The 40869-nt window shown below is 32.9% G+C and carries 30 protein-coding genes and 1 pseudogene; 21 read left to right on the top strand and 10 right to left on the bottom strand.

The annotated features are described in order from the left end of the window. Positions 1–195: pseudogene (locus RMR09_RS01440) on the bottom strand (hypothetical protein); the annotation flags it as partial. A gap of 438 nt (positions 196–633) precedes the next feature. Between RMR09_RS01440 and gldJ the strand changes: the two are divergent. Together gldJ and murF are read left to right on the top strand one after the other, a co-directional pair. Beyond that, on the top strand, positions 634–2316 hold the full coding sequence (gene gldJ / locus RMR09_RS01445; RefSeq protein ID WP_310594060.1) for a gliding motility lipoprotein GldJ: 1683 nt from the start codon (positions 634–636) through the stop codon (positions 2314–2316). A 64-nt stretch (positions 2317–2380) separates the two neighbouring features. Then, on the top strand, positions 2381–3664 hold the full coding sequence (gene murF, locus RMR09_RS01450; protein ID WP_310594061.1) for a UDP-N-acetylmuramoyl-tripeptide--D-alanyl-D-alanine ligase: 1284 nt from the start codon (positions 2381–2383) through the stop codon (positions 3662–3664). A 55-nt stretch (positions 3665–3719) separates the two neighbouring features. On the opposite strand, the gene RMR09_RS01455 is transcribed toward murF, so the two are convergent. Then, positions 3720–6599 (bottom strand): triple tyrosine motif-containing protein, encoded by a 2880-nt coding sequence (locus RMR09_RS01455; protein ID WP_310594062.1) that lies wholly within the window; start codon positions 6597–6599, stop codon positions 3720–3722. A 280-nt stretch (positions 6600–6879) separates the two neighbouring features. Here RMR09_RS01455 and RMR09_RS01460 point away from each other — a divergent pair, with 280 nt between their 5' ends. The 9 genes from RMR09_RS01460 (at position 6880) to bglX (ending at position 21395) form a co-directional block, all read left to right on the top strand. Further along, positions 6880–9999, top strand: a complete 3120-nt coding sequence (locus tag RMR09_RS01460) for a TonB-dependent receptor (protein WP_310594063.1) — start codon at positions 6880–6882, stop codon at positions 9997–9999. Between the two features lie 13 nt (positions 10000–10012). Beyond that, complete coding sequence (locus RMR09_RS01465; protein ID WP_310594064.1) at positions 10013–11530, top strand: RagB/SusD family nutrient uptake outer membrane protein; 1518 nt, start codon at positions 10013–10015, stop codon at positions 11528–11530. A gap of 11 nt (positions 11531–11541) precedes the next feature. Continuing rightward, the gene (locus tag RMR09_RS01470; RefSeq protein WP_310594065.1) at positions 11542–13143 is read left to right on the top strand and encodes a PKD domain protein; all 1602 of its coding nucleotides are present in this window, start codon (positions 11542–11544) and stop codon (positions 13141–13143) included. A gap of 17 nt (positions 13144–13160) precedes the next feature. Continuing rightward, positions 13161–14090 carry a hypothetical protein gene (locus tag RMR09_RS01475; RefSeq protein ID WP_310594066.1) on the top strand — a complete coding sequence of 310 codons (930 nt, stop codon included), beginning with the start codon at positions 13161–13163 and terminating at the stop codon, positions 14088–14090. Between the two features lie 78 nt (positions 14091–14168). Next, positions 14169–15266, top strand: coding sequence for a family 16 glycosylhydrolase (locus tag RMR09_RS01480; protein ID WP_310594067.1), 1098 nt, complete (start codon positions 14169–14171; stop codon positions 15264–15266). Positions 15267–15431: 165 nt separating this feature from the next. Next, entirely contained in the window at positions 15432–16211 is a 780-nt protein-coding gene (locus RMR09_RS01485; protein ID WP_310594068.1) for an endonuclease/exonuclease/phosphatase family protein, read from the top strand. 1 nt (position 16212) lies between these two features. Further along, positions 16213–17679 (top strand): glycoside hydrolase family 30 beta sandwich domain-containing protein, encoded by a 1467-nt coding sequence (locus RMR09_RS01490; RefSeq protein WP_310594069.1) that lies wholly within the window; start codon positions 16213–16215, stop codon positions 17677–17679. Positions 17680–17689: 10 nt separating this feature from the next. Further along, the gene (locus RMR09_RS01495) at positions 17690–19144 is read left to right on the top strand and encodes a glycoside hydrolase family 30 protein (RefSeq protein ID WP_310594070.1); all 1455 of its coding nucleotides are present in this window, start codon (positions 17690–17692) and stop codon (positions 19142–19144) included. A 25-nt stretch (positions 19145–19169) separates the two neighbouring features. Next, positions 19170–21395 (top strand): beta-glucosidase BglX, encoded by a 2226-nt coding sequence (gene bglX / locus RMR09_RS01500; protein ID WP_310594071.1) that lies wholly within the window; start codon positions 19170–19172, stop codon positions 21393–21395. Positions 21396–21636: 241 nt separating this feature from the next. Here the strand turns inward: bglX and RMR09_RS01505 are convergent, their stop codons facing one another. After that, positions 21637–23967: a glycoside hydrolase family 3 C-terminal domain-containing protein gene (locus RMR09_RS01505; protein WP_310594072.1), complete on the bottom strand. Its 2331-nt coding sequence runs from the start codon at positions 23965–23967 to the stop codon at positions 21637–21639. Between the two features lie 207 nt (positions 23968–24174). On the opposite strand from RMR09_RS01505, the gene RMR09_RS01510 reads away from it, so the two are divergent. Both RMR09_RS01510 and RMR09_RS01515 read left to right on the top strand, forming a co-directional pair. Next, complete coding sequence (locus RMR09_RS01510) at positions 24175–24930, top strand: NrtR DNA-binding winged helix domain-containing protein (protein ID WP_310594073.1); 756 nt, start codon at positions 24175–24177, stop codon at positions 24928–24930. A gap of 183 nt (positions 24931–25113) precedes the next feature. Continuing rightward, positions 25114–27033 carry an amylosucrase gene (locus RMR09_RS01515; protein WP_310594074.1) on the top strand — a complete coding sequence of 640 codons (1920 nt, stop codon included), beginning with the start codon at positions 25114–25116 and terminating at the stop codon, positions 27031–27033. 55 nt (positions 27034–27088) lie between these two features. Here the strand turns inward: RMR09_RS01515 and RMR09_RS01520 are convergent, their stop codons facing one another. From RMR09_RS01520 to RMR09_RS01530, 3 genes are read right to left on the bottom strand one after another with little or no spacing between them, the layout of a single operon-like run. Next, positions 27089–27826, bottom strand: a complete 738-nt coding sequence (locus RMR09_RS01520) for a pirin family protein (RefSeq protein WP_310594075.1) — start codon at positions 27824–27826, stop codon at positions 27089–27091. Between the two features lie 10 nt (positions 27827–27836). Further along, positions 27837–28502, bottom strand: a complete 666-nt coding sequence (locus tag RMR09_RS01525) for a hypothetical protein (protein ID WP_310594076.1) — start codon at positions 28500–28502, stop codon at positions 27837–27839. 58 nt (positions 28503–28560) lie between these two features. Then, the gene (locus tag RMR09_RS01530; protein WP_310594077.1) at positions 28561–28932 is read right to left on the bottom strand and encodes a DoxX family protein; all 372 of its coding nucleotides are present in this window, start codon (positions 28930–28932) and stop codon (positions 28561–28563) included. An 89-nt stretch (positions 28933–29021) separates the two neighbouring features. Here RMR09_RS01530 and RMR09_RS01535 point away from each other — a divergent pair, with 89 nt between their 5' ends. Continuing rightward, the gene (locus tag RMR09_RS01535; RefSeq protein ID WP_310594078.1) at positions 29022–29393 is read left to right on the top strand and encodes a helix-turn-helix domain-containing protein; all 372 of its coding nucleotides are present in this window, start codon (positions 29022–29024) and stop codon (positions 29391–29393) included. 64 nt (positions 29394–29457) lie between these two features. Here RMR09_RS01535 and RMR09_RS01540 read toward each other — a convergent pair whose 3' ends face one another. Next, the gene (locus RMR09_RS01540) at positions 29458–31194 is read right to left on the bottom strand and encodes a glycosidase (RefSeq protein WP_310594079.1); all 1737 of its coding nucleotides are present in this window, start codon (positions 31192–31194) and stop codon (positions 29458–29460) included. Between the two features lie 308 nt (positions 31195–31502). After that, positions 31503–32345: a tyrosine-type recombinase/integrase gene (locus RMR09_RS01545; RefSeq protein WP_310594080.1), complete on the bottom strand. Its 843-nt coding sequence runs from the start codon at positions 32343–32345 to the stop codon at positions 31503–31505. 207 nt (positions 32346–32552) lie between these two features. Here RMR09_RS01545 and RMR09_RS01550 point away from each other — a divergent pair, with 207 nt between their 5' ends. After that, the gene (locus RMR09_RS01550; RefSeq protein ID WP_310594081.1) at positions 32553–33377 is read left to right on the top strand and encodes a hypothetical protein; all 825 of its coding nucleotides are present in this window, start codon (positions 32553–32555) and stop codon (positions 33375–33377) included. Between the two features lie 177 nt (positions 33378–33554). Here RMR09_RS01550 and RMR09_RS01555 read toward each other — a convergent pair whose 3' ends face one another. Both RMR09_RS01555 and RMR09_RS01560 read right to left on the bottom strand, forming a co-directional pair. Next, a complete protein-coding gene (locus RMR09_RS01555; protein ID WP_409070947.1) occupies positions 33555–33674 on the bottom strand; it encodes an IS1 family transposase in 120 nt (39 codons plus the stop codon). Positions 33675–34269: 595 nt separating this feature from the next. Next, positions 34270–34659, bottom strand: coding sequence for a helix-turn-helix transcriptional regulator (locus RMR09_RS01560; RefSeq protein WP_310594082.1), 390 nt, complete (start codon positions 34657–34659; stop codon positions 34270–34272). Between the two features lie 537 nt (positions 34660–35196). On the opposite strand from RMR09_RS01560, the gene RMR09_RS01565 reads away from it, so the two are divergent. From RMR09_RS01565 to RMR09_RS01590, 6 genes are all read left to right on the top strand, one after another. Next, a complete protein-coding gene (locus RMR09_RS01565; RefSeq protein WP_310594083.1) occupies positions 35197–36345 on the top strand; it encodes a hypothetical protein in 1149 nt (382 codons plus the stop codon). 893 nt (positions 36346–37238) lie between these two features. Then, on the top strand, positions 37239–37727 hold the full coding sequence (locus RMR09_RS01570) for a T9SS type A sorting domain-containing protein (RefSeq protein ID WP_310594084.1): 489 nt from the start codon (positions 37239–37241) through the stop codon (positions 37725–37727). Next, complete coding sequence (locus RMR09_RS01575) at positions 37724–38395, top strand: hypothetical protein (protein WP_310594085.1); 672 nt, start codon at positions 37724–37726, stop codon at positions 38393–38395. Before RMR09_RS01570 ends, RMR09_RS01575 begins: the two co-directional genes overlap by 4 nt. Positions 38396–38397: 2 nt before the next feature. After that, positions 38398–39594, top strand: a complete 1197-nt coding sequence (locus tag RMR09_RS01580; RefSeq protein ID WP_310594086.1) for a hypothetical protein — start codon at positions 38398–38400, stop codon at positions 39592–39594. Between the two features lie 41 nt (positions 39595–39635). Beyond that, positions 39636–40223: a hypothetical protein gene (locus RMR09_RS01585; RefSeq protein ID WP_310594087.1), complete on the top strand. Its 588-nt coding sequence runs from the start codon at positions 39636–39638 to the stop codon at positions 40221–40223. A gap of 221 nt (positions 40224–40444) precedes the next feature. Then, the coding region (locus RMR09_RS01590) for a hypothetical protein (RefSeq protein WP_310594088.1) at positions 40445–40869 on the top strand (425 nt) is incomplete at its 3' end.

Genomic DNA, 40869 nt, shown 5'->3' on the forward strand with positions numbered 1-40869 from the left:
AAAGGCGTATTTAGCAGGATTCCATTGTTGTGAAAAGGCATCGGTTGAAGTGGCAATACCAATATCTGCCATCCCCGCAGCTCTAGCATCTGCTGAGACCATTAAAAATGGAACTCCAGTAGTAATAACTCTTTCTTGTGCATTGGCTAAATAAAGAGAGAAACTGCATAGTAGGAGTAGAGTTATTTTTTTCATTTTAAAGCTGTGATTGAATAAACAAATGTACTATTTTTTATAGATTTTCCAAGTTTTGAAACATAGGAATTGATTTTTAGTGTAATAATCTTATGTCTGTATTTTAATGATTATTTTTTCTAAAATTCAGAAATGTATTTCTGTATAACTTCAATTTAAAGATATTATTGTGTAAGATTTGGTATGGTTAATAAAATTAAAATGAGTCTTTTGAATTGTAAGAATTGGGATATATTGAAAATGTAAGTCGTTTGAGTCGGTTTTTGAAGTAAAAATGTAGTATATTAGTGTAATTGTAATAATAAAAATTATAAATTTGCGTTTTTGTTTTTGTGCGTTATAAGCAAAAGCTAATTTTTAAATTTATAAAGAAAAAATAGTGTAGCAATTAATCCGTTATCAGTATATTGCAACACGAAAATTACCTATAATAAGAGTATGAAAGTAAACAAAATTAATGCCTTGCAATTGATGATGTCTGTGTTATTAATCATAGGCGTATCAAGTTGTAGTAAAAAATCATCTAGTTCTGGTAAAGGATCTTCAAGAGCAACAGGCTGGAATGTAAATAATAAAAAAGGAGGATTTAAGAAAGCAGGAGATCAAGAAGCTGGACCAGGTTTAGTTTTTGTTGAAGGAGGAACTTTTACAATGGGTAAGGTACAGGATGATGTGATGCATGATTGGAATAATTCTCCAACTCAACAACACGTTCAGTCTTTTTATATGGATGAAACTGAGGTTACTAATTTCATGTATTTAGAATACTTACAATGGTTGAAAAATGTATTTCCCCCAACAGATGAAAACTACAAACATATATACGAGGGAGCTTTGCCAGATACTTTGGTGTGGAGAAATAGATTAGGATATAGTGAAAATATGACTAATAATTATTTGAGACATCCTTCTTATGCGGCTTATCCTGTGGTTGGTGTAAATTGGATTCAAGCAGTTGAATTTAGTAAATGGAGAACTGATCGTGTGAACGAAGCTTTGTTAGAGAAAAACGGTTATTTAAAAAAGAATGCAAAAACCGAGGATGTAACGGCTGAAAATTCATTTAGTACAGAAACCTATTTTAATTCGCCAACAGCGACTTATGGCGGGGATGATAAAATTGTATTGAAAGGTAGAAAAGGATCTGCTAAAGCTACAACCACTAAGGGAGGTAAAACAATTGAACCTAAAAATGTTTATGTACAACGTTCTTCGGGGTTGTTGTTGCCAGAATATAGATTGCCAACCGAAGCTGAGTGGGAATATGCAGCAGCAGCAGATGTAGGGCAAAGAGAATATAATGTGTATAAAGGACAGAAAAAATACCCTTGGTCAGGACAATATACACGTTCAGGTAAACGTCAAACAAAAGGAGATCAATTGGCTAACTTTAAACAAGGAAATGGAGATTATGGTGGTATAGCTGGATGGTCTGATGATGGTGCCGATATTACTAACGAAGTAAAAAAATATCCAGCCAATGATTTTGGTTTGTATGATATGGCAGGAAATGTTGCGGAATGGGTTGCCGATGTGTATCGACCTATTGTTGACAATGAATTTAATGATTTCAATTATTTTAGAGGAAATCAATACACTAAAAATAAAATAGGAAAAGACGGTAAAGCTGAAATCATTACTCAAAAAACAATGAAGTATGATACTTTAAGTAATGGTAAGGTAATTGCAAGAACTTTCCCTGGGCAATTGGCTCAAGTTCCAGTGGATGAAAATGAAACTTATTTGAGACAAAACTTTGATAGAAGTAATAACTTGAATTTCAGAGATGGCGATCAACAATCAAGCAAAGAATACAAGTTTGGATCTTCAGAGTCTACAAAAGAAGCAAAAAACATGTACAATTCACCTAAACACAATGTGACTGTAGATAGTTTAGGTAAAATGGTTAGAAAATTTGATAAGTCAAATAAAAGAACCACTTTGGTTAATGATAATGTAAGGGTTTATAAAGGAGGTTCTTGGAGAGATAGAGCCTATTGGTTAGATCCTGCTCAAAGAAGATACTTCCCTCAAGATATGGCAACCGATTATATTGGTTTTAGATGTGCTATGTCTAGAGTAGGGTCTAAATCACAAAACAAGAAAAGACCTAGAAACTAGTTTTTTATAGTATTACAACAAAAAGCCCTTTTCAGGGCTTTTTGTTTTTTAAATTTTCATTTATATGGATATTGCTAAAATACATGCCTTATTTTTAGAATGTCAATCAGTGTCGATTGATACTAGAAAAATTCAGCCCAATTCTTTTTTTATAGCAATAAAAGGGGAAAATTTTGATGCAAATACTTTCGCTAAAGAAGCATTAGATAAAGGTGCATCTTATGTTATTATTGATAATGCCAACTATTATATTGACGAAAGAACTATTTTAGTTAAGAATAGTTTAGAGTCCCTTCAGGAATTGGCACAATACCACAGAAACTATTTAAAACTACCTATTATAGCGCTTACTGGCAGTAATGGAAAGACTACTACCAAAGAATTAATTCATGCGGTACTTTCTGCAAAATTTACTACTAAAGCTACTGTTGGAAATTTAAATAATCATATTGGAGTCCCATTGACCTTGCTTTCATTTACTTCGGAAACGGAAATTGGAATTGTAGAAATGGGGGCTAATCATAAAAAAGAAATTGAATTCTTATGTGAATTAGCTCAGCCTGATTATGGATATATCACCAATTTTGGCAAAGCTCATTTGGAAGGTTTTGGCGGAGTTTTAGGAGTGATTGAAGGTAAAAGTGAGATGTATAATTATCTTGCTGTTAATGATAAATTAGCATTTGTTAATTTAGAAGATCCTATACAGGTAGAAAAGACAAAGACTTTAAATCATTATACATTTGGAGTTAATAAATTAGAAGCGAACGTTTCTGTTACAGCTGTTACAGCTAACCCTTTTGTATCAGTTGAGTTAGAAGGGTTAAAAATTGTTTCGCATTTAATAGGTTTGTATAATGCTAATAATATTAATGCTGCGGTTGCTATTGGGAAATATTTTGAAGTCCCTAATGAAGCTATCAAATCAGCTTTAGAAGGATATGTTCCAGAAAATAATCGTTCTCAATTGATTACAAAAGGGACTAATCAAATCATATTAGATGCTTATAATGCCAATCCGAGTAGTATGGCTGTGGCAATTGAAAATTTTAAACAATTGGACAATTCAAACAAAATCGCAATTTTAGGAGATATGTTTGAATTAGGAGACGAAAGTCTTCAAGAGCATAAAAATGTAGTGGAATCTTTGTCTGGTCAAAAAGATATTGTCTGTCATTTTGTTGGTGCAGACTTCTTTGCTAACAGTTTAAACAATGATAATCTTCATTTCCATGCGAGTTTTAATGACTTAGCAACTTTTTTGAAAACAAATCAAATAGAGAATAGTACCATTCTAATAAAAGGCTCTAGAGGTATGGCATTAGAACGTACTTTAGAGTTATTGTAATTGTAAACTAACTTAATACTTATAAAGCGCTAATAAATTTATTAGCGTTTTAGTTTTATATTGACATTAAATACCCTATAAGGTTTTCTTTTTTATTAAGTTCTAATTTTTTTCTTAAACGATAGCGTGCTAATTCTACTCCCCCTCCTGAAATATTCATGATTTCAGCAATTTCTTTTGTAGACATATTCATTAAAAGATAAGTCGATAGGTCTAATTCTCTTGGCGAAATGGAAGGATGTTTTTCTTTTAATCGTTTAAGAAATTCGAAATGTACATTCTTAATATGTTTTTCAAGATCTTTCCAACTTTTATCCGCATTTACCTCCTTAAGAATACTTTTATTCAATTTAGTAAATTGAAATTTAGTTTCTTCATCTAATGTGGTAGTATTGATTTCTTTTAGTTTATGAATAATCCCATTAAGTATTTTATTTTTCTTAACTACTTGTAGTGAATTGGTAACAAGTTCTTTGTCTTTCGCTTGAATTTTGATTTGTAATTTGTCGTTTTTTAATTTTTCAATTTCTTTTTCTAATTTGTATTGTTCCTTACGAATTCGGGCTTCTTTTTCCAAATAAAGTCTACGTTGCTCAATTTTTTCATAGTATTTATTTTTTCGAATCTTAATTTTAATTCTATCTCTAATAATGCGTATTGAAGCAGCGATGAATATTAAGTAAAAAATATAAGCTACGAAATGTCTGTACCAAGGTGGTGAAATCGTAAATTCAATGGATGATTCTTGAGAAATTATTCCAAAACTATTTTTTACTTTCACTCTCATTTTGTAGTCGCCCTCTCGTAAATTAGTATATTCTTTAACGGTAGATGCAGACCAATTACTCCAGCTATTATCATAACCATCTAGCTTATAGGAATATTTAATATTTTCAATATTTTCATAGGTGGGCGTGGAGAATCTAAATTTGACAAAATTAGATGAGTAAGGAATTTTGATTTTAGGAAGATTATTTTTTCCATTTCCTAATACTAAATTCCCAAATGGGCTTGTGAAATTCCTAATAAATACTTTCGGATTATTATTGAAATCGGTTGATAATTTTGAATCGTAATGAACAAGTCCGTCCGTAAGTCCTATGAATATATTTTTTTGGTCAATAGTGTTAATGGATAAATTGTTGTACACTAAATCCTGTGTTAGATTTAAAAAAGGAGCAATGGTATTTTTATAACCTCCATTTGCTGTTTTTAATAACACGCCTAATGATTCTTTGATTACATACCAAATGTTACCGTATTTGTCCTCATGAATAGTATTAGTAAGAGGTATTTTTTTAAAAATTTTTGTAAATTTTTCCTCCTTTTCAAAAGTTTGAGTGTCTTTTGAGAATGTATAAAAGTGATTATTGTTTTGGAAGTAGATGGTGTTTTGTAATTTTTGAATGCTAGTAATCCCCTTATCTAATTTTGATAGTTCCTTGTAGGTTTTTATGAATCTAAATTTTTTAAAATCGTCATTTAAATTCATTTGGTAAATTAGTTCGTCTTTTTTTACCCAAATATTTGAGTTGTCAATTTCAAATTCCCCTACTGATTTAAAAAAACCATCAATATGTTTCACAAATTGCCAATTATTATTTGTTTTTTCTAATAATGAAAAACCTTTATAATTAGATCCAATTACATAGTTAGGGTTGTTTGGAATTTTTTTGAAACTCCAATACCCCACATTGTCTAATGTTTTGATTATTTTATTTCCTGAAATTAAAAGAGCTCCTCTATTGTGTGAGCAAAATAGTTGGTCATCTATAACTTGAATATTCCACGCTTGACCTGTGGTGCCTTCAATTAATTCGAAATTATCTTCTTTAAAAGGAACGCTCCAACTATGGTAGAATACGCCTTGGTTGGTGGCAACATACAAGTTTCCTTTATAGACAGCTGTAGCGTAGACGGTACTTAAATTATAACTAAATCCGAAAAAAGTAAATGGAGAATTTTCATTGACAAAAGCAATTCCGTTATCTAGCCCTAACCAAAGATTATTTTTATTGTCAATATAAGATGTAAGTATTGTATTATTTTCTAATCCTTTTTTTCGGTTGATATGTTGTATAATTTTTCCGAATTTATCACATATGATTACCCCGTTTAAAACAGAATTAAGTGCGATATAATTATTTTTTATTGTTGTTCCACCAAGCCCGCTATTTTTTGTAATAAAAACATTAGCTTCTGTATTCCATGGTTTTAATTGCTGGTTTTCATATAGAAATAACCCCTTGTCTAAAGTACTTATTAGTAATTGTGTCGCTGATAAATTAAAAATACCCCACACTTCTGTTTTATTTAATGCGGTTGTATTTTGGAGAGGGTGTAGCGTACCGTTTTTATATTCTAAAATTCCGTTTGAAATGTCTTGAAAAAAAAGTCGTTTACCTGAAATAAACGAAAATTGAAAACGAGAAGGCGGTCTCATTATTGTAATTCGATTGTTTTTTAGAATGAACGCATTTTCAAAAGATTGGAAAATAACCTCATTATTGTAGATGTGAATTTTCCATATAATGTCAATGGTGCTTATATTCTTTTTGTTTAAATATTTTGAGAGTGAAAAATAAACTAATTGTCCATTAGTATTTGGCTTGAAATAACCAAATTCGTTATACCCACCTACATATATTTTTCCAGATTTGTCTGTTTTTATGGAACGTACAACGGATTTGTTTGGTAATGTGTATTTACTCCAGACTGAACCATCAAATTGAAATAAACCATCGTTGTTTGCGAAATATACATTATCATTTTCATCTTGGTCAATATTCCAATTTTGGGTACCACCTTTGTAATCTGATCTTTTGTAGTTTCTAATTTCTGGTAGACCAATATTCTTTACTTGCCCCCAAAATAGAATTGGAAAAAAAATGCAAATAAGAAAAAAATTAAATTTTTTATTGGCTAATAGAATCATTGGTTTGTAGTTTTTTAGCTGTATTAATAACTAATCGTAAGCTAATTTAATAGATTTTATAAGATGTAGTGGTAATTTTCATTTTTCTTTTTTATTATATAACATTTTTATTTTTTTAAATTATTGTTAATCAATTATTTAAATTTTTTTTGATGTGTTTTTGTAAGGATTAAAAATGGCTTTTGATGTGTTTTTGTAAGGATTGTTAAATGCGATTCATTCTTTTATATCATTAATATTGTTTCAAATTACTAATTAATTAACCAAAATTTTTAGAAAAATGAAATTAACGAAATTATTTATTTTTTGTTTTTTGTCTTTGTTTTTCTCGATTTATGGACAAGCACAAGAGCTTGTTGTAAAAGGGAAAGTACATGACGAAAATGGTCTGTCTATTCCAGGAGCGACTATTTTAATTAAAGGTACTACTAAAGCAACGACTTCAGATTTTGATGGAGTTTTTGAAATTAAAGCTCCAAAAAATGGAGTTTTGTCAATCAGCTTTATAGGATACACTACGGTTCAAGAGTCTATTAATGGGCGAACTAATATTACAGTAAAACTGAAATCACAATCGCAGGATTTGAATGAAGTTGTAGTTGTAGGTTATGGAACGCAGAAGAAAAGTGTTGTAACCGGAGCTATTTCTAGTGTCAAAGCTAAAGATTTGGAGAAAGTCCCTAATGGAAGAATTGAACAAACACTACAAGGTAGAGTTTCTGGAGTTACAATTGCTGCGCAATCTGGTCAACCAGGAGCTGCTTCAACAGTTCGTGTGAGAGGTTTAACTACTTTTGATACTTATGGCGGAAATAATCCGTTATGGGTTGTAGATGGCGTTATTGTTGATTCAGGGGGTATTGGATATGTAAATCAATCAGATATTGAGTCAATTGAGGTATTGAAAGATGCTGCTTCATTGGCTATTTATGGAGCAAGAGCTGCTTCAGGAGTAATATTAGTAACTACCAAAAAAGGGAAGTCAGGAAAAATTAGTGTTAACTATACAGGCTTCACAGGTATATCTTCTCCTGAAAAAACTTTAAAATTATTAAATGCTTCACAATATGGAGCCTTAATGAATGAAAAGTCTGTTGCAGCTGGAGGTTCAGTTTTGTTTCCTAATTTATCTGCTTTAGGAACTGGTACAGATTGGCAAAAACAGATTTTTAACAATCATGCTATGAGAACTTCTCATGAAGTTAGTTTTAGCGGCGGAAATGAAGTTTCTACGTTTTTTGCTTCTTTTGGAATTCAAGATCAAGAAGGAATTGTTTCTAAAGACATTTCTCATTTTGGCAAAAAAAGTATTCGTTTAAATTCAACGCATAATTTGACTAAAAAAATTCAAATTGGACAAACATTAGGATATACACATCAAAAGGGAGTAGGTCTTGGTAATACCAACAGTGAATTTGGCGGTCCTTTAAGTTCGGCTTTGAACTTAGATCCAATAACACCTGTAGTTATTACAGACCCTATTGTTGCCAATTCTTCGATTTATACAAGTAATCCTGTTTTTCGAGATGCTAATGGTAATCCTTACGGTATTTCTTCTTTGGTTGGTCAAGAAATGTCTAATCCTGTTGCATATGTAAATACAAGATTAGGTAATTACAATTGGTCTGATGATTTTATTGGAAATGTTTTTGCAGAGATTAAACCTATCGAAAATTTAAAAATAAAATCATCAATGGGTGGAAAGTTAGCCTATTGGGGAGACGAATCTTTCACGCCGAAATATTATTTAAGTCCTACTGTTTTAGCTTCTCAAAATAGCTTGACACGCGCTACTAATCAAACATTTGCTTGGAATATTGAGAATACAGCATCTTATTCAAAAACATTAGGTTCACATGATTTTACAGTTTTATTGGGTCAAGGTGTTTATATTGATAATAATACAAGAGGTTCTTATGTAGCTCACACTAATTTACCAGTGAACGATTATACTCAAGCTTCATTTAATTTTCCATTGCCAACTGCACAACGTGTAGGAGCTTCTTATACAGCTCAGGAGCATAGAGTAACATCATTATTTTCTCGTTTGAATTATTCATTTAATGAAAAATATTTGTTTACAGGGATTATTCGTCGAGATGGGTCTTCAAACTTTGGACCTAATAATAAGTTTGGTATTTTTCCTTCCTTCTCTGCTGGTTGGGTAGTTTCGAAAGAAGGTTTCTGGAAAGAAAATAAAATCATTAATTCTCTTAAATTTAGAGGAGGTTATGGTGTGACAGGGAATGATGCGATTGCTCCAAATGGGTATTTAGCCTTAATTGATGGAGGGCGAAATTATACTTTTGGAAGTGCAGGAACTACAATTTCTTCTGGGAATAGTCCAAGTGCACCATCTAATCCTGATTTGAAATGGGAGCAAACTTCTCAAGTTAACTTTGGTTTTGACGCAAAATTATTTACTGAACTTAATTTGACTGTTGAGTATTATAACAAAAAAACTACGGGTATTTTGCAATATGTAGATTTACCTGGATATGTTGGAGCTACCGGAAGTCCTTTAGGGAATGTTGCTGATATGCAAAATAAAGGGATTGAAGTTGAGCTAGGATACAGAAAAAAAATCGGTGAATTTAATATTTCAGCTAATGGAAATGTTTCGTACTTAAAAAATGAAGTTACCTATTTAGGTCAAGGAAAAGAATTTATTACTAGTGGAGTTGCAGGTTTTCAATCTATGGGAGACATTACTAGAACGCAAGTTGGTCAGGCATATAATTCATTTTATGGATTTAAAACTGCTGGAATTTTCCAAACTCAGGACGAAATTAATGCATACAAAAATGCAGCAGGAGGTTTAATACAACCTAATGCTCATCCAGGAGATTTTAGATGGACAGATACAAACGGAGATGGTACAATTACCAATGATGACAAGCAGTTTCTAGGAAGTCCACTACCAAAATTTACTTTTGGATTTACTTTGAATTTGGATTATAAAGGATTTGATTTAACTGCCTTTGCTCAAGGAGCTACTGGAAATAAAATTTTTCAAGGAATTCGACGATTAGATATACTAAATGCAAATTATCAAACAGAAGCATTATCTCGTTGGACAGGTCCTGGAACTTCTAATTCATATCCACGATTGACAAATAACGATACTAATGGAAACTTTGGAAACGCTTCAGATTTTTATCTTGAAAACGGAGATTATCTAAGATTAAAAATAGTTCAGTTAGGTTATTCTTTGCCAACCAGTCTTGTGAACAAAGTAGGGGCTCAAAAAGTTCGTTTCTATGTTACGGGAGAAAATTTATTAACTCTAACAAAATACACAGGATTTGATCCTGAAATCGGAGGAAATATTTTAGGTGTCGATAGAGGTTATTATCCTCAAGCGCGTACTTTCATGTTTGGTGCTAATGTTCAGTTTTAATAAAAATTAAATTATGAAAACAATAAATTTTAAATTATTATCTATTGCTACAGCAGTAGTTATCACGTTAGGTTCGTGTTCTAAAGACTATTTAGAAGTGGAACCTAAAGGAACTAGTCTAGAGAGTAATTATTATCAAAATCAAGAACAAGCATTTGCTGGTTTGGTTTCGGTATATGATATCATGAGAAAAAATTCGGGAGGATTTGAAAATATGATTACTATGATGAACTCAGGTTCTGACGACAATTATGCCGGAGGAGGAGGCGCTACTGATGGTGCGGGTATTCAAGGTTTTTCAAATTATACTATCAATGCTAATATCATGCCTCAAAGTTTTTGGAGTGATCATTATCAAGGTATTTTTAGAGCTAATTATTTGCTTACAAAATTATCTTCAGTTCCAATGGACGCGGCTTTGATAGACCGTTATACTGCTGAAACAAAAGTGTTGAGAGCAAACTACTATTTTAATTTAGTTAGAATGTTCAAGAATATTCCTTTGATAACAGTACCTATGACTTCTTCAGAGTTTTACACTGTAGAGCAAGCTACTCCAGTAGCGGTTTATGCTCAGATAGAAAAAGATTTGACAGAAGCTATTGCAAGTGCTAATTTACCTAATACGGTTTCTACTTCAGAATCTGCTCGTATTACAAAAGGGGCTGCTCATGCATTACTTGGCAAAGTATATTTGTATCAAAATAAAAATTCTCAAGCGGCAACGGAATTCGCTACTGTGAATGGTACTCCAGGCGGAACTAGTCAATATGGTTATAGATTACTAACTAATTTCGCAGATTTATGGACTGTAAATAATAAATTTAATTCAGAATCTATTTTAGAAGTAGCGCATACAAATGCTTCAAGTATAGGATGGGAAAATTGGGGTAATGGTATTGATGAAGGAAACTCTACCAATGTAATGTGTGGGCCAAGAACCTATTCTAAAATTGCATCAGATGCACCAGATTTACCTTCAGGATGGAGTTTCAATGTGTTTACACAAGATTTCTATGATTTTATAAAATTAGATCCACGATTTGCAGCTACAGTTTTAGATATGAAAGACTTGCAAACAAGAGGTAAAGCTTCGTACATAGGAGGATATCAAGATACGGGATATTTTTTAAATAAATTTATTCCAAGAAGATCAGATGTTACAACAGGAACTGGTGAACCAGTATTGAATTATAGACAAAATTCGTATGTAATTCGTCTTGCGGATACTTATTTAATGGAAGCTGAAGCTTTAGGAGGTACAGGAACTAGAGCACAAGCATTATTGGATGCGGTTAGAGCGCGTGTTGGTTTAGCAAGTACTCCAGTGTCGTTAGCAGCTATTAAGGCAGAAAGAAGAGCTGAATTAGCTGGTGAAGGACATCGTTTCTTTGACTTAGTTCGTTGGGGTGATGCTGCTACTAAACTAGCTTCAAGAGGATTTAGAGCGGGTAAAAACGAAGTTTTCCCTATTCCTTATAAAGAATTACAAAACACTAAACTAGTTCAAAACCCGGGTTATAATCAATAAAAATGGTACTTATGAAAAAGATAAAAATTTTATATAGTCTAATATTAACAGTATTATTGGCTATAAGCTGTTCGATTCCCGATGGAATTGATTCAGATACAAGTTTTGTGAATTCAATTAAAGACCCTTCAGCAGTTTCTGCTTTAGCTTTAATTACTCAAGACAATTCAGGTAAAGTAACTTTAATCCCTAGAGGAGAAGGAGTTACTAGTTTTGAAATTGAATATGGTGATGGAACTACTACAGTAGCTAAAGTAGCTGCAGGAGGTAGTGTGACGCATATTTATAGAGAAGGAGCTTATAAAGTTAAAATAACAGGTATAAGTTTATCAGGAAAAAAAGTAGTTGCTGAACAAAATATTACGGTTTCATTTAGATCACCTGAAAATTTAGTAGTTACTATTGAAAATGATAGGGCAGTTTCTAAAAAAGTAAATGTTCGTGCTACGGCTGATTTTGCTTTGTTTTATGATGTTTACTTTGGAGATGTTCCTAATGAGGTTCCAGTGCAAGTAAATAATGGCGAGTCAATATCGCATACCTATGCATCAGCAGGAACTTATACTATTAAAATTGTTTCTAAAAGTGGAGCAATTAGAACTACTAATTATCAAGAAAATTTTGTGGTTACCGCAATTTTAGCACCTACAACTTCGGCTCCAGCACCGCCAAGTAGACAAGCTGTAGATGTTGTTTCTATATTTAGTGACTCTTATACTAACATTGGTGTAAGTGAATGGAATCCGGGTTGGGGTCAATCAACTATTTTGGCTAATCCTACTATTGGATCAAATGCTATGTTGAAATATAGTTTACTTAATTATACTGGAATTGTTACTGATTACGGAAATGCAACAAATTTGTCTTCAATGCAATATGTTCATTTTGATTATTGGACACCAAATGCTACTAGTTTAGGATTTAAAATCGTAAATACATCTATTTCAAGTGGTCCAACTAAAGAATCACAAGTAGATTTATCTACTATTACCCTTAATAATTGGGTGAGTGTAGATATTCCTTTGTCTGATTTCACAACAAATAGATCAGCAATAACTCAAATGTTATTTGCTTCCTCTGGTGGGACTGTTTTTATAGATAATTTATATTTCTATAAAAACCCTACTCCTGCTTCAGGTATAGAAGGAACTTGGAAAATTGCTCCTGAAGCTGGTGCTCTAGGTGTTGGGCCTGCTCCAGGCGATAAAAGTTGGTGGGCGATTGATGCAGCTGGAGTTACAGCAAGAGCATGTTATTTTGATGATACTTTTGTGTTTGGATCAAATGGATCTTTTAGTAATGTACTAGGTAACAGTACTTGGTTGGAAGGCTGGCAAGGTACTTCAGACGCTTGTGGGACACCAGTTGCCCCTCATAATGGATCAGCTTCTGCTACCTACGTTTATAATTCTACCGCTCACACAATAACCATTAATGGTGCGGGGGCATATTTAGGGTTGCCAAAAGCAACAAATGCTGGAGAATTACCAAATGTATCAGTTCCAAATTCTAGAGTATATTCTGTAACACTTTCTAATGGAAATAACACAATGGAACTTATTATAGAAGCAGGTAGTGGAGTGTTTTGGCAATTCAAACTTGTTAGAGTCTAACTAAAAAAAATATAAAAATGAAAAACATAAAATATATTTTGACTTTTCTTCTGATTGCACTTTTTTTTGCAAATTGTACAGAAGAAAAATATGAATTAGGGGAGTTAAAAGCACCATCTAATCTTGCTGTAGGAATCAATCTTGCAGGAAAAACGACAGCTAATCCAAATGGTGATGGATCTGGAGACGTTACGTTTACCATTTCAGGAGACAATATTTTAGCTTCTAAAATTGATTTTAATGCCAATGATGCAGTAGATTTGGTTCAAGTAAATGGTGGTAAAATAACAAAAAAATACACCACACTTGGTTTAAATACGTATACTGTGACAGTGATTGCTTATGGCCCAGGAGGGACTTCAACAACTATTACAGCCGATTTAACAGTTAGAAGTAATTTTACGCCTGATCCTGCAATTGTTACTGCTTTAACTAATAATGCTACTAAAACTTGGGTAGTCGATAAAAGTGTAGCAGGTCATTTTGGAGTTGGGCCTTGGACTGGATCAGTTACACCAGAATGGTGGTCAGCTAATGTGAATGAAAAAGTAGCAACAGCTAACGGTTTTTATACTGCTACTTTTACTTTTGCTAAAGTCTCGGCAACTTCGTATACTCTTCAAGTAGCATGCCCTGATGGTGCATTTACTAAAACAGGAGCCTTAACTACTTTACCAGGTATTCCTGCTTCAGGAGCTGAAGGAATTTATCCTTATGGAGGTGGAACTGGCGCTATTAGTTTTGTTCCATCAAGTACAGGAATTACTACAGGAACTCCGTCAACACAAACTAGTATTTTGTTATCTGGAGTTGATACTTTTATCGGTTACGGATCACTTCAAAAAGAATATGAAATTATGGTAATTAATGCCAATTATATGTATTTGAGAGTTCAGGGAACAGAAACAGGTAATGCTTGGTATTTGAAATTAAAACCAACCCCATAAACCTTTTTATAATAAACTCAGAACTATTAAGGTTCTGAGTTTATTTTTAACAATTTAAAATTCAATTGATTTTAAAAAATGAAAGAACATTCGAATAATTTTCAAAAAATTAAACTCTTTTTAAGTGTTTTCTTAACCACTTTTTTATTTTTTTCTTGCAGTGGAGATAATGGAGGTGGAAATAGTGGAGGTGGTGAATCAATTGTAAAACCTACTAATTTAGTAATTGCGGCTACTCCAGTAGGTGTAACGACTTCTACTCCTAATGGTGATGGAAGCGGAACGGTTAATTTTACTTTTAGTGCAACTAATGCTACTTCGTATAAAATTGCTTTGGGAGATGGGGTAACTCAGGAGTCAACTTCAGGAAGTTTTTCATATACGTACAATGCTGCTGGAACAAATTCTTATACAGTATATGTTTCTGCTTACAATGGAGCTCAGTTTGTAAGTACTTCGATTTCGGTTGCAATTTATGTTGCTCCAAAAGCTATTTGGGCAGACGAATTTAATGTTGATGGCGCTCCAGATAGTTCGAAATGGGGATATGATACTGGAACAGGTGACTGGGGTTGGGGTAATAATGAAGCTCAATATTATACTAGTAGAGCAGATAATGTTAAAGTTCAAAATGGAGTGTTAAAAATTACGACTATAAAAGAAAATTATAATGGTAGCAATTATACTTCAGCTAGAATCAAAACCCAAGGAAAATTTTCTTTCAAGTATGGCAAAGTCGAAATGAGAGCAAAAATGCCCGTTGGTGGAGGAACTTGGCCTGCTTTATGGATGTTAGGAGATAATATTACTTCGGCTGGATGGCCCGCTTGTGGTGAAATAGATATTATGGAACATCTTGGAAACCAAATCAATAAAATTTATGGCACTTTACATCATCCTGGACATTCTGGGGGAAATGCGGATTCACGTAATGTGACTATCAATAATGCTACTACAGAATTTCACATTTATGCACTTGATTGGAGAGCTGATGCAATTAAATTTTATGTAGATAATCAATTGTTTTATACTTTCACAAATACTTCATCATTGCCCTTCAATCAGAACTTTTTCTTGATTATTAATAGTGCTATTGGCGGTAATTTTGGAGGAACTATTGATCCTGCTTTTGTTTCTTCCACTTACGAAGTGGATTATATTAGAGTTTTCAATTAAATGGGTTGTAAACTTAAAAAATTCTTCAATAAAAGCTTTTATTTGTAAGTTGGATAAAAGCTTTATTGGAGAATAATTTTACTACTTATGAATAACAACAAAATTATAGTTATAATCTTAGGGATTTTGCTTGGTATAAATATACAAGCTCAATCACTAAAAGTGATGACTTATAACATCCGCTTAGATGTTGCTTCTGATGGTGAAAATGCCTGGCCGTTTCGTAAGGATTTTTTCGCTTCGCAAATTAATTTTCATGAACCCGATGTGCTTGGAGTTCAGGAAGCTATGCCGCATCAAGTGGTAGATTTAGAGAAATTACTTTCTCAATATAGTCAAGTGGGTATTGGTAGAGAAGGAGCTGGTAAAGGAGAATCGTCTAATATATTTTATAAAAAGGATAAATTTAAAGTAATAAAAACCAATACGTTTTGGCTATCCGAGACACCGGAAGAAATATCCAAAGGTTGGGACGCAGCGTGTCATCGGGTGTGTACTTACGGCCTATTTCAAGAATTGACAACGAATCGGCTATTTTGGGTATTTAATACGCATTTGGATCATATTGGAGTACAAGCTAGAACCAAAGGTTTGGAATTAATTTTGTCTAAAATAAATCAACTGAATACAAAAAAATACCCCGTAATTTTAATGGGTGATTTTAATTCAGAACCACAAGAAGCTAGAATAATTGCACTTAAAGAGGTAATGGATGATACAAGACTGGTTAGTATTGAAAAGCCATTTGGACCATCTGGCACCTTCAATAATTTTGAGTTTGACAAACCTGTAAAGGAATTGATAGATTATGTTTTTATTTCTAAAAAAAATAATTTAAAAGTAAAAAAATATGCTATCTTAAGTGACTCAAAAAATTTGAAATATCCGTCAGATCATTTGCCTGTATATGTTGAAATCTTATTTCCTACAAAACCACAGAAATGAAATGAATTTTATAAATAATAGACCTAATAAAATGATTTTTTTTACTTTATTGCACTTGTCGTTCACTATATTCAGTTGTTCTTCATCAAGTGAAACCATTCCTAGCCCGACGCAACCAATCAATCCTCCTGTAGTAGTTAATGACATGGATTTTTGGTTGACCAATGGGAGTAAAAATAGCTACTTGCAAAAACAAACTGGGATTTTAAGCTTTGGAACGAATTACAATGTTTATCCTAGTATTGAAGTTGATGAAACTCAAACTTTTCAAACTATTGATGGATTTGGTTTTACTTTAACGGGAGGGAGTGCTCAGGGAATTAATAAACTGAATCCTCAAAAAAGACAAGAATTACTTCAGGAATTATTTGGAAAAAATGACAATTCCATTTCAATTAGTTATCTCCGTATCAGTATTGGAGCTTCTGATTTAAATGCTGCGCCTTTTACGTATGATGATTTACCTTCTGGACAAACGGATGTTAACTTAACTCAATTCAGTCTAAACCCGGATAAAAATGATGTGATTCCGATGCTAAAAGAAATTTTAGCGATCAATCCACAAATTAAAATTATAGCGACACCTTGGTCAGCTCCTATTTGGATGAAAGACAATAATGGTTTCGTTGGCGGAAGCCTAAAACCAGAATATTATGGTACTTATGCTAATTATTTTGTGAAATACATTCAAAAAATGAAAGAAGAAGGTATTTCGATTACAGCTATAACACCTCAAAACGAACCCTTACATCCAGGAAATAATCCGAGTATGTTTATGCCAGCTTTACAGCAAGCCAATTTTATCAAAAATCATTTGGGTCCGGCATTTGCAAATGCTAATTTAACTACTAAAATTATTATTTACGATCATAATTGCAATAAACCTGAATATCCTTTGGCAATATTGAATGACGCAGGAGCGAACCCTTATGTGGATGGCTCTGCTTTTCATTTGTATGAAGGCGATATTAGTGCTTTATCAACTGTTCATAATGCTTATCCAAACAAAAATTTGTATTTCACTGAGCAATATACTGGGACATCTGGGACTTTTGATGGCGATTTGAAATGGCATTTAAAAAATGTTATTATTGGCTCGATGCGCAATTGGAGTAAAACGGCTTTGGAATGGAATTTAGCTAACGATACTAATTTTAGACCCTATACACCTGGAGGGTGTTCTACCTGTAAAGGGGCTTTAACTATTAACGGAGCCGATAGTTTTGAGAGAAATGTTGGGTATTATATTATTGCTCATGCTTCTAAGTTTGTCCCTGCAGGATCTGTACGAATTGCTTCTAATTTAGTAGGTAATTTAAATTCAGTAGCATTTAAAACACCATTAGGCAAAAAAATATTGATTGTTGAAAATGATGGAAATACAAACGAGTTATTTAATATTAAATGCAATGGAAAATGGGTACCAACAGCTTTAGATGCTGGTGCTGTAGCCACTTTTTCTTGGTAAAAAAATAATAATGAAAGATATAATAGTAAAATCAGCGGTAGCAGTTTTTAGTTTTTGGTGCGTAACTGCTGTTGCTCAGCAAAAGAAAACAATGGCTCAAAAAGCTAGAGAAATTAATGTTTATACAACTGCTGACAGTACCAATTTACGATTAACACATACTAATACTCTTTATTTTTCAGCTGCGGAGCAACCTGTAGAACGGGAAATTTCTGTTTTTGTAGCACCTAAAAAAACTTTTCAAACTTTTATGGGAATTGGAGGTGCAGTTACGGATGCTTCGGCAGAGGTCTTTGCCAAATTAAGTCCAGAAAAACAATCGGAACTTCTAGATGCATATTACAATAAAAAAAGCGGAATAGGGTATAGTTTACTTAGGACTTCCATACATAGTTCGGATTTCTCAAGTGGTAGCTACACTTACATAGAAGAAGGGGATAAAGAATTGAAAAGCTTTTCCATCGCTCACGACAAGCAATATAGAATTCCAATGATAAAACGTGCGATTCAAACCGCGGGAGGAAAATTGTTATTGTATGCTACACCTTGGAGTCCACCGTCTTTTATGAAAAGCAACGGTTCTATGCTTCAAGGAGGAACTTTATTGCCTGAGTTTTACCAAGCTTGGGCAAATTATTATGTCAAATTTGTCAAAGCCTATGAAAAAGAAGGGATGCCTATTTGGGGAATTTCTATTCAAAATGAAACGATGGCTACTCAAAAATGGGAGTCGTGTTTGTTTACAGCTACAGCTGAAAGGGATTTCCTCAAGTACTATTTAGGACCAACTATGCAAAAAGAAGGTTTGGGTACTAAAAAAATTATAGTATGGGATCATAATCGAGATTTAATGAACCAAAGAGCGAACGTGATTTTCGACGATCCTGTAGCCTCTAAATATGCTTGGGGAATGGGATTTCATTGGTACGAAACTTGGGCAGGAGAGCAGTCAATGTTTGACAACGTTAGAAAAGTCCACGAAGCCTATCCTTCTATTAATCTATTATTTACCGAAGGTTGTGTAGAACGATTTGATGCTAAAAAATACCAATTTTGGGGAAATGCAGAACGTTACGGAACTTCAATGATTAATGATTTTAATAATGGAACGGTGGGTTGGACAGATTGGAATATTCTGTTGGATGAAAATGGAGGGCCTAATCACAAAGGCAATTTTTGTTTTGCTCCTATTCATGTAGATACGAAAACAGGCGAATTAATTTATACGCCAAGTTATTATTATATCGGACATTTTTCTAAATTTATACGTCCGAACGCAAAACGGGTTAGTACAGCTTCAAGTCGCAGTAACTTGTTAAGTACTACATTTGTGAATGAAAATGGCGGATTAGTAACGATAGTAATGAATCAATCTGCAAAAAAAATCACCTATAATTTGATGGTTGGTGCTGAAAAAACAGTAGTTGAAATTCCAGCTCATGCTATCCAAACCCTTGTATATTAATTAATAATTCCAATAGTAAAATAAAATGAAAAAAACGTGTCTATTTACCCTTTTATTATTTTCTGTTTTGGGTTTTTCACAACAAAAAACAATTGATCAAAGAGTTGAAGCTTTATTAAAACAGATGACTCTAGAAGAAAAAATAGGGCAATTGAACCAATATACGGGGGATAATCAGGCAACAGGCCCGATTACAATTAATCCGAATAAAGAAGCAGAAATCAAAGGTGGTTTGATTGGCTCAATGCTGAATGTTATTGGAACTAATCATACCCGTCAGTACCAAGAATTGGCAATGCAATCTCGATTGAAAATTCCGTTGTTGTTTGGTCAAGACGTGATACATGGGTATAAAACAACTTTTCCAATTCCTTTAGCCGAAGCGGCGAGTTGGGATTTAGATGCGATAGCTTTGGGAGCTCGTATTGCCGCTGTAGAAGCATCGGCTAGTGGAATTCATTGGACATTTGCTCCGATGGTGGATATTGCTCGTGACCCACGTTGGGGTCGTGTGATGGAGGGAGCTGGAGAGGACACCTATTTAGGTTCTAAAATTGCGTATGCTAGAGTCAAAGGATTTCAAGGAAATTTAGGCGATGTGAATTCGGTAATGGCTTGTGTTAAACATTTTGTGGGTTACGGAGCGGCTGTAGGCGGTCGTGATTATAATTCGGTGGATATGAGTGACCGCATGCTTTGGGAAACTTATTTGCCACCTTTCAAAGCCGCTTTGGATGCAGGTGCAGCTACCTTTATGAATTCATTTAACGATTTGAATGGGGTGCCAGCCACAGGAAATAAATTTTTGCAAAGAGACATTCTTAAAGGGAAATGGAATTTTCAAGGTTTTGTAGTTTCTGACTGGGGCTCTATCGGAGAAATGGTGAATCATGGTAATGTAAAAGATACCAAAGAAGCAGCTCAATTAGCCATTACTGCAGGAAGTGATATGGACATGGAAAGTAATGCCTACCGTTATAACTTGGCGCAATTGGTACAAGAAGGAAAAGTAGAAGTGGCTTTAATTGACGATGCAGTGAAGCGTATTTTACATAAGAAATTTGAATTAGGCTTGTTTGAAGATCCGTATAAATATGCCAATCTAAAACGTGAGGCAAAAGAATTAAACAATCCGTTGCATAGAAAAATCGCACGTGATATGGCGGCAAAAAGTATTGTTTTATTGAAGAATGAAAAACAAACATTACCCTTATCAAAAGAGTTGAAAAAGATTGCTTTCATTGGACCTTTGGTAAAAGAACACAAACAAAACATGGGATTTTGGGCAGTTGAGTTACCCGAAATAGATTATGAAAAACATGTAGTTTCTCAATGGGAAGGTCTGCAAAATAAAGTGGGTAAAAATACCCAACTTTTGTATGCTAAAGGATGTGAAATTGAAGGGAACAGCAAAGAGGGTTTTGCCGAAGCTGTTGCGGTTGCTAATCAAGCAGATGTGGTCATTGTAAGTATTGGTGAGCGAGGTAATATGAGTGGCGAAGCCAAGAGCCGAAGTAATATTCATATACCAGGTGTTCAAGAAGAATTGGTACAGGCTCTTCAAGCGACTGGCAAACCAGTGGTGGTGTTAATTAATGCAGGTCGACCACTTATTTTTAATCAAACGGCTGATACAGCTCCAGCTATTTTATATACTTGGTGGTTAGGAACTGAAGCTGGTAATGCTATTGCAGATGTATTGTTTGGAGACTATAATCCATCAGGTAAATTGCCTATGACGTTTCCAAGAGAAGAAGGACAATTGCCTATTTATTATAATCATTTCAATACGGGAAGACCAGCACCTAATGAAAATGCGACCAATTATGTTTCGGCCTATACTGATTTGAAAAACAGTCCTAAATTTCCATTTGGATATGGTTTAAGTTATACTACTTTTGATTATGGAGATTTAAAATTGTCTAAAAATAGAATCGCTAATTCAGAGACTATTGACATTTCTTTCCGTTTGACTAATTCAGGTAAATATGCTGGTGACGAAGTAGTTCAATTGTATTTAAGAGATAAAGTAGGCTCTGTAGTACGTCCAATTATTGAATTGAAAGATTTTCAAAAAATTCATTTGGATGCGGGAGAAACTAAAATGATTCAATTTAGTATTGACAAAGAAAAGTTGTCTTTTTATAACCAACAATTAGAATGGGGCACTGAACCTGGAGATTTTGATTTGATGATAGGTTCATCATCATCAGATATTCGTTTACGATCTACTTTTGAACTAATTAAATAAAAGTATAATAGCTCTCTTTTTTAATTCAAAATGAATATATTTGATTTTACACTTTTGATTTATTTACTAGTATAGTAAAAAATAAAAAAGTATTGACTCTAAATCAATTTTCCCAATAAGCTTGTAGTTATGACATATCAGGGAATGTAATTTGAAAAAGAGAGAATTAAAGTAGAGGTTGTCGATTAGGCAACCTCTTTTTTATTTCCTTTTCAATACTTTTTTCCAACAAATAATTAACTTAGTTTTTGTTAATAGCAGTTAAAATTGCATTCATATTATTTTCGGTGAATTTACCTCCAGAAAGCAAAATGAATTTATTGATTGGTAAATCACCAAACATTGCTGCAAAAAATGCCGCTGTTTTCTTGTCTTCTTCTGTTTCAAGTTTGTTGCTTGTTCCCATAAACCCTTGAATTAATTGGTTCACAATAACTTCTCCTTGAGGGGTGTTTTTAATTTCTTTTACCATAGAATCACGAGTGAAAGTTACTTTTATTGGTTTTGTATTTTCAATCGTAATGGTTTGTTGTAAAGGTAAATTACGTGAAGAACCACCTACACGGATGTCAAATTTTCCGGAGCGAACAGTCCAATCATGGATTTTGGTATTGTAATAAGCAAAATCACGTGAGTTCAATTGGAAGCTTACTGTTTTCTCTTCACCAGGTAATAAGCTAATTTTTTCAAAATGTTTCAATTCATTTTCAGGTCGAGCTACATCTGAATCTTGTTCGTGAACATACAATTCAGTTATTTCTTTTCCTGCTACAGCACCAATGTTTTTTACTTTGAATGAAATTGTGATTGCATCATAATCTTTTGCATTAGTACTGCTTGCCTTGATATCAGAATATTGAAAAGTAGTATAACTTAAACCATATCCAAATGGAAAATTGGGTTCGATTTTTTTCTTGTCATAATAACGGTATCCAATAAATATACCCTCTCCATAAGTTGCTGTTCCGTCTTTAGAAGGGAAATCAGTTGCAGTTGGAGTGTCTTCAGTACGCACAGGGAAGGTTTCAGATAATTTTCCGGAAGGATTTACTTTTCCAGTTAATACATCAGCAACAGCTCCACCACCAGCTTGACCACCTAAATAGGCTTCAACAATAGCTTTTACGTCGTTTTTCCATGGCATTGAAACTGCTGCTCCGTTCATTAAAACAACGATAACATTTTTGTTCACTTTAGCCACTTCTGCAATCAATTGATTGTGACCTTCAGGCATATCAATATTTTTTCTATCGTATCCTTCTGACTCATAAATATCAGGTAAACCTGCGAAAACAATGGCTACATCTGCTTCTTTTGCATTTTGTACTGCTTCGGCAATTTTAGCAGCGTCAGTGTCACCCGCTGGAGTATATCCTGATGAAAAACTAAATTGAATTCCTTTAGCTAGTTTTTGTAATTCTTCTAGTGCATTTGCAATTTGTGTTGGACGTACTTGCGAACTTCCTGCTCCTTGATAACGAGGCGTTTTTGCAAAATCACCAATAATGGCAATTTTTTTCAATTGCGATTGAAGGGGTAAAATAGCGTTATCATTTTTTAGTAAAACGATACATTCTCCACTGATTTGTCTAGCCAATTCATTGTGTTTTACTTTGTTTACCACAATTCCTTTTTTATGGCTGTCCTTTGCTTTTAAAGTCACTGCAACTAACTCAGAGATGATTTCGTCCAAACGAGATTCAGATAAAGTCCCATTTTTTACAGCGGCAATCACTTTTAAATTATTAGCTCCACCACTAGAAGGCATTTCTAAGTGCAAACCTGCTGCAACACCAGCAGCTCTTTCGTTTACGGCACCCCAGTCAGAAACCACAAATCCTTTTAGTCCCCATTTTTCTTTTAGCATTTGGTGTAATAAATACGGATTTTCAGAAGCATATATACCGTTAAAACGATTGTAAGAACACATTACTGTCCAAGGTTGTGCTTCTTTCACAGCCATTTCAAAAGCTGGAAAGTAAATTTCATTTAACGTACGTTCGTCCACAACTGAATTGTTTGACATACGTTCAAATTCTTGGCTGTTAGCGGCAAAGTGTTTCATCGAAGTTCCGACTCCTTGACTTTGAACACCATTAATAAAACTGATGGCGATTTTTCCGGCTAAAATTGGGTCTTCTGAAAAATATTCGAAGTTTCTTCCTCCTAAAGGAGAACGTTTCATGTTCACTCCAGGACCTAATAATATTTGAACATCATTAGCTTGAGCTTCAATCCCTAAAGCTTCTCCCATTTTTTGTGCCAATTTTGGATCCCAAGAAGAGGCTAAACTTGAGGCTGTTGAAAAACAAGTAGACGGGACGCTATTGGTAAAATCAAATCCTTCTGCTTTTCTCAATCCATGAGGTCCGTCTGTCATAAAAATAGAAGGAATTCCTAAACGTTTGATGGCTTGGGTAGACCAAGCTGTTTCGCCTGAACATAGTGAGGCTTTTTCTTCTAGAGTCATCTTTGAGACCAACTCTTTTGCTTTTTTTAAATAATCAGTACTTTGCGTTTGGGCTTGCATTGTAAAAGTCAACCCTATCAGCAGTAAAGCGATTTTTTTCATGTTAAATGTAATTCGGTTAATTAATAGTTAGTGTGAAATTCTTATTGTGTAATTTTGACGCAATGTACATTTTTTTTGTTTTTGAATCAAATTTTAAAACAAAACTTTTAAACTGAATTTTGTGAACTATTGTTTTAAATAGTATATTCGTCCAATTCATTAGTAAAATGAATGATTATTAATAGTGAGAAATACAGAATTAAATAGATGTTAAGAGGAGTTTTAGCAAATAAAGAACAATATCAACCGGGATTGTCGATTGATTGTGTAATTTTTGGATTTCACGACAATCAGTTGAAAGTATTGTTGATTAAAACAAAATACAACGAACAATGGGCTTTGCCTGGAGGCTTTGTAAGTGTTGACGAAAGTATAGATGAAGGAGCAGTAAATGTATTACATGGGCGTACTGGTTTAAAAGGTATTTTTTTAAGGCAGTTTGCTACTTTTGGCCAAGTCAATAGAAATCCAACCACTTTTAGTGATTCTGTTTTACAGTTTTATGGTATTGATAAGGAACAAGCAACATGGTACCGAAGCCGATTTGTGACAATCGGTTATTATGCTTTAGTCGATTTTTTACAAGCCGTTCCCCAACCTGAAGGGAATAATGAAATAGTGGAGTGGATTGATTGTAATGCTGTTCCTGATTTGATTTTAGATCATAAAGAAATATTCGATAAGGCGCTTGATACCCTCCGAATGGAATTGAATTTAGTGCCTGTAGGTTATAATTTGTTACCCGAGAAATTCACCATTCCAGAATTACAAAAATTATATGAAACTATTTTGGGGAGAAAATTAGATCGTCGTAATTTCCTTCGAAAAATTACTTCGATAGGAATTTTAACCAAATTAGATGAAAAGAAAAGCAATGTGGCTCACAAAGCGCCCAATCTCTATTCGTTTGATAAAGAACGTTACGAAGAAGTGTTGAAAATTGGTTTGCACCAAGGTTGGTAATTATAATAATGATTTAAAAAAAAGGGTTGTCTGAAAAGACAACCCTTTTTTTGTTATACCCATTAATTTAACTTACTTTTTTTAAACTCAATATTTTTTCAAATGTTTTTATTTAGGAAATACTTTTTTTATTATATTTCAATTCGATATTTATCAATTAAAGGTTAATCAAAAGCATAAAGGATGCAACAAGCAGAAAAGTTATCGAAACTGAAGAAATTCTTGGATAAACATAAAGTATCAGATTCCAATTTTCAATTACGAATGGGAGCAAATATACCTATCATAACAGATTTGTTCCAACAGTTGTATGCCAATAGCCCATACGGGGCTGAAGCATTTGAAGAATTGCTATCTACTTTAGTGAGACATTTTGAGTCTCGATCTGCACATCAAAAGAAACGTGATTTAGAACGTGTGGCTCATCCTAACTGGTATTCGAGTGAGAAGATAGTAGGGATGATGCTCTATGTAGATCTCTTTAATCAAGATTTCAATGGTTTGAAAGAGAAGATACCTTATTTTAAAGATTTGGGGATTAATACCATTCATCTAATGCCCTTTTTAGATGTGCCAGAATTTGAAAACGATGGTGGTTATGCTGTACGCGATTATCGTAAAGTGAATCCAAAATTTGGAACCATGGAAGATTTTGAATCTCTGGTAGAAGAGTTTCAAAAAAACGACATGAATTTAGTTATGGATTTTGTGTTAAATCATTGTGCTTCTGAACACGAATGGGCGGTTGAGGGAAGTAAAGGACATCCTAAATACAAAGATTTTTTCTATTTTTTTCCAGACCGTAGCTTGCCTGATGAATATGAAAAAACGATGACCGAAATTTTCCCAGATACAGCTCCGGGGAACTTCAGTTATTTACCCGAAAGTAATCAATGGGTCATGACTTTGTTTTATGGCTATCAATGGGATTTGAATTACAAAAATCCTATGGTCTTAATAGAAATGATTGATACGATGTTGTATTGGTCTAATAAAGGGATTGATATTTTTCGTTTGGATGCCGTAGCATTCATGTGGAAAGAGATAGGTAAATACAATCAAAATTTACCCGAAGTGCATTTATTATTGCAATTATTTAAATTGTGTGGACAAATTGTAGCGCCCGGGGTAGCGTATATTGCCGAAGCTATTGTTCAACCAGAAGAAATCATCAACTATTTTGGACAGGGAAATGCTGCCGGTGACGAATGTGATATTGCCTATAATGCTAATTTTATGGCATTGAGTTGGGAAGCGATGGCAACTCGAAGTACCGAATTGATTAAAAAATCAATGAAAGCCGTACCTGCAAAACCTCGTAATACTACTTGGATTAATTATGCCCGTTGTCACGATGATATTGGGTTGGGATTTGATGATGAATTGGTCCAACATTTGGGATTTGATAGCTTGGCGCATCGACTTTATATTTTGCAATATTTCTGTGATGGATTTAATGGGAGTGCTGCTCTAGGGCAACGTTTTATGACCGAACCAGAAACTGGGAAGGCTCGAATTTCGGGTTCCTTAGCCGCTTTATGTGGTTTAGAAAAAGCAGTGAGTGATAATAATGGGAACGAAATCTACTTGGCTGTAAAGCGAATTAATTTGCAACACGCTATTATTTTATCCTTGGGAGGTTTACCCATGATTTATAGCGGAGACGAAATTGCAACCCCTAATAATTATAGTTATTTAGAGGATAAAAGTAAAAAGTATGATAACCGTTGGTTGCATCGTTCACCTATGAATTGGGGAGTAGTTGCCGGTTTGTCTTCTTCGACTATGGCGCCCACTCAGGTGTACAACCAATTGAAAAAATTAATTGCCATTCGGAAGGAAACTCCTGCATTTGCTGACAACAATGATTTGGAATTTTTAGATTGTGCCAATAGTCATTTGTTGGTGTATAAGAAAACCGATAATCAAGGAGGAGAGGTGTATGTAATTGCCAACTTCTCTGAATTTGATACCGTTTTTGAAAAAGATATTTTTGGCAACAACAATTTTACCGAATTACATGACTTAATTACGGATAGCCGAGTAGCAATCAATCAAAGTACTTTTATTAGTGCGTATGATGTGTTGTGGTTGAAAGCCTAAATTTTAAACAATAAAAAACTCCTTAAGAAATTAAGGAGTTTTGTTTAGAGTTCTATTAATTCATTTTGTTTCCGCTAAACATTCCATCGGCAAAAAAGTTTGCATCCTCGTTAGTTGCAAATAATACTAGCTCTATTTCTGAATCCGCTGCAATCCAGATATCTTCGTTTTTGATTAATAAACATTCCTTCTTGTTTAAAACAATATTATTGTTAATCGTTGCATTTCCGTTGAAAACATAAAGTAAAAAAGTAAGGTTTCGAGTGTCAATTTCTGGTAGTTGGATACTATTGTTATTCAATACTTTTATATCGTATATCCATGTTTGGCTACTAAACTTAAATTTAGTTTCAGATGTTGGAGAAGCTAATAGTCTCCATTTATTTATACTATATGTTTCGTCTAAATCAAGAAATAGCACTTCGGGATTTAAGTCTTTTACACCTGGTCTTATAAATATTTGTAGTCCTTCCATCGGCTCGCCTTCATCAATCATTTTTTCTTCATGAAAGAATGAATGTCCCGCCTTCATTAACATTAGTTTGTTTTTGCCAATAAACTCTACAATACCTTCAGAATCTCGATGCTCTGTTTTTCCACTTCTAAAGTAAGAAAGAATTTCATCATTAACGTGTTGGTGCATCGGCACTATTTGATTTCCTATAAAAAGGGCATGGTCAATTCTACCTATACTTCCGATTCCTGTATCATTAGGGTTAATTTTTAAACCTGGGTAAAGCACTCTTATTGGCCCTCTGCCTAACATTGCAGTTTCGTCTATTTTCTGTAACATACTTTTTAGATTAAAATAATAGAAAGCTTACAAATCCTCCAAAGCTGTTCTCATTATGTTTCATTGGTCCATAATAATCGATATTTGTTCCTGCTCCGAAAGAGAATTCTCTATAAGTAATACCAGCACGAGTATTAACATAACTACGTGAGTGTTCGTGACTTGATGTGTTATAACCATACAAACATTGGATTCTGGAATAAAAATGTAGTTTATCGTTAATTTTTGGTTTGTATTCAACTAAAAGAAGTTCTTCAACATTGACATCTTTAGCTAAATCTACTCTTGGATTAGAAACGACTAACCAATTTTGATTTGCGAAAGAATAAATTAAACCAGCACTAGGTCTTATGCCTGTTACGGGGGTAAGATGGAAGCCGCTACTAAGTTTAAATCCTTTAGCAATCTCAAATGTTAAACTGGCTTGTGTCATATAATCATTGACTTGATTAGTATTCCATTCTCCAACTAAATTGGTCACACTGAAAAAACCTAACTTGGGAATAGTTTGAAAATTTTTATTAATTATCATTTGGAGGGTCATGCCACGATTACTGAGTAAAATCTCAGTATTTATTGGCGGTTTTTTTGGATGTTCATCTTGCGAATAACTATTCCAGCTGATAATCGAAATTAATAGTATAAATATAACTTGTATTTTGTTTAGGAATTTCATTTGATTTTTAAATTTTGTCCGTACTTGTATTTCTCTTGTAATGTTTGGAGCAATTTTATTAGTTTTTCGAAAACAAACGATTGCTTAATTCATTAAATCGAATTCCGGCAGAAACCCAAATTAATGTTTGAATAACAATCACCATTAAAACAGATTGTCCATGTTCGAGATGCGTTGCAATTGCACCTCCCATGTAAGATATTAAAAGAAGTGAACCTAAAACTCCAGTTCTAGGAATTACAAAAAGAATAGCTGAAATAAGTTCGATAATACCTAATATTTGATTAGTACTAGCATTGATACCAATGGAAGTAGCTTGTTGAACAGCTCCTTCATTTTTTATTATTTTCATAATTGCACTCATTATAAAAAGAGCCGTTAAAGAATACGTAATTACCCATTTGATGATTTTTGTTGTTTTCTGTATCATAATTTTGTTTTTTATGCTGCAAATTTATATACAATTATTGTAAATTTGTAACCTATTACATAAAGGATACCAGTAACAAAAAGAATACTATGCATACAAGAAGTACATGTGAAAAAGCAGATGATGAGTCTTGCGTAAAGGCTAGGCTAGCAATTCAAGACACATTAGACATGGTTGGTGGCAAGTGGAAATTGATTTTAATATCAATTTTAACCGATGGTAAAAGGAGATTTAGGGAGTTGTCTCGAGAAGCGGGAATAAGTCCTAGAATATTGTCGAAAGAATTACAAGAACTTGAAATGAATGGGTTGGTAACAAGAACCGTTTGTGACACTAAGCCAGTAAGTGTAGAATACGCATTAACACCCTATAGTGAAACGCTTTCGGAAGTTGTTGAAGCATTGCATAAGTGGGGTGTTCAACATCGAAAGAAAATCATTGAAAATAATAGCGTGAAATAAAAAATCATTATTAGATTGTACAAACAATAAAAAACTCCTTAAGAAATTAAGGAGTTTTTTTTAATTATAAGTTTTTCAATTCACCTGAATCGGTGTATTGAATCGTAAATTCATGTGTTGTAAGATTGCCTTTTAATTGTGCCAACTCGTTTTCGTTTCTCCAAATTAAGTTCAACTCATTTTCGGAAGCATCCCCAAATTCTAAGCTTCCTGAGAACGCTTTAGAAGTATTGCGTAGGCGTAGCATATCTAACTGTTTCAGAACGACTTCTTTTTGTAAGCCTGCTTTAATATCAGCTACACTCAAAGTGGTTCGATTGATTTCTTTATGACCATCTTTTCCTGCTTTTTCTACTCCAACATAATCATTGGCACCAGCAAAAATATCCAAGTACCAAATTTGAGGGATTCCTGGCATAAAAAGTTGAATGGCTCGAGCCAAGGATAATTTTTGTTCGTTTTCACCCAAAGCGCTAAAATACGTGGCGTTGACTTGATAGTACGATATTTTTTTACCGTCGGCACCGTATAGGTTTTTAACCAAACCACCGCGATCAATGATGAGGTTCATCAATTCTTCTATTTCGGCATCTTCTAACAACCCTTTTTGGTACACACCATCCACCTCTTTTCCTTTTAGGTCTAAAACTGGAATTCCATCGTGGCAACCCAACATGTTTACGGTTTTTAATCCTTTGGCAACAATTTCTTTTGCCCAAGTAATCAATGCTTTATTGGTTCCTTTTTCGATAGCGTGAATACACAAACCAGGTAAGAAGAAGTCATAAATAGCATAGCCTTCTTTAGCTACTTCATCGTGAAGGTGTAAACCATATTCTGCATGAATTTCAGGTAGTAATTTTAAATTATTTCTTTGAGCAATTTCATTGATTCGTGCCAAATAATCCCAAGTCCCAGGTTTGTTGAAGAAGTTACTTTCGCCAATAGCTTTGTGTAAATAAGCAAAGGCGTCTAATCGAAGAATTTGACCACCATAACTCGCTACTTTAGCTAAAACATCTTCGTAGAATTCCCAAACTAAAGGCGAATTGGCATTCACATCCATTTGTCCTAAATACTCGCGTTTACTGTTTACAATTTTTACTACCTCAGTGTTGATTTCGTTTCCGAAACCTAAATCTAAAGTTTGAACATCTTCATTCGCTTCAATAGCGCTATTTATTTTTTCGCAAATGATAGCTGATTTCTCAGGATTCATAGTCGGTATAGCGGCTAGATCGGCACTATTTGTTTTTTGAAATGTTATTTTTTGGTAGAATGTATTCCAATATGGTCTTTCTTGTCCGTCAGGGAATACAATTTTCAGGATTGGCAATCCTGATTTTCGCATAAATAATTTATCCAAATATTCTTTTTTTGGAACAATGATACCATCTTCACCAAGTGTTCCGTTGCCTTTCCAGAATTCATTCCAATCAATAAAAAAGTCTTTAAATTTGGATTGATCTCCGTTGGCAATTAGGTCTTTAAATTGAGGTGAGGCAACCGATAAGTGATTTAAAACAATGTCAAATTTCAATTGGATATTCAATTCTTTTAGAGCTTCAATATCTTGTTTTGACACTAATTCTTCGTTAATATCGTAGTTAACAATAGAAAATCCTCGGTCTAAGTCGCTATTGAAAAAAGTAGGTAACACATAAAAAAGAGAAAAAGTATTCTTGAATTCGGGCAGTTGAAGCATGCTCACGATATCATGTAAATTGTGACCAATACTGTCTGGATAAGCGTTTAACATGACGCCATTAGGAATGCTTTTTTTCTGAGTGATTACTGACATTGTAATTTATTGTTAGTTGTGTGTAGTTTTTAATTTTAAGTTAAGGAAGCGCTGTGGCTTCAATGGCTTGAATTTTTGCCAAAGTTAGTAATAAAATTGGCTAACTAAAAAGAGTCAATTTTAATATACTATAAAAAGTAGGTAGAAGACATGAAAAAAACTCCTTAATTTCTTAAGGAGTTTCTATCGGTGGGCGATATAGATTTAAAATCGAATCAAGTGATTGATTTTCTGAGGGTTATGGGTTCAATATAAAATAAAAAATGACCTTAAAAATGAATTTAAGGTCATTGGTTTAACTTATAATCCTACAATCTATCTAAAGGGCTTTTAATCTTGTTTTTTGCTACATCAGTCATATGTGTATAAATTTCGGTGGTTTTTAAATGATTGTGCCCTAAAAGTTCTTGAATATAGCGAATATCTGTACCTGATTCCAGTAAATGGGTTGCAAAACTATGTCGAAGAATATGAGGAGAAACGGGTTTGTTTAAACCTGATTTTGTAGCGCTTTCTTTCACTATTTGTTGAATACTTCTTCCTGAGTATTGTAAGCTATTTTGTCCTTCAAACAAAAAAGAGCTAGGCTTATACTTTAAGTAATATTGTCTTAGAATTAGTAAAAATTTCTCTGACAGCATTACTTGACGGTCTTTCTTGCCTTTAGCTTGACGAATAGTAATAGTCATGGAGCTAGAATCAATATCAGCTATTTTCAAATTAATGACTTCGCTAAGGCGCAAGCCACCAGAGTATAATAACATGATGATGCTTTTGTGTTTTAAATTAGAAGTTACATCAATGAGTTTTGTTATTTCGGCAAATGTTAAATAATTGGGTATTTTGTGTTCTTTCCTTTGTGGGTAAAGATGTTTTAGATTGATTCTTTTTTCTATAACCAGCTCATAAAATTTAGCAATACTAGCCAAAATGATGCGTTGATGAGAGGTACTAATGTTATCTTTTTTGATTTTCCAGAAAATATATTTTTCAATAGCAACTATATCAATTTCTTCAGCAGTAGTAAATTGGCATGAAGCATTCGTTAAAAATTGAAATAAGTTACTAGTGTAGTTCTTGATAGAGGAGGGGCTGTATCGTTGAATTTGTAAACGCTCAGTATAGCGTTGTAAATAATCTTGAATATTCATAACAATCGATTTGGGTTGGGATTGGAAAAATAATAAACTTGCGTCAATTAAATTAATTTGTTGTCATATTTTTTGTTTTTGATACTGAAATAGTGTGTTAGTGACATTACATTACTTAACAAAAAAAATGGATGTACGCATGTTTGTAAATTCGAATGTACGCAATGCGTATATTTGGGTGTTGGCAGTAATTTAACAAAAATCGTAGTGGAAATAAAAGATTTAGTATACATCGATTGGAATTTATTTTCGATTCTAAAAGAACCGAAGTTAGAAACGCACATCATATTGGATAAATTTCTTAAAGAAAACGCAGATAAAATAACGATAGTTTATTCTGACGCACATTTAGGAGATTTGAGTAAAACTTCTAATACTTCATTAAGAAATAATGACTTAGAATATCTCTCAAAAAAGACCAAAGATTTAACAATTGTAAAATATTTTGGAAGAGATTATGTTGATGTTGAAATACGAAATCCAAAAGAGTTTTATAATCAAAATGTTTATGATAATTCAGATTCTGTGCTAATGCAATTTCAGATTGCAGTAAAACATATTACAGATAATTGGGGCGGAATTAGAGATGGAATTATTCAAAATCATTTCAAAACTGACCCGAAGAACATTTGCAATTTTTCACCATCACAACTCGATGAACTAATTAAAATGATTGGATTAACTAATTCTCTTCAGGAATTTATCGAGTATGGTTTAAATCTAAGAGGAGATACAAAAAACAATCCTTTAACACATATTGACTATTATATGACTGCATATATGAATTTAGATTTAATAGGTTTTTATCCAGATGCAATGAATGAAAATCAAGGTTTTGACAATTTATTGAATGATTCAAAACATTCAGCTTATGGTTCAATTTGTAAAGCATTTATAACTAACGACAATAAATGTTACCTAAAATCAAAATTCCTATTTGAATATTATGGAAGTAAATCAAAATTAATAAAAACCTGTAAAGTTAAAAACGTTGAAGATTTAGAAAATTCTCTAAACGAAATAATAAAATAAACTACTGCCAACAGGCGTTTGGCAAGATTACGAATTTTGTAGTAAATTCACGTTTACATTTCGCAAGAAATTTTATCTTTAACAGAAAATAATCAGTTCCGAAGTTCGCAACCTCGCCAAGCGCCGGAACGTTAGAATCATTTTATAAATAATGTTTAGGTTTAAAAATTAAAAAAACTACAACCAAAAATAAATCCTTAACACTGCATTGAGTATAATCAAATTTTTGGAAAAACAAATTGACCTTCTATTGAGACGTTTTAAATGTGTACGAAGGCTCAGATTTTTTCTTTCAATTCTATTGGTTCCAAAGCGAGTGACTTAATGAATAGTTTTATGAATTAAAAATTTATAGAGATTCAACCCATCAGTATAAATCCTTTTGGGATTGGAAAGTAAAGCCGTTTGAATGACTTGATTTAACATTTTCTTGGATCTTGAACCAACAGCAAAACTAATAACGTTTTTCTTGACTCTAAATACATTTACTTCAATAAAAATCAATACACCGTTTCGTACATGTCTTACAATATTATTGTTGTTTTTGGTTAGCAGTAAACCAATTTTTAATAAGTGTAGGAGCAGTACAATGAGGGCAAATTTTAGTATCACTAATTTTGTGATATACGAAGACTGATGAAAAGCCATTATAAAAGATTTAAGAGATATTAAATATACAAAAGGAAAGACATACAGCCTCTCCTTTTGTAAAATATTTTGACTTAAATCTTGATTATCAATGTAGTAACATATATATTTATAGCTATCACTAATTTTGATACATTACCCCTTTTTATCATAAAAATCAACTTAAACACTGATTTTCAATATGGTAATTTATATGTTTATAGCCAATATTAGTTATCACACATTACTAATTTTGGTAGTGCTGTTATTTTGCCTTCGTGTTTTTTAAGTTATCTAAATCCATCTGTAATTCTTTAATTTTATCTTCTTGCATTTGTATTATTTTGTTTTGAAGTACGATAATACTTTCTTTATTCCTTTCAGATTCTTCAGTTGTGTCAATTGGAGTAGTTTGAATATCTGTATGTATTAATATAGACTCAGAGATTTCAAAATATTTGGATATTTTTATTAAATCTAAAAATTTAGGAAATGAAAAACCTAATTCATAATTATTCCATTGCGAAGGAGAAAACCCAAGTTCTGAAGCAATTTTAGTAAGAGTCAATTTTTTTTTGACCTTAAAAAAGACAAGTTTTTCTGGAAATAAATCATATCTTGTTTTTATTTTATCAAATAATTTGAATTTTATCAAATAATTTGAATTATATTTGTTTCGTTTAAAGAAACAATCAGAGCAATGGGCAAAAATAACACAAAAAAAAACAATTCGTACAATGTTATCGCTGTAAACGCAATTTCTGTTAAGTTCAAAATATCAAAACGATATGTTAGGCAATGTATTAAAGGAGATAGAAATAGTATTTCTGCAGACAGTATAAAAAAAGACTATTTTGAATTAGTTAGAAAAATTGAGAAAGCATTGATAAAATACTGATTTGGTTCAACTACGAATTTTTATAGTAAGGTAGCAGAAAAATATTTTAAAAACACTAAGTATTTATAAAATACAATTAGTAATTCTTAAATTACAGTGAATGTTATTAGAATAAATCAATTGAGGTATAGGCTATTTTTGCTTGCTTAATATAAATTTGCTTTTACTCATCCTTAAAGTTATTATAATTTTAGTACTAATAAAAATATTTTTTCGATTCTTAAAATAAATAAATTATTTCCCTTAACCCCATAAAGTAATTATTTTAGTATGTTCATCTACATTTTTTTTATTTTGGTAGGAACGATTGTTTTTTTAAGTACAATCGTTATGACGGTTTGGTTTAAAACCAATAGAGTTTTAAATATTTATATAATTTTCACTTCTATATTATTGTGTCTTTACTTAATTTTATATGGATTAAATAATTTGAAACCTTATATTGAAATCAGTGATTTTTGGAATATAAATTATAGTCAAATTATACTGATTTTAACTCCTTCAGTCTATCTTTTTTTTGAAAAAATTATATTTGATGTTAAATATTTTGAGAAGAAAGATATTTTGTATTTCATAATTCCTTCCCTGTTTTATCACTATTTAGGAACTGAATTATATTTGAAAAATTCAGTAATTAAAATAATACTGTATGTTTTTTTTATTCTTTATACTTTGATATATGTTTTTAAATCCTATAATATTCTTAAAAAACATATTTGGAATTTTAGTAGTAATCAAAAAAAAACCAACTCAATAGTTAATAATTGGTCTACTTTTATTTTTAAAATGATGTTAATAGTATTGTTTCATTTTTATATTTCTGAGGCTTTTTATTTATGGATACAAACAAGAGATGTCGTAACTCTCTCGCTTGAAATTGGGCTTTTAATTGTTTTTTTAATAGGTTATTTCAAAGTTATCACTACTCCTGAATTATTATATGGCAGCGCGTTTTTGAAAAAAAAATCTGATTCCAATGAGTTGTCTAAATTGAGTATTAGCAAAGTATGGAGCCTCGAACTGAATAGGGAAATTTCTAATGATAAAGAAGCATTACTTTTTGATAAGATTAAAGAGAAAATATCATATTACATAAATGATATTGAAAAAATTACTGTTATAAATAACTCATTTAAAGAGCCTGGTTATTCCATTTATGACTTATCTAGGGAGCTAGGGTTACCTAAATATTATTTGGATTTTATTTTTAAGTTTTACTGTAAATTATCCTTTAATGATTACAAGAGATTAATACGTATTTATGTTGCAGTTCAATTGATTAATGACGGGTATCTTAATTCAAATAAACTTGATACTTTAGCAAAACATGTAGGCTTTGCTTCCTATAACCCCTTTCTTATTAATTTTAAAGAGATTATTGGCACCTCTCCTTTTGAATATAACAAAGATAGAATAATTTACAAGTCTAACTATTTATTCTAAGAAGGTTTTAAAAAAAGTAAAATAACGATATTTTCAGTTTTATTAACTAAAATTTCTTTTCATAGTCTACTACTTACTTTTTTAAATTCACTATGCTCTTTATTGGATTAAATTAAATATAGAGGAATAAAAATAAATTTTACCGTTTAATCCCTACACTTTAGTCTTGCTCAAACAGACAATTTACTCTAGTTGTAATTACAATTCAACAAAATGTTACCTCAAAATTAACTATGGGGGTAATTTAATTTTAAGGACAGGCTGTGCTTCAGGTAAACAAACTCTATGCTTGTTGTTTTTTAATTTCTAGATTACAAGTTACTATTAGTTTACAATTTTTAAAGTAATTTAATAAATACGCTCTTAGATTACTTCTCTATAGATGAATAGTCTATACAATACAATCGATAGTTATTGTTATTTACTTTCACAATAACTCCTTTTATATTGGATTAATAACGTTCGTTCAATAACCATTCTTCTAATATTGAATTAGAGGATAAATAAGATGTATAAATCCTAATTATTTTTATTGAAAAACAATAAAAAAATCTCTTTAACCCCTGTTGAAGTAGCTAGAGCATTGTGCTTATACCCTCTTGCTTTAGTTTATGTTCAACTACAACCAAATTGTTTTATAACATTAGTTCATTTAGAATTTATAGGTTTCTCTATACACGAAACTTTAAAGATGAAACAAAAAGCGAAGATTTTTAACGTTTGGGTATAGACTGTTTAGAGATTTATTATCCACAAAAGGATAGAAAGGATTAATTCGAATTCAACAATGTTTGTTTTTTGTTCATTGTAATTATAGAATCGGTCACTGTTTTTTTAGAATGGTTTTTAATTCAAGAAACACTATATGTTATTTGCAGTAAAAATTATCGCAAATGAATAAACTCTATTTTATTATTTTTTTTTCTATTTTGAAAATAGATGCGCAGGCACTACACCATCAAATGCTTAGTGCACAAGGCGCTTCAGTTGTTATGCCTAGCGGGATGGTAATCACTCAAACAATAGGTCAATCCACTGTTATTGGAGTGTTAACAGGTGGTTACATAGGTGGGCAGGGTTTTCAGCAGCAAGCCTTAGTTGCCAAAACATCAAATTCAATCAGTAATCCCGTTACAACTAATTTGAGTGTTTTCCCTAATCCATTTAGTACATCGATAACAGTGGTTGTGCCCACGAGTTTTAAGGACTCTATTTTGCCAGTGCAGTTATTTGATATGCAGGGCAGGTTAATCTATGCTGGAAACTGTCAGGTTCAAAGCCATGTTATAACTCTAGAGTTAGGCACTTTACCTAATGCAATGTATCTATTATCTATTCACACAAAAACCATTAATTATAGTACTAAAATTATTAAACAATGAAAATGAAACCAATATCGTTTTTGAGCATAACTCTCCTTTTTTTATTTCAAGGAATAACCGCTCAACAGGTGTATTTTAATTCGGGAAAGAATTACACTCATTATTACTACTCTAAGGAAGTGTCTAATCCTAGTTATCTAATTAATAATTCAAATTTAATAGCTGATTCAGGCAATTCGTATGAGCTAGGAATTTTGTTTAATCAAGGAGAAGCTAGAGTTGATTATGCTTTAGGTCTTACTTATAATGAGTTCAATACTACTTATGCTATTGATAAAACAGCTGTTAAGTATCTCTGGCAAACTAAATACATAGGAATAGCTCCACGTTTGAATTTTAGATTGTATCAATCGCCAAATAAAGATTGGTGTGATTGCAACAATGGGCGTTTACGGGTGGATGCTATGCTAGGTGTAAACGCCGCTGCTTTTGTCTATGGATATGAAAACGCAAGTGGAATTAATTATAGTTTAACCTCCCATCCAGATTATAGAAAAATAATTATTCAACCCTTTACTGGTGTAGATTTTTCTTATCCTTTATCTGGGATGAGCAGTTTGCATCTAGGCTATATTTTTTCTATAGCCTCTATTGGACGAGATCAAGGGAACGGATTCAATTTTATCAATCATAATTTTCATTTAGGATTTAATTTTAAATTACAGTAATCGTGAAAAAAACAATTTACTCATTAGTATTAGCTTTAGTTGTGGCAGTAATGGCTCATTCTCAAACTAAAGGAATAACCTATCAGGCGGTCATTTACGATCCTCAATACTCTCAGCAAACTCTTCCAGGTATGGATAATGGTTTAATTCCTTATGCTAACAAAGAGATTTGTCTAAAATTTGAAATAACAGATAAGAATTCAAATAGAGTCTATATAGAAACCCAAAAGACAACTACAGATGCCTTTGGAATAGTGAATACCATAATAGGAAAAGGAACTAGAATAGGAGGTACGGTAGCTACGTTTGAATTAATTAACTGGAATAAGCAGGCCAATGGACTTGTGGTATCTATAGATACTAGCAATGCTTGTAATAGCTTTGTAGAAGTTAGCGATCAGCCCTTTACGGCTACACCTTTCTCTCTAGGGAGTGATGCTATAAACCCAGATAATTTTGCATTAGCTTCTAATTTATCTACAAATGTTACTACTGATGGAACATCAGACATAAAATACCCTAGTGTAAAAGCCATAAAAGGATATGTAGATACATCATTAGCAACTCTGGCTAGTTTTAATTCGGCAGCTCTAACTGGTGTGCCCACAGCCCCTACCGCTCCAACAGGGACTAGCAGTACTCAACTTGCAACTACTGAATTTGTGACCAAAGGGCTCCTTTTTAAAGAAAACGCATCAAATAAGAGTACTGATGGTACTTTAGGCAACAATTCAGATATACTGTTTCCAACAGAGCGTGCTGTTAAAACCTATGTTGATGGAAAAACTATTCCTGACGCTACTACTACAGCTACTGGAAAAATTAAGTTAGCAGGAGATTTAGCAGGTACCGCCGCTGCGCCTAGTGTGGTGGGGCTACAATCCATACCAGTGGTAGCAACAGCTCCAGTTAATGGGCAGTTCTTGCGGTTCAACGGGACACAATGGGAGCCCTCCTCAAGTACGGCTACTTTAAATACGGCTACTCAATCTCTTACTGCGCTAGCAACTGTAGCTACCACTAGAGACATTACCCTAGCGCAGGTCCCTATAGCTAGCCCTTTAATGTTTGTAAACGGGATTAGAGTGCCTGATGCAGCAATAAGTTATACTGGGAATGTATTGCATTACAATTCAATCTCAAATGGAAATTATAAAATTGATGCAGGAGACAGCATCGAAATTATATATAATTACTAATCAATTTTAATCAATTTTAATCAATTTTAATCTATTTTACAATGAAAACAAATTTATTTTTAAGCACAATGGTAACTCTAGGATGTCTATCATTTGCAAATGCACAAGATCTAGCCGTAACTAAAACAGGTAAATTAGTTACTGTAAATACTCCCGCCTCTACTAGCGCTGTGGGTATAGTTCAGTTAGCGGGAGACTTAGCCGGCACTTCCACTTCGCCTGAAATTGGGGCGTTAAAAGTAACTACTGCTAAACTAGCGAATGATGCTGTAGAAACTATAAAAATTAAAGACGCTAATGTAACAACAGCTAAAATTGCTGACGCTAATGTAACAGCAGCTAAAATTGCTCCCGGAACTGCAAATCAAGTATTGACTACTAATGTTGGTGGTGTTGTGGTTTGGGCAGCCATGACGGCGACTAATAATGCCACAGAGACTTTTACCCCTGCTAATTTACAATCCAGTTTTACGTTGGCTAATACCCCTAAAAACACTGATGTTCTTACTATATATAGAAATGGTATTGCAACTGATCTTGGAGGGTATACCCTTACTGGAGCAGTAGTTACTTTAACTACTTCTGATCTTAGTACAGCCGATACAATCGTATTTAAATACTCTTACTAAGCCTTTTTATTGTTTTTTTGTCTCCCAATAAAGAGTTTTAAGTAATTAAGAAGTGTTTTAAAACACTTCTTAATTACTTTTTTGGGTTATAAAAGAGATTGTGGTAGACTCAAAAACAATTTATCCATCTACCTCGTCTTTGTTAGAGCTTGGATAGATCCATTAAAAAAACTATAAAAATAGGAATTATGAAAAAAAGAAAATTTCTGCTGGCGTGTTTTTTGTTTAGCGCTATAGCCTTTTCACAGCAGCAAGTATTAACTAAGACCGGTAAGCTTACTATTCTTACTAAAGGAGATGTAGGTCTTGGCAATGTTGATAATACTACTGATGCTAATAAACCTATATCTAATGCTACACAAACCGCATTGAATGCAAAGGCTTCTTTGGGCGGAGACCTAGCGGGTACTGGTACAACAGCGGCTGCACCTGTAATTGCCGCAGGAGCCATTAGTACTACTAAGATTGCAGATGGTGCAGTTACTAATACCAAGGTTGCATCAGGAGCAGGAGGTATTTATAAAGGGAGTGGTAGCTTGAGTGGTGCCACTGTAGTATCACAAGGAAATAATACACTAACGTTTACCACCACCGCCGGCAATGCCTTATATATTGATGGGAGTACTAATAACCTGGGTATTGGTAC

Source organism: Flavobacterium sp. (genome assembly GCF_031537875.1).
Lineage (GTDB): Bacteria > Bacteroidota > Bacteroidia > Flavobacteriales > Flavobacteriaceae > Flavobacterium.

Excerpts from the sequence above, each read along its gene's own strand:
- RMR09_RS01465 (WP_310594064.1), top strand. The coding sequence starts at position 10,013 with ATGAAAACAATAAATTTTAAATTATTATCTATTGCTACAGCAGTAGTT.
- RMR09_RS01525 (WP_310594076.1), bottom strand. The coding sequence starts at position 28,502 with ATGAAATTCCTAAACAAAATACAAGTTATATTTATACTATTAATTTCG.
- RMR09_RS01545 (WP_310594080.1), bottom strand. The coding sequence starts at position 32,345 with ATGAATATTCAAGATTATTTACAACGCTATACTGAGCGTTTACAAATT.
- murF (WP_310594061.1), top strand. The coding sequence starts at position 2,381 with ATGGATATTGCTAAAATACATGCCTTATTTTTAGAATGTCAATCAGTG.
- RMR09_RS01515 (WP_310594074.1), top strand. The coding sequence starts at position 25,114 with ATGCAACAAGCAGAAAAGTTATCGAAACTGAAGAAATTCTTGGATAAA.
- gldJ (WP_310594060.1), top strand. The coding sequence starts at position 634 with ATGAAAGTAAACAAAATTAATGCCTTGCAATTGATGATGTCTGTGTTA.
- RMR09_RS01530 (WP_310594077.1), bottom strand. The coding sequence starts at position 28,932 with ATGATACAGAAAACAACAAAAATCATCAAATGGGTAATTACGTATTCT.
- RMR09_RS01475 (WP_310594066.1), top strand. The coding sequence starts at position 13,161 with ATGAAAAACATAAAATATATTTTGACTTTTCTTCTGATTGCACTTTTT.
- RMR09_RS01505 (WP_310594072.1), bottom strand. The coding sequence starts at position 23,967 with ATGAAAAAAATCGCTTTACTGCTGATAGGGTTGACTTTTACAATGCAA.
- RMR09_RS01570 (WP_310594084.1), top strand. The coding sequence starts at position 37,239 with ATGAATAAACTCTATTTTATTATTTTTTTTTCTATTTTGAAAATAGAT.
- RMR09_RS01535 (WP_310594078.1), top strand. The coding sequence starts at position 29,022 with ATGCATACAAGAAGTACATGTGAAAAAGCAGATGATGAGTCTTGCGTA.
- RMR09_RS01470 (WP_310594065.1), top strand. The coding sequence starts at position 11,542 with ATGAAAAAGATAAAAATTTTATATAGTCTAATATTAACAGTATTATTG.
- RMR09_RS01455 (WP_310594062.1), bottom strand. The coding sequence starts at position 6,599 with ATGATTCTATTAGCCAATAAAAAATTTAATTTTTTTCTTATTTGCATT.
- RMR09_RS01480 (WP_310594067.1), top strand. The coding sequence starts at position 14,169 with ATGAAAGAACATTCGAATAATTTTCAAAAAATTAAACTCTTTTTAAGT.
- RMR09_RS01540 (WP_310594079.1), bottom strand. The coding sequence starts at position 31,194 with ATGTCAGTAATCACTCAGAAAAAAAGCATTCCTAATGGCGTCATGTTA.
- RMR09_RS01520 (WP_310594075.1), bottom strand. The coding sequence starts at position 27,826 with ATGTTACAGAAAATAGACGAAACTGCAATGTTAGGCAGAGGGCCAATA.
- RMR09_RS01490 (WP_310594069.1), top strand. The coding sequence starts at position 16,213 with ATGAATTTTATAAATAATAGACCTAATAAAATGATTTTTTTTACTTTA.
- RMR09_RS01495 (WP_310594070.1), top strand. The coding sequence starts at position 17,690 with ATGAAAGATATAATAGTAAAATCAGCGGTAGCAGTTTTTAGTTTTTGG.
- RMR09_RS01585 (WP_310594087.1), top strand. The coding sequence starts at position 39,636 with ATGAAAACAAATTTATTTTTAAGCACAATGGTAACTCTAGGATGTCTA.
- RMR09_RS01485 (WP_310594068.1), top strand. The coding sequence starts at position 15,432 with ATGACTTATAACATCCGCTTAGATGTTGCTTCTGATGGTGAAAATGCC.
- RMR09_RS01460 (WP_310594063.1), top strand. The coding sequence starts at position 6,880 with ATGAAATTAACGAAATTATTTATTTTTTGTTTTTTGTCTTTGTTTTTC.
- RMR09_RS01510 (WP_310594073.1), top strand. The coding sequence starts at position 24,175 with ATGTTAAGAGGAGTTTTAGCAAATAAAGAACAATATCAACCGGGATTG.
- RMR09_RS01575 (WP_310594085.1), top strand. The coding sequence starts at position 37,724 with ATGAAAATGAAACCAATATCGTTTTTGAGCATAACTCTCCTTTTTTTA.
- bglX (WP_310594071.1), top strand. The coding sequence starts at position 19,170 with ATGAAAAAAACGTGTCTATTTACCCTTTTATTATTTTCTGTTTTGGGT.